The following is a 57,671-nucleotide window of genomic DNA, read 5'->3' on the forward strand; positions in this document are numbered from 1 at the left end:
CCGAAAACGATGGCCGGAATCGAATGGAATCCCTGGCCGGAATCAATTGGAATGGGTGGCCGGAATGAAATGGAATCACCGGCCGGAATCCCCTGGAATCAGTGGCCGGATTGCTCTGGAATACTCAGTGGTGGTTGCCGATTGGGAGAGCCAAATTCGGTGATGGGCAGCAAGTATCTAACCCTAGTCAAATACGTTTCTAAGAGGATTGCCAGAGGGCTTCTCTCATCACTGGAGGGATACTTACAGCATCATAAGGAAATTTTTATGAAAATTGGAATAATTGGAACCGGCATTGCCGGTTTAAGTGCGGCCTGGCTTTTTCATCGTGTTGGACACCAAGTGACGCTTTATGAGAAGCATCATAGTCTAGGCATGGATGCTCATTCAATGACTCTCAAACAGGATGGTGTCGCCCTGCGTACGGATGTGCCACCCCGTATTTTTAATGCTACTCAGTGGCCAAACCTGGTCAATCTTTATCATGAGGTGGGGGTTGTATTTTACCCCATTGATCCATCGCAATCTTTTAGCTTGTTAGGTGAACTTAATTTTCTAAATGTGGATGTCGCCTATCAACCTCAATTACCAGACGGGTTTGATAATACAGAACACCTAAAGCAGATTATGCATGATATCGGCCGGCTTGCCTTTGGCGCTTCGCAGGACTTGGCTGATGGCTTATCGTATCAAACAACGCTGGCTGATTATTTGCAATCCAAGGCTTATTCACGAGCCTTTATCTACGATTTCCTTTACCCGACCCTCGCTTCAACGGTATGCACATGTTCTTATGAGAGTATAGATGCTTACCCGGCTCCTGTTATTTTGCAAGCACTACTCAATCTATTTGGAGCCCAGCCCTTATTACAAACAAAATTTGGTACGCAAGACGTCGTACAGCGTTTGAGCCGTGGCATTGATGATATTCGCTATCGAACAGGAGGTTGTGCTGTGTGTCCAACACCGGTCGGTGTGCGGGTGGAAACGACACAGGAACAAGCCGAAATATTTGACCATCTGATTGTGGCCACTCAAGCTAATCAAGCCCTCGATCTTTTATCCAGCCCTTCCGAGGCTGAATGCAAAATGCTCAGCGCTTTTAGCTATGACGACGTGCCCATTATCGTTCATCAGGATCCGGCCTTGATGCCTGTCAATAATGAAGACTGGGCTCATATAAATCTCATCATTGCTCAGGACCGGGGTGCCACAATGTGCAGCGTGTGGATGAACCGCTTTAATCCGGATTGGCAGATTGCCCAACCAATTATCCAGACCATCAACCCTCTGCTTGCGCCTCAGCCAGACACCATTATTGCCCAGTATAACTTACAGCGGCCGGTCGTCAATGAGCAATCATTGGCTGGTTTAGATTTACTCGAGCAGTTACACCAGCAGGCTGACAGACGAATCTGGTTCTGCGGATCCTACGCTGCTGAGGGGGTACCCCTTTTAGAAAGTGCGGTTCTTTCCAGTCTGCGGGTAGCTAATCGTTTGTTGGTTCAACTGCCCGAAACATTTTCGACCATTAGGACTTAACCTTAGGATAGGAATACCAGAATACGGTCAGTTTTTTTGTTTTTAAAGGCACAGCTTTCCTGTACCAATCCATGTTGGTGCACCCAACCTGAAATAATTTAAACATATTGGTCGTCGCGGATGATTTTTTCTTTACCTGCGGAAAAAGGGGACAGATTTATTTTTTATTAACTCATTCTTGCAAACTACCCCCATTGCCGATTTCCTCCACCGAATGTTCAAGCTTTTTAAGATATCTGATGAAAAAAATTTGTACGTAGAAGGGAAACTGCGTCACGCGCATCTATGGATTGCACCGAATCAGTACCGGAAAACCGGTACTGCCTACCAGTTACAGCACCCTGCACAATGATCGGTGATTGTTCTCCATAACGAAGCGACACCGCGGGGGCATGCGGGGTCGGCGGTGAATAATCACGCTGCCCTCCCCCACTCACCTTTGCAATTGGCTGGGCTGATTCCATGGCTTGTTCTGCTGGTTTGCTTTTAGCGTAGGCCTTTTTCAGGGCCTCTCTTTTCTGTCCGCAACATCCCATTGCTCTATACCTCCATCACTTACAAACACCGGCTTCTGTGGTTGGTGTCCAAGTCACCCACCAGGTAACGAGGACAGCAACCACAATGTTCAGCCATAATCCGTAATTACTTATGAGACGGTGAATCGACAAACCTCATGGTTAATCCACCTTGGGGAGATCGTTGCAGATACAAACAGGAAAATGCTCCCATTTACGGTGTCTGCCTGCACCTAGGCTGGGACAAATCGAGCGGTCCTGAACTCGCAGTCTTATGATGTAGCCGCAACACTCACCCCGCTTCAAGGTCAGGGTCGGTTCTCCGGGATTACACACAGCATCCAGTCGACGCATGTCCAGGGAGGCCAGGATCCCCGGAGTCTTCGGCGGAATTACACCCGGAGGGGGAGCCGCAGATGGACACCTTTCTCCAGGGTCTCCTACACGTGATGAACTTGCATAAGGGGGACCCCATGGAGGGCCTCCGGGACCCGGAATAGGAATGGGATAGTACGGCCCGCTATCTTTCCTGATCCAGAGTCTGTAATTGTCGAAGTTATCGCTGGGTACGGAAAAATTCCCCTCTTCAATATATTCGTCATACGCAATTCCAAGCAGATCAGCCGGCCAAGGGACATCACAATCACCATTACTGATAGCAAATGTGCTCAGATCGATTGAATCGCAGGCCGGGATGCCAAAAACCTGGCTGATTTCGCCATGGATTTTCTTGTTATCGAACCAAATCTGTTGGAGATCGTAGTAATGGTTACCCAGGGTATCTTCAACATCGAGCCGTAGCGTATACCTTCCGGATTGACAATTATTCATTAAGGGAAGTTGCTGCGCAGTCCAATTCCCTGGAACCTCAGGATCCACAGGAAACGACTGGGTTGGGGCCGGTATAGCAGGCTCCTCCCTTCCGGACCACCAGCGTGTCGATGTCAGCCAGTCCTTGGGAATCCCGCAATTAGGGGGTGAAGGTGCCGCGCAAGGCGGTGATCCTAAGTAAATAGGGCTGTAACGCCAATAGCTTGTAAGGTCAAACTCATGCTCCGGTATTTCCTTTCTCTGAAGTGGGGTAAGATAATCCACCTGCCAGAACTGCGTCCACGGACCCGCAAGCGGATCAACAACGAACCCTGGTTGATAAGACAAGGTGTAACGCTTGATCTCACGGCCCGCACAGGTACCGACCCAAGCCCTTCCCCGGATTTTTAATGCCGTACCAAAAGAGCGGACTTCACCACTGGTTGCCAACTGGGCGGTAGGATCCAACACACCGGGAGGTGACTCTACCTGAATACCATCAACGTTGGTGATCCAAACACGTCGTCTGAAAATTTGGAAGTCCACCGTATCCGTGCACTTCGCCCCGGTGGACGCCACGGCTGTCAGGCGGACTGTTACATCATCCGGTATCGGGCCTGCGGTCAAGGTCAGATATCCCAGGGTGGAGTTGACAACGCCGCATGCACCAGGTCCCGGGGAGCCGCCGGGATAGACGATACCCACTGAGCTATAGGATGTATCAGGAGCTGCAGCTGCTTTCCACTCCAAGATGTAATGGTCGCAGAACGCCCCTGTTGCTGTTCCCACTATTTCAACTCCCAGGAGACTCGGTCCAGGAAAGTATTGTTCTTCTTCACAGGCGTTCATCGTCGGCTTAAGGATGTCGCATTCCAGGGGTTTGAAACACACTGCAAGACAACGACGGAAATACACCAGACAGTACAGCACTTCGATAAAGTTGCGTGCTCTTGCAAGACAGCAACCAAAACGGATGGCACATAAACAATAACAGCGACAGAACCAAAAAGCCGGATCCTGACGATGTTCTTCAAACGCCTTCTTTCCCAAAAGTGCTGCAGCAGTCTCTACGGTCAGGAGTCGTTCAAAGATCGCGGCCGTATTCTCCTCTCCCTCGTCACAATCAATCTCACCGGTGAATAACTCGTCAGGTAATCCAATGGGAAACTCCACCGTTGCCAACTGGTCCGTCAGGAAAGGCTTGTATGCCTCTGCTGCCGCCTTGACCAATATTTGAAAATCCTCTTTCTCTTCTGGAGTTGGAGGGTCGCTGACAGGAGTACCCAATACCCGTCGAACACATAACCAGTATCTGTGGAGATAATAGACAAAAGCCCTGAATGTTCGTGGACGACGACAGACCAACCAGCCAAAGATAATACAGCACCGAAGGTGCAACAAGCACCATCGCCATTTCTCCGGTGGCCCAAGTTGTTCTCTCCCTACTTCCGGAAGCAGACGGAAGGCAACCTCATCAGTAAAAAACCGGTCGAAAATCCGCTGTGCATGCTGCAATTCATCTTCACAATCCGGTGGGTTTTCCAGCGCCTCATTCTTCAATCGCTCCGGCTCCTCGGCCCGCTTGAGATCTTCCTCCAAGATCGGCTTATAAGCGTTGAGTAGTTCTTTTAATACAAACTGAAAATCCTTGTCGTGAATCTCCTTTTCATCAACCATTTCGTACTCCCTTTGTTGTATTTCCAGGAAATTAAGTAGATAAAATGCCACCTACTCCAGTTCAGGTTACGCTTAATCGGATTGCACTTTTGTGATCTTGAAAACGATGTAACAACACTTCAATTGTTGAGACAGATCTATCCAGATCTCTGTCACAATGGTTCAGTTATGTACAACTATGAGCAAATACTATTCCATTTGCTCTTATGTTCTGTTAACCCTTGTCAATAGTTGATTCCTGAAAAAAACCGGAGACGTTGGTGCTGATAATTGGCTGACCAGGTGGTGCATATGCACCAATCATGGTGGTGTTTTTCAACCAGGGACCACCATCAATCCTTGTTAGCAAATGTATACATTGGGCAATTCGGTTGAGAAAAGATTGATTGAGCTAGAGAGAAGGCAGGAAAGATATCAGCTTATTAATACAGCACGAAAAAGCGAAAAAGGGGACAGATTTATTTTTTGGTTCAAACTGCATCAGAACTTACAAATCATAAGCAATCAAAAAATTACCACCCCGTGGGTAGATACGTTCTAACCCGGATTTCTCATCAGTTCAGGCGGTGCCAGGTTTAAAGTTTTTGGGAGTAAATCATAGTAGACTATATTTACTGCCAAAATACTGAAGAAGATGGTACCGCATGGACTGACCTTTGGTGAACATTGTGAAAATTAACAACTCCATACAATTGCATTCAACATATTGAAATTGTTTGCAATTAGAAAATCGGCACAATGTTCATGAGAAATTCGGGCTAAAAAGCATATCTGTTCACCTCAACAGAGCTTTCCCTCTGTAAATCCCCTCTTCTTAGAGAAGACTCACTCCGGTAACTTGCAAATCCATCTGGCAGAAGGCTTTACCTGTTCGCTTAAAATATGTTGGTCATAAGTCGTGAGCAGATCGCCTTCTTTCAGGTAGCCAACCACCCTTTTCGGCCCATCCTTTGCCACCACCGGTAGAAAGGAAAAGTGGCGACTGGAAAAGATGTGAAACGCATCCTCAAGGTTCTGATCCTCCCTGACCGTCACCACCTTTTTACTCATCAGATCGGCTGCCAGCACACAGTCCTTGTCTTGGCTGTCATCAAGAAGAACCGCCCGCACATCCCGCAGGCTAAGCACTCCTGCCAGCCTGTCCTGAGCATCCAGAACAACGAAATGGGGAAAGGAACTGGTTAAAACCAGATCCATCAGATCGTGCAGCGGAGTGTGGGTCCGGATGGTCTCAAACTCCCGGATCATGGTATCACTGATTTTGATGGCACGTAGACGGTTGACGTCGTGGCCACGAACGATTCGTATTCCCTGGTTCAACAATGTGGTTTCATAGATGGAATAACCATGAAGCAGTCGGACTACAATAATTGCCGGAATACAGGCCGTCATTAGAGGAAGGATAATCTCATAGTTATAGGTCAGTTCAAAGATGGTCATGATAGCGGTGATCGGGGCCAGGGTTGTTCCGGATACCACAGCCCCCATACCGATCAGGGCGAAATGACTCGGTGACAGCGACGCATGTGGCCAGACAGTGGTCCCCAGGTGCCCCAAAAGAGAACCCAGCATTGCACCCAGAAAAAGGGAGGGGGCGAATATTCCGCCGCTCATGCCGGAGCCTACACAGACTGCAGTGCAGATCAGTTTGGCGATGAGAAAAATCAGGGCCGCAGAGAGAAGAAGAGAACCATCCAGGGAGCTATGCATGGTTGTATGGCCGAGGCCAAGTGCCTCCGGCACCATTAGGCCGATGCACCCTGCAATAAAGCCGCCGATGCACGGCGTCAGCCACTGAGGAATGCGCAACTGTTCCCAGAGTTCGCCGGTTTTAAAAATTGCCCAGAGAAACAACAGGCTGAAAAATCCGGCTGCAATACCAAGGCCGAAGTAGAAAACGAGCTCAACAGGCTGTTCCATGTAGAAAAAGGGGATCTCAAACAGTGTTTCCCTGTCCCAGAAAAACCTGGAAACAACAGTGCCGGTAACAGCGGCAATAACGATGGAGGAAAGAGAGCCCACCTCCAGATCAAACAAAAGAATTTCCACAACAAACATGGTTCCGGCAATAGGCGCCTGAAAAATAGAGGCAATCCCGGCGGCAGCGCCGCAGGCGATGGCCAGTTTGCGCTGCTCCGGCCCCATCCCAAAAAGCTGCGTTATGGATGAGCCGATGGATGCCCCAATCTGCACGGTGGGTCCTTCCCGGCCAACCGAGTTGCCTGCAGCAATAAAAGCAGCCGTTACAAGGCTTTTCAGGGCGGTTATTCGATGACGGATAATACCGTCTTTCTGGTTAATCGCAACCATCACCTCCGGCACACCGGTACCCCGCGCTTCCGGAGCAACGTGCAGAATCAATGGACCGAGCACAAGTCCCGCTCCGGCGGGAATACCCACTTTCAGCCACCAGGGAGCACTACTGTACTGATCGATAAAATCAGCACCGGGTGGCCACAGCAAGCTTTGTTCCCATCCTATCAACCAACGAAAAGCCACTGCCAAAAAACCGGCCAAGGCACCAATGACAACAGCGATCAGCAGGGGGAGCAGCGTATGATTAAAGGAGTGTTTCACCGTAATCCTCTCCGTCTCATTTCGGGGCCAATCGATTTTCCTGTGCTTTAAGGATTAGCTTCAACTCTTCAAAATTAGGCCTCCCCCACCTTGTTCCGGTGCCGGAGACGACAGACCTTAAGCTTGCCGGGCATAACGACAACAATCTCTACACTGACGTCGAATTCACCATTTTAGGAATGGTACCCATCTGGTCAATAAAGGACTGATTTTAATTAATTAAATGTAACTCTCACAGGTGCTCTATGGAGTACCCGTGAGAGTTACCTCCAAAGAAGGTAAATTTTCGATCAGACGATCAGTTGCCACTCTATTCCAACCCGGTCCTGACATGTACCCAAGAAACATCGCCCTTGACACATTCCCAAAATATATATTATATTACCAAAAAACACATTGACAATCGCTTCAAGGAGACAGTCATGGCTACAGTTGATTATGAAAGTATATTAAATCATTGGAAGATATACGATGAGGCTGAAAGATGGAGTATTAAAAGCCTTTTTAAACACAGTGTGCCAAATCACTCCAATGAGAGCTTTAAACATTTCCTGCAAAACAAGTTAAGTAGAACCGCTCCAGATACAAGAAAATAAAACTGAGCACACAAGTCAATCATGTAAGAGTAGCAAATTTTGTCAACCTGTAGCTCTATCATGGAAACAACCCGGTCATGCAGTCGCGATTACATTTGCCCGGGTTTATTTTTCACAGCATTTTAACCGTATCTTATTCCTGAGAATACGCACCAAGATATCTCGGCGGATATTCCGAAAAAAGGTGTTGTCGGCAGCATGGATGTAAGAGTTCACCTTCACTGACACTGCAAGTTGAGATGCTATGCGGATAGAGTGAAATGTGAGTTCATCCACCTCCAGTCTTACCTGGACAGACCAATAAAAATGATTGCCCCGTTTCGCCTCCAAGGACAACTTTTTCTTCAATTTGTTTTTCCACCCACTTTTATCCAATAGCTTTGTAGAATACTTTTTCAGACGGCGTTTTTAACTGCATATTGTACTCTGCCACGTCCAGTGGTACATACAACCCCTGTTACAAAAAAAAAATAGCTCCACAGTTATTTTTCATCAGCAAAATCTGAGACCTGTCTCACGCAATGTTCCCACTTGTTAATAGCCTAAACTGCGCATAACCTAGTGGCCCACGACGAATCATAGCAGTGGGTTGCGATTACACAATAGAACCCTATGAAGCTTTTCTACCACCTGTTCGGCTCTCTTCTTGTGGGAATGATCCTTCTCATTGGAATCGATGAATATCTGAGTTTCCTGGTTGAAGTCAAACAATTTGAAATAGACATGGTGACCAATGCATTGCAAACCGGGAATAGTATTTCCGGTATGATTGCACATACCTGGCAAGAAAGCGGTGAAAAAAAAGCACTGGAACTTATTGAAGACGCCGGCAAGTCCGGGACAATGCGCATACGCTGGGTCTGGGCTGATACCCTTCCCAACGATGTAACAGTAGCAGCTGACGATCAAGAACAACTAACCAGACTCAATTTGCAAGAAAAAGCCACCCTGAAAATTCATGACCCAAATGGTGAAACACTTTTGTTCACTTATATTCCAGTTGATATAGGCCAGGAGAGAAATGGAGCACTGGAATTAAGGCAAACATTTTCCGCCCTCCAGATCTATTCCGGCAGAATGTTAATCCGTGCCATAAGGATCACCATTATCCTTGCGCTGTTTTGTGGGGTTATCCTCTATTTTTTTATCCATCATAAAATTCGCATACCATTAACCAGACTCACCAAGCAGGCAAAACGCATTGGCCAGGGAGATCTCAGGGGAAACCATACAGTGATTGGCACCGATGAACTAGCTGATTTGGCAAAAACCATGAATGAGATGTGTGCAAGCCTGCTCATAGCCAAAGAAAAAATCAAATTTGAATACGATGCACGCCTGAAAACTCTTGATCAGCTTCGACATACGGAACGACTGTCTACATTTGGTCTTATCTCAGCCGGAATTGCCCATGAAATAGGTACGCCGCTCAACGTCGTCGATGGACGGGCCAAAATGATCATCTCCGAAGAATTGAACGATGAAGAAACAAAAGAGTGCGCAGCCATCATTAAAAGTCAGGCTGAACGAATGACCCTTATCATCCGACAACTGCTTGACTTCACGCGGCGGCCTAAGCAACATATAGCTTCGGAAAATATAGTTATACTTATAAAGCAGATATTTCAGTTGCTTCATCCAATGAGCAGCAAACAACAAGTAACCTTTGCCTTAAGCAAGGACGAAGAAACAGAGGTAGTACTGAGTGTTGACGGTTCTCAAATCCAGCAGGTTCTGATCAACCTGCTGATGAACAGTGTTCAGGCAATGCCGGATGGCGGAACCGTCTCAGTCTATGTGAGCAACGAAATGCTTTCCGGACCTCAAGGTGCATATCGCCCCCTCCAATGCTTTTTAAAAATACGAATTGTGGATGAAGGTGAAGGCATCTGCAAAGAAGACCTGGAACACATTTTTACACCATTTTTCACAACCAAAACCATTGGCACAGGTACGGGCCTTGGGTTGTCCATCGCGCATGGAATTGTTGAAGAACACGGTGGCTGGATTGATGTTGAAAGTAGCGTGCTCAACGGTGCGTGTTTTTCTGTTTACCTCCCCTTAAAGGACGACAACAAATGAGCGGTAATATTCTTGTGATCGAAGATGATCAGGACATGTGCGATTTGCTCACCGCCGGCCTCAGCCGACGGAGTTTTTCGGTAACAACCTATACTTCAGGTACAAAAGGGCTGGATGCCGTTGATCTACATACTACCGACGTGGTTCTCGCAGACATTAATCTGCCGGACATGAACGGACTGGATATCTGCACCTCCATTGTCGCCGATTTACCTGATATACCTGTGATCATTATGACTGCTTTCGGCAGCATGGATACGGCCATAGCTGCTATCAGGGCAGGTGCGTATGATTTCGTCACCAAGCCGCTGGACCTCGATATTCTCACAATGTCGCTTAAGCGGGCGGTGCGATACAGAAACCTACAGCAAACCGTGAAAAAGCTGAGTAATGCCGCCAAGCAACCCCTTCATTTTGACAATCTTCTTGGTGAAAGTCCGGCAATGGAAAAGCTTTTTACACAACTAAGCCGTATTGCCGATTCCGAAGCTTCTCTTCTGATAACAGGTGAAAGTGGTTCCGGTAAGGAGCTTGTTGCCAGGGCAGTGCATACCCACAGTCGTAGAAAAAACAACCCCCTGATAACTATCAACTGTGCGGCCATGCCGGGACAGCTTCTTGAGAGTGAACTATTCGGTCATAAAAAGGGAGCATTTACGGATGCCGGTGCGTACAATAAAGGGCTCTTTCTTGAAGCAGATGGCGGCACGTTGTTCCTTGACGAAGTTGGTGAGATTCCGCTGGATTTACAACCGAAACTGCTCAGAGCCCTAGAGGAGCGATGCGTCAGACCGGTCGGCGGCACAACTGAACGGCCTTTTAATGTCCGAATAATAGCTGCAACCAATCGAGACCTTGAATCAGCCGTCGAAGATGGTCTGTTTAGAGAAGACTTGTTTTACCGACTCAATGTCATTCAACTTGAAATGCCCCCGCTACGTTCGCGAGGGACAGACATACTGCTGTTAGCACGAAAATTCGTTAAACATTTTTCTTTAAAACAAAGTAAAGCAGTCACCGGCATTGCTGATAGCGCCGCAGCAAAACTCCTTGATTATTCCTGGCCCGGAAACGTTCGTGAGCTTCGTAATGCCATAGAGCATGCAGTAGCCCTCACCTGTTTTGAAAAAATTTTACCGGAAGATTTACCTGAAAAAATACGCCTCTTTAAAAATGAATATATTCTTGTAGGAGATCAAGACCCAATGGAACTGATCTCCATGGAAGAGATGGAGCGACGCTATATAATGCATGTACTGAAAACCACAGGCGGCAACAGAACCTTAACCTCTCGAATCCTCCAGGTAGACCGAAAAACACTTTACCGCAAGCTACAGCGATATGAGGAGCAAAAGAAGCTGTAACATTTGTTTCGTAGAAGCAAATACAAAGGACCTCGCCTTAACCCCGATCCGGGGCAGCATTGATTGTGGCAAGAAATAGTCCATTAGCGACGACGCCTATCACTATTGGGGCATTTTGCCTCTGCGGGGTGAAATGTCCCAACCGCATCGATATCCTGCCGATTTTTTTTTTCTTCTTTCAAAACCATGCAAAAGTATATGGTTCCCACCTCCCTCGTCTGTTAATTTTTAATGGAGAAACAAATCATTTTTATTGATAATTAAGATACAGACCCCGCCAACAAAAATAACAACACCTTGATATTTCGTCATTTAATCCACAGGGACGTATTAAAATCATAGAGATATGCTTTTTTGCGGCACACTCTCTGGCTAATTCTTCTCTCCCACATAATTGTTGCATGCAGCCGAATCAACAATCTACCTGAGGCTTCTTCAAAATTATTTTCCGGTTGGGGTATACTGCCCCGCTCCATAGTAAGCAGCGCCCTTTTTCAGCTTTTTCTTCTGCAAAAGAAGTGAAAAGCTTCCGAGAAGATACGACCTAACAAACTGTTTATACGAATAAAAAAAATCCACGCCAGCCAATTTAGCCTGACACGACATCTGTGGCACATATGTTGCTGTGCCCCTCTGCAGGTCGCTTCTCATGTTTTTACATTTCCGGAGACTTTGAACGTGAAAATCATCATCGGCATCACTCAGGAACCTGGCAAATTAAAAGAATATGTAACCCAGCATTACGGCGAGACAGGTTCTCTCACTGAAGTTGGTCCCTTTCTTTCAAAGATAGAGGCACTCAACTGGTTGGTTTATCTCAAAAGTGTGATTGGAAATATTGATGAAATCATCCCCAAACGACAGTCAGAACAAGAGGCGATATGGTACGGATTTACCTACGAACGTGCTGAGCCCCGTTAGCCCCGATTTTTCATGAGCATTGTGCTCATTTTCCGAATTTTCGTACCCGCTGAAATCTGATTATCAAAAAAAGGAGTTGCCATGACAGTTCTTATAGGAATCACTCAGGAACCCGAAAAAACAGCACAACATTTTTCCGCAAAATACAAAGAAGCCAAAGAAACAACGAATATAGTCGGCCCTTTCCTGTCAGCAGAAGATGCATCGAACTGGATGGAATTCATTAAAGCACGTACTGACGACTACGAACATGTGCTTAATCCTTCGCTTTTTTCAGCAACAAAGTGCTGGTATGGTTTCACTTGCCAGTGCATTAAAGCCAGAGAAATAAGCCTGCACCTGGCCCTCTGAAGCACGCCCTCATTATCCCGCCAATAACGCTCAATCGCAAACAAAGCAAAATTAAAACATATGACATTTTTGAATACATCAATATGGAGGATGGATGATAACAATATGCTGACGCAATGGGTTGCCCAATCGACACAACACTCACCATAGTGCTTTATGACTTAATACGACGAGGAATGATGGACACCTTTTTACTTTCACTTACTGTTTTACTTGCTGGTGGACTGTTTGCATTGCTCACCTGCAAACTGTTCAGCCTGATGAAAGCCGGTTATATCACTATCACTGCAGTTGGCTGCATGATCGGCTTATATGCAATTATCGGTCCCCTACAAGGGACAGAGGTAACGACGTATTCTATATCGTGGCTGCAGATATTTACCCTTTCTTTTTCCATTGATCCACTTTCTGCATTTTTTCTGATACCCATTTTTGCTATTTGCCCGCTTGCCGTACTCTACAGCTTTCATTACATGGACAAAGCTGAGCAACGACTGCGTATAGGTGTGAACTTTTTCTTTCTGACTTTTCTTATTATTGGAATGGCACTTGTTGCTACTGCTGATAATATTATTAGTTTTGCTCTGGTCTGGGAGATTATGTCCCTGTCCTCTTTTCTGTTGGTTATTTATGATTATCACGAGAAAGAGACCCGCAAAGCCGATTATATCTATTTTATTTTTGCCCAGGCTGGGGCAATGTTCATTTTTGCCTCCATCGCCCTTGCCTACAGTTATACGGGCTCGTATAGCTTTTCTACATTTGCAGTAATTCCCGCCAATATTAAGGTCATCGTTTTCTTTCTGGCTCTTGTCGGCTTTGGCTCAAAGGCAGGTATGTTCCCCCTGCAAATGTGGCTGCCTCATGCTCACCCTGCGGCTCCCAGTAACATCTCAGCGATGATGTCTGGTGTTATGATCAAAATGGGTATTTACGGCATCATTCGGTTCTATGCCATACTCAATGCTACGGAATTGGTGTTTGGCGAGATGGTTCTCACCTTTGGCATGGTATCAGGGATACTCGGGGTGGTATATGCTCTGGGAAAGAATGATCTGAAAAAACTACTGGCTTATTCCAGCGTAGAAAACATCGGCATTATCCTTATAGGTGCTGGTATAGGCATGATCGGCTTGTCCTCAGGCAATATGGCGATGGCAAGTTTTGGGTTTGCCGGCAGCCTGCTGCATGTGCTTAATCATTCTATTTTTAAATCGTTGCTGTTTCTCGGTGCAGGTATTGTACTAAAGAAAACCGGAGTCAGACAAATTGATCAGCTCGGCGGCATTCTTAAACGAATGCCAAAAACGGGAAGTGCTTTTTTGACGGGATCGATCTCCATATCCGGTTTGCCTCCTTTCAATGGTTTTGTCAGTGAATTCCTGATCTATTACGGTGCGTTTCAAGGGTTGCTCCTCGACGGTTCCCCCTTTATCTTTACCATGCTAGCCATTCTCTCGTTGTCTATTATCGGTGGACTTGCGGCAACATGTTTCACCAAGGTAGTCGGCATCGTATTTCTTGGCGAACCGCGAACTGCAAAGGCAGCCGATGCGCAAGAGGCTGGAATAACCATAACCATCCCCATGACCATTATGGCTGTCTCCTGCCTGGTAATAGGTATATTTCCAACACCTTTTGTCCAGACAGCCTTCATGGCCTTAAAAAGCATTAAACCGCTCGTGCCTGTCGGTTCAGAGGAAGTGGCAGTGCTAACCGGTAACCTGGCAATAGCAGCACGTATTTTCCTGGCTGTTTTTCTTTTTTCCATGTTGCTGCGCAAGGTGCTTTACCTCCGCAAGGAAATCACTCACAACCCAACATGGGGATGCGGTTTTACCCAGGGAACAACGAGGATACAGTATACAGGTACATCGTATGCCATGAGTGTGGTTGATTTTTTCCGGCCCTTTGTCCGGGTGAAAACCAGGTACTCAGGGATCAAAAGAATATTTCCGAGACAAACCACCTACAATACCAGTGTGGAAGATATCTCTGAAATAGCGTTGGTTGATCACCTTGCCATCCCCTTCCTTTACTTCATGAGGAAACTCCGCTGGATTCAGCATGGCCATATTCAGTTGTATATCGGCTATATCATAGTGGCAATTGTTGCACTGCTACTGTTTGTCTGACGTCCCGGCAAAAGAATTCTCATTTAATAGAGAGAGGTAAAGAATGGAAACATATATATCATTTGCATTAGCCGTACTGGCGGCGCCGCTTTTTCCCGGAATCATATTGAAAGTGAAAGCTTTTTTTGCCGGTAAAAATGGACCGCCGCTCCTTATAAAATACTATACCCTTATCAAACTGTTGCGTAAGGGTTCCGTCTACAGCACCAGTACCACATTTGTCTTCAAATTAGGGCCTATCGTCTCCTTTGCTGCCGCTCTTACAGTACTGCTCTTTTTCCCTTTTGCCGGGCAAGCACCGCTGCTTTCCTTTCATGGTGATGTCATTGTTCTTTTCTACATCATGGGAATCGGACGTTTTTTTACTGTTATAGCTGCTCTGGACACAGCCTCGCCCTTTGAAGGGATGGGAGCAGCGCGTGAAGTTTTTTTCTCAACCCTTGCGGAAGTCACCATCTTTACGGTCTTGATACTCTTTTACCGAATGAGTGGATCGTTAAGTTTAGCTACCTATTTTACCGGTGAAAACCCTATTACGCTGATGGGCCAATCCGGTGCGCTTATCCTGCTTGTTATCATAGCGATGTTCATGGTCCTTCTCGCAGAGAACTCCCGAGTTCCGGTTGACGATCCAGCAACACACTTGGAGCTGACTATGATTCACGAGGTGATGATTCTCGATCACAGTGGCCCTGATCTGGCACTCATTGAAATAGGAGCTTTTTTGAAACTCATTTTCTATGCGGCTTTTATCACCCAGCTCATATTTCCATTTGATGTGCTGAATGGTATCACCAGAGGATTGATATTTCTTGGCATTCTCTCCCTTATTTACGTTTTCATCGGCATAACAGAATCAATCATGGCCAGGTTCCGAATGGATCTTGTTCCAAAATTCATTCTTACCTCCTTTGCCCTGGTTTTCTTTGCGGCCATACTCACTATGGGGGTCTTTCAGTGATAAATATTACCGAATTAATACTTGTTGTTACCCTGCTTTCTGTCCTTTTATCTCTCGGCTCAACCCGGCTGATGGTGCTGGTCAGAATCATGGCTCTGCAGGGTGTGATGGTTTCACTTACACCGCTTTTCTTAAAAAGCCATGCATCACTGGATAGCGGAGCAATCATTTTTTTCCAGATTATGACCCTGATCAAAGGATTGCTTATTCCCGGTCTGTTGTACATGGCTGTGAAGCGGGTAAAGATCCAACGCGAAATTGAACCTTTTATCGGCTATCACGCATCAATTCTCAGCGGTCTTGTTATCATTATAATTTCTGTTTTTATCACCAATAATCTTCGACTCTCCTTACCTGAAGGGCATTCGATGGTGCTCATAACAGCCATTACAACTATGGCTTCCGGATTTTTCCTGATGATGGCCAGAACCAAGGCTATTACCCAGGTGATCGGTTACCTGATGCTGGAAAACGGTATTTACCTTATTGGGACCGCGCTCACTGACCACCGACACACAATTTATGTGGTCGAGTTCGGCGTGCTGCTTGATCTCCTGGTTGGCGTCATGGTGATGGGAATTATTCTGCATAACATCAACAGCGCTTTCAGTGATGTCGACACCACTTTACTTGGACGATTAAAGGACTGATACTATGATTGAATTTGTATTTTTGCTGCCACTTGTCGCTGGGGGGGCTGCTCTGGCACTGCCTGCAAGCATGGGCAGAATGCTGCTGTGCATTTCCGCACTTCTTCATTTCCAGCTCACGCTTATGAGCTGGATGGGCAAACTGACCCCTGCATTTCCTCAATTTTTCAGCGCGTCACCAGAAGGATTACTGATTTTACTGGTTACCTCTTTTATCTTTGTATGCATTTCCATCTACTCATTTTCCTATATGAATGAGTCGGAAGTAGAGAACAAACCTGTTTTCTGTTGCTGCATGCTGCTCTTTCTCGGAACCATGTCCATGGTGACGCTCTCTGAGCATCCAATAGTCCTCTGGATCTCCATTGAAGCGACCACACTTGTCAGCGCTCCCCTTATTTTTATCCATCGATCAAAAGAAGCGCTTGAAGCAACCTGGAAATATGTACTCATCTGCTCGGTGGGGATTGCCCTGGCCCTGCTTGGCTGCTTTTTCGTTACCCTTGCTATGGACCTGGGCAATATCGATGCGCCGCTTTCATTCACTTCACTCAACAATGTGGCAACACAACTTGACCCGGTATGGCTCAAAGCCGGATTCATCTTTGTGGTTATTGGATTTGGTACAAAAATGGGCCTTGCACCAATGCACACCTGGTTACCGGATGCGCACAGCCAGGCACCAAGTCCCGCATCTGCCTTGCTCTCCGGAGCGTTACTTAACTGTGCCTTTCTCGGTATCTACAAGATGCATGTGCTAATGAATGTTGCAGGCCTTGGTGATTTCTCCGGCAATGTCCTGATCGGTTTCGGGCTTGCATCCATGCTGGTTGGCGGTGTTTTTATCATTGGTCAGCCCGACTACAAACGAATGCTTGCCTACTCCAGTATCAAAAACATGGGTGTTATCTCCTTTGGTATCGGAATCGGTGGTTTTGCCATGTATGGGGCTTTTCTCCACCTAATTCACCACTCATTGCTCAAGTCTTCACTTTTTCTCTCTGCCGGTAACATTCTGCTTGGTTTCGGAACAAAACGAGTGCAGGGAGTCGGCAATATAATCAGCCGGATGCCAAAAACTTTTGTGTCCTTTTTTGCCGGGTTTATCGGCATTACAGGATTACCGCCGTTTGGGTTGTTCATCAGTGAAGTCGTGATTGTAATCGGTGCATTCCAGCAGCACAGGTATATCAGTGTTGCCCTGTTCCTCTTTGCCCTTATCCTTGTCGCCGCTGGAGCAGGACGTATCTTTATGGCTATGTCCTTTAGCGATAACAACAGAAAAATTCTGGTTAAAGAAAAAACACTCCGCCTTGCAGCCCCGTATATCTTACTGTTCGCCTCCGTTACTCTTTGTATCTGGATGCCGGACGCCATTTACATCGCGATTACAGATGCAATCCAAACCATTGGAGGTGCCATTCATGGATAACTTTCTGCAAATAGAAAACGGCAAAGCTATCCCACGAGCCGCGATCCCTGAAGTTTCCTTTGACCTGTTTTTCAAGAGTATTTCCCAGTTTGTTAAGGACGACGGATTCATCGTCCAGTTCTTTGTTTATGAAGAGGCTAATGTCTACAAACTGCTGGCGGTTGTACGCAATAGCAATCTCTATGCAATAAGTACCGAGATAGGAACCAGATTTCAGTCGTTTACCCGATCAGTCAGCGAAAAATTTCATATGTTTGAGCGGGAAATTGCTGAGCAGTTCGGCCTCAAGCCGGATGGGCATCCCTGGCTGAAAATGGTACGCTACCATAAAAACTTCACCGGGAAAGAGGATGTTTTTGGCAACAACTATGACCACGACATTCCCGGCAACTATTCCTACTTTCAGGTGAACGGTGAATCCATACATGAGGTAGGGGTTGGCCCGGTACATGCCGGCATTATTGAACCAGGGCATTTTCGATTTCAGTGCGCCGGGGAAGAGGTTCTCCACCTGGAGATCCAGCTCGGCTATCAGCACCGGGGCATCGAAAAAATGCTACCGGCTTTGCCACATAAACGCTATCCCATTATTTGCGAATCGATCGCCGGTGACACGACCATCGCCCATAGTCTTTGTTTCAGCCAAGCTTTTGAAGGCCTTGGAGGATTAACTGTTGACAAGGGAGCAAAGATTGTCCGCTCCATGGCATTAGAGCTGGAACGACTCTGCAATCATATTGGTGATCTCGGAGCGCTGAGCGGGGATGTTGCCTTTAATCCACCTGCTGCCTATTTTGGCAGAATAAGAGGAGAATTTCTTAATCTCTTACAGGTGTTGGGCGGTAACCGTTTTGGTAAAGGGCTGGTAAGACCAGGTGGGGTGACCCATGTTATGGGAGATGAACAACGCCGGTTAATACGCGATAAGCTCGCCGAAATAACACCGGAAATTGAACACATCTCTGATCTTTTATTTGGTGCGCCTACGGTCCTGGCTCGATTTGAGCACACCGGGACAGTCGAACATAGCGTGGCCAAAGAACTCGGTCTGGTCGGCTATGCAGGCAGGGCCTGTGGCATACCCTATGACGCAAGGGTAACATTTCCCAATGAGTGTTACGGTGAATTACCTGCCAATACCAACTCTGTAACAAACGGCGATGTAAACAGCCGCGCTACAGTGCGACGGGAAGAAATTATGCATTCATTGACACTCATCAATATACTGCTAGACAAAACGGAAACAACCGCTGAAGAAGTCCATATGCAGGAGTGTAGCCTCAGCCCCGATTCGTTTGTAGTCACTGTCAACGAAGGTTGGCGGGGAGAAGTATCTCACTGCCTTCTTACAGACAATGATGGCAAGGTACAACGCTATAAGGTCAAGGACCCATCATTTCATAATTGGACGGGGCTTGCCATGTCGCTTCGCAATCAAGAAATATCAGACTTTCCACTCTGCAACAAGAGCTACAATCTTTCGTACTGCGGATTTGATCTATAATAAAGTGCCCTGCACTGAGCGACATAGAAGGATTTTATTATGCTGAAAGTACTAAAAAACAAACTGGAACAGGGAAACAAGACCTCTTCCTACCCTAAAGAGCCGATTTCTCTCTATCATCGATTTAGAGGGTTGCCTGTGATTAATTCTGAGTGCAGTAGCGAAATCGTCACAAAGTGTGCTCGTCTTTGCCCGCAAGATGCTATTGACCCCGAAGCAAAAACCATTGATCTTGGTCGCTGTTCCTTTTGCGGTCAATGCGAAAAAGTCGAGAATGGGGCATTTGTCAAGTTCAGTGAAAATTTCGATTTGGGAACGGAAAACAGGGAAGACCTGATTACAGATGGTACCTTGCCGGTTTTGGCAGATCATTCAAAACAACATTTCAAAAAACTTTTTGGGCGTTCACTCCAACTTCGCCAGGTTTCTGCAGGAGGCTGTAATTCCTGTGAGGCAGATACCAACGTACTCACCACTCCGTTTTTTGACCTTTCCCGTTTCGGTATCGATTTTGTCGCCTCACCGCGCCACGCCGATGGCATCCATGTTACCGGCCCCATTACACGCAACATGAAACAGGCACTTTTGGACACATATGATGCGGTACCATCACCCAAAGTGGTTATTGCCAGTGGCTGCTGTTCGATTTCAGGCGGCCCGTTTTTTGGAAGCGAGGAAATCATCGGGGATCTCAACAGCCTGATTCCCGTAGATCTTTATATCCCTGGGTGCCCTCCGCATCCGCTGACAACATTGCATGCATTACTGAAGTACTTTAAATAAAGGGTCTCCGTCCACCTTTCCCGTATTATCAGCTGTACTTGCCTGCGGCTGATAATACCTCCCTCCAGAGGTAATTCCATTGGTTTAAAACCCTTTTCGCCGGTTTCAAATGAAATTTCTGTTTGTTTCAGGCTGCCACCTCCAATGGGGACTGCAACGCTGAACAAGCCTTTTCTTCCCCCCTTTTCTCATGTTTCCTTTTTTTGTTTAGTAGCTCAAACTTGAAACTTGATCTGACAGTTACCCATAGTGACGTTGTACCTGTAGGTTACAGATAACCTGCTCCTTCAGCTCAAAGAATAAAAAAAATAGTGAAATAGCAGCAAAGAATTTCACTTTACGAGTGGCTTTATAGTAAGAGGCTTCTTTCTCGGCACGACGCTAAAATACATGACAACGGGCCAAAGAATAGCCCAGATCAGTGAAAGGCTGAGCAGTGAAGGCAGTAAAGCGTAGTTGAAGGTTGCCGCTCCCAGGCGGGTACCTGCCCAGTACGCTACAGGTCCACCCATAGCACCAAAAACCATGGAAAGCAGCAGCCTGTGCTTCAACCAGGCCAGGCTATGGTGGGGCGTGATGGCCAGCCCCAACCATATAACCATCAGCCAGAAAGGTATCGGAAAACCAGTTACGGTGAAACTGATAAAGCCAACCTGGTGCAAGGTTCCATCCACCAGCAGACCTGTAAACAATAAAAATCCCATCATCCGCAAGTCAGCGCCCCGCACAGGGGAGAAAATCAGGTGAATGAGCAGTAACAGAATGCCGCCATACGCACCAATGGTTCCACCGAGAACACCCATAAACCATATTGCCTGGTAGGTAAGGATATTGATCAAGCTCTTCATAGCGCTAAGGATGTCTATTGCCGGGTCGGGTAGCAACAAGATGGACAACGCTTATGGAACGTTCCAGAAAACCACCCTGGCAGTAACACAAGTAAAAATCCCATAATCGCTTGAATGCCTCGTCATAGCCTTTTTCCTGCAGCCCTGCAAAAGCATCGTGAAAACGAGTACGCCAATCTTGTATTGTTCTGGCATAATCAAAACCAAAATCTTCAATATGGCGAACAACCATATCGGTCTTTTCCGCAATCAACTGTGCCATCCTGCTGTTTGATGGCAGGCACCCTCCAGGGAAAATATATCGCTGTATAAAATCAACAGTTCCGACATATTGTTTATACTTCTGATCAGCGATGGTTATAGCCTGGAGCAACATCTTTCCCTCAGGTTTGAGAAGATCGCCGCATTTTTGAAAAAAACTCGGCAGAAACCGGTGCCCAACAGCCTCTATCATTTCGATACTCACCAGTTTATCAAACTTTCCGCTCAGGTCCCTATAGTCATTTTGGAGCAGTGTTATCTTGTGGCTCAGTCCGGCAGCAGCAACTCTACTTGTTGCCAACTCATACTGTGCATCAGAAATGGTCGTTGTCGTCACATGACAACCATACTTTTCGGCAGCATAAAGCGCGAATCCCCCCCACCCTGTGCCGATCTCAATCACAGAGTCTGTCGGCTGCAGATCAAGCTTTTTACAGATAAGTTCAAGTTTGTTCTGTTGGGCCTCTTCCAGGGTAGTGTTGTGGCTCGGATATATGCCGGACGAATACATCATCGCGGGATCGAGAAAAGCCCCATACAGATCATTACCAAGATCATAATGAGCAAGAATGTTTCGTTTCGCCCCATGCTTATTGTTGGTATTGAAAAAATGTTTGGCAAGATCAAACGGCCTGAGTATCCAGGCGAGCCCCTTTTCCATCCGATCAAGCAAAGACATATTCAGCACCATTATCCTTACCAATGCTGTTAAGTCATCAACATCCCAGAGTTTATCCACGTAGGCCTCGCCGGCACCAATCGATCCACCAAAAAGAACTTTTTTATATGCTGCAACATTGTGGATAGTTACATGGGCACGGGGTAGACTCCCCTCACCAAAACACCACTGTTTTTCACCTTCCTGAATAATAAGTTGGCCAAACTTTACACCTGAAAGCAACCTCATAAGCAGCAATCGCGACCAACGTGCGCTCAATGTATCTTTTGCTCCTGTTGAATCGCAATTTGATATATTGGTCAAGCTGTTCATACCGTCTCCTTTTCGTAAGCAACGTAGGGAACACCTTTTGCGTAAAGCTTCAGCGCTTGCCAGTAAATTTTCGCAACCATATACATGGTCATTGCCGGTTTTTTCAGCAGCTCTTTCCTCACCGATTCCAATGTAAGCGGTCGCCTGTGCAAACGAAGCTGCGCAGTAAAAATGCGGCCACGATCATCGTCGACTTGTATCTGAACAAATAATTTCTCGGCGGGATCCTTAATCTTCCATGAATAGTGTTGATTGAGCGGGTTGAATGGCGACACACGAAATTGTTTTGAATTGTCAGGCGCCAATTGATTGCCCGCAACATAATGAGCATACTGATGCCGCTCATTCCAAGGGATATTGGAAACTTCTGCCAAAAAATGGCTAAGATTACCCTGTCCATCATACCCGTAATAAAAATTCACCGGACTGAAATACACTCCCAAGGTGCGCATATTGAGCAGGCCAAAAACTTGGCCTGCAACCGGATAGCCGGTGAGTTCCTCCATCCGTTTCCTGATAGCATCGGCAAGAGGGAGCGTCGGTTCTCCATAGTAATCCGGTCGGTGAAAGCGACTCAGTGCCCATCTCGTTGTAGAAAACCATCTTCCCAACCGAGGCAGTTGGTCGAGTTCATCAAGATTAAGAAACCACATAAAAAAATGATATTGGAAACTATGCTTTCGTGGTATCTGCCTGCTGTGAGCAATGGTACCTATATAGAGTGACGAGTTCATACACTTCCCTCAAGTGCAGCGCTAACCCGGAGCCCACTTCTAACGCCGTCTTCATGGAAGCCGTTAAACCAGTAAGCCCCACAGAAATGGCTGCAATTCTTTCCTGAAATATCCGCCCAACGTTGCTGCGCCTTAATTGCTCCTTGTGTGTACACAGGATGATGATAAGTAAAAGTACGAAGAACATGTTCCTCAGGAATATCCTGGTTAAGGGTCACCAGATAGGTGTATCGCTTGTTCAAGCGTTGGAGAATATTCATGTTATAGGTCAGTGTCGTCTGTTCTTCGGCACCGGCAACCATGTTATAATTCCAACTGGCCCAGGCCAATTTTCTTTTGGGCAGAAAGGATGTATCTGTGTGCAGGACCACCCTGTTCTCTGATGTTGTAAATTGCTGCAAGACAGATTCCTCTTCAGCAGTTGGGCTGGCCAGCAGAGACAAAGCCTGGTTACCATGACAGGCAAAAACGACCTGATCAAAAGTGGTTGAGCCTTCCCTGGTGATGACGGAAACCAGATTGTCTTCCCGCTCCACCCTCACCACTGGTGTATTGAGCCGAATGCTGTCTTTAAAGGTGGCTGTCAGCGGCTCAATATAGCTGCTTGAGCCACCTATAATGGTATACCATTGCGGTCTGTTAACAATATTGAGCAAACCGTGATTATCGCAAAAGCGAACAAAAAACTGCAAAGGAAAATCCATACAACTTTCCAGTCCCATTGACCAAATCGCAGACACCATCGGCAGCAGGTAATTTTCCTTAAAGAGCGATGAATATTTCTGCACAGTGAGAAAGTTTCCGATGGTCTGATGTTGATCCTCTTTTGCAGCATTTTTCACCTCTTTATTGAACCGAACAATGTCTGCTACCATTGCCAGGAAACGCGGACGGATCAAGTTTCTTCGCTGTGCAAAGAGGCTATTGAGATTGTTCCCGTTGTACTCAAGGTCTATGACATCATTTCTTACTGAAAAACTCATTTCCGTAGGTTGAGATGCAACCCCAAGACTCTCCATCAACTCAATAAAATGGGGATAGGTACGATCATTAAAGACAATAAATCCTGTGTCTATTGCAGACACCTCTCCCTCTTTCTCCACCTCTACTGTATGGGTATGCCCCCCAACATAATCAGCGGCTTCGTAAAGGGTGATATCATGGTGGGGGGCCAAGGCATGAGCACAGGTAAGCCCTGAAATTCCAGACCCAACGATTGCAATCTTTAAACGACTCATTTTCTCACCATTTGCCGACCGATTATGGTCCATAGTGGACCGGGGAGGAAGGATAAGAGCTTAAGTATCCAGGTAAAGCGTTTAGGAAAATGAATTTCCGCTTTCTTTTTCATCACCCCTTTCCGAATATAATCGCTTGCCTGTTGAACACTTATTCGAAACGGCATGGGAAAGTCGTTGAGATCGGTAAGAGGCGTCTTGACAAATCCCGGACAGATAAGGCTGACAGCAATGTTCTCAGGGTGCAAATCTATCCTCAGGGTTTTGGCCATGTAGGCGATTGCAGCCTTGGAGGCGCCATATGCTTCTGCACGCGGTAATGGCAGGTAGGCGGCAGAGCTGCCCACAAGAGCCAGGTGAGGACTTTGACTTTTGCGAAGAAGCGGTAAAACCGCCTCAATGGAAATGGCTGTCGATTCCACATTGGCCCGCATTACCCGCTGCACCAACGCACTGTCAAACTCAGGGAGATCTATATACTCACAGGTTCCTGCATTCAGGATGGCAAGGTCCACAGAGTCCAATCGGGCAAACCAGGCAAGGGCTGCATCTCTATCGGTGAGATCCAGCTGCCCGGTAGACAATCCATGGGCAGCAAGTTCTTCCAATGCCTGCACATTTCTTCCTAAAGCCCACACCTCATGACCTTCGGCATGATAGTCCATAGCCAACTGCCGACCTATTCCCGAGGTTGCTCCGGTGATTACTATTTTCATTTTCCAAGTCCTTTTTTAATGGATCTTACAAAACGGCCCAAGAGCGGTACATGCTCATAGAGCATGGCCCCAAGGTCAAAATAATCCTGATGAAAATATACCTTGCCCTGCTGATCAAATTCCAGATAACTGGCACCGACGACGGTTATTGGACGGCCTCCATCAAGCCGCCGATGACTGAAAGTCATTTCCCAGCGTACATACCCTTTGTTGTCGACCATTAATGGTTCAAGGAAGGAAAAATGTATAGAGTCGATGTTTGCATACAGGGCTGCAAAATATGCTGTGAGGTTATCAATACCGCTAATCTGGTGGGCAGGATCGGTAAAATGAATGTCTTGTCTGTAAACGGTCTTGAGAATCTCTAAATTATCTGCATGAAGATTCCGGTACATTCGAAGAAACTTTTCCATATGCCCTGACTCCTTTACATCAATGAAGTGTTTACTCGGTAAGAATTAATCCTTTTGCACTCCTGCGAGCAGATCATCCCGAAGGTCTTCATCAAGTGGCTTATGACTTCCAAGCCATATACTAAAGTATGTCTCTGCAAAAAAAGGCGAATCTATGGAAACGAGTTCTTCTCCGTTGTAAGAGAGTGTTGTTACACTGTCTACACTACTGTAACAGAGGGTGTACGTATCTCCATCTTTTACATCTAAATATGCCTCATGGAGAGCATCAATGCCACCCTTGGCCAACGCCAGCTGTTTCTCTGAGAACTGACGATTAAGAATGGTGTTTGCCGCTTCTACAAAATCATCTTTTTCAATATCGACCGCATATTCAATATGTAAACATTTGGACACATCACGACTGAGAATATGTTGTTTGCTTGTAAGCTCTGAACCGTAAAGAGATACATCATACACCTTGATAAATCCCAAGTAATACGCCTTCCCTTGCCCGAGTCTCTGCAAGTCACTCATACCAGATATTCCATAAACCGGGCTGGAGAGCAACAGAATAAGCCCTATTATCAATAAATTACCTTTTAAAAACATACTAACACCCTATTGGTTATGTTTATTTCCTGAAAACTATTGTTACTTCTCCTACCTTAAATCCAAATTTGGACATGGTCGCTTTGTTGATCAGCATGTCCTCGCTTACCAGGAACATCCAGTCATCAAACTTTATTTTCCAGCTGCTGTCCTCTACCTGCAGCATTAACTGATATTGCCAATTGAGTACATTACCGTAGAGTACTCCATCAGCTTGGTCCAAGACATCATCAGCAGTACCCGTAAATCTATGGTTATCCTGTTGACTCAAAATCCACGTCATGTCAGACAATTCACCATCACTCCACTCAAATTTTTCCCGTAAGACCAGTTGTCCGTTTTCTGTCACCTCGCCGACAACTTCGACAACAAACCTACGAATGAGCGCACCCTTTCTATCCTGAACGATTCCCCACCCCGTAGTGTTTCCCGAAAAATACTCAAACAGATCCAGCTGCGGCTCATTGGCACTATAACGTTTCATATCTACCGCAGAACAACCCGTCACCAGCACCAGTATCAACAAAGTAAAAAGTAATCTCATCAGCATTCTCCTAATGTCGAATTTTTTCCGCTCTTATAACGTATAAAGTAAGGAAGTCCAGATAACTATCAATAGATATAAAACAGGAAGACATTGGTAGCTTGTACTACCAAAAGAAAAGAATAATTTTGAAACATTCAAGACACAACAAAAGCAGGAGCGAGAAGAGAAAATATACTGCTAATAATTTAACATACCCTAAAGATATTGCCGTACGTCTTGTGGGTGATCAGCAATTTTTCGAGATAGTCTTTTGTGAAAAATGTTATCAAGCTTGCTCGGTGCTGTAAGCAGATGCAATATACCTGTTCACGTCAAATTTTCGGCGACATCCAGCCTCATTCATGTAACGAATCTTGCCGAAAACCGACCGTTCGCGCCATGCCCGATCATGCACGCCACCAATAGCCCAGGCAACCCCGGCATACCCATTTGGATCTCTACCATCCAACGAGTAGCGATCATTAAGAGTGATAGCATATTCCAGGGCAGCTTCAGGATCAGGAGTCCATTCAAGTATTTTCTTTGCCCAATACATCCGTAAATACCCATGCAGTTTACCATTCTGAACAAGATCAACCTGACAGGCGTTCCAGAGTTGCTCGTGGGTCTTCCCATGTTCCAGTTCCTGGAGGGTATAAATATAGTCACGTTTATCATACCAATGCTGATCAAGCGTTTTCCGAGCCCACTCCGGAAATCCAGCAATACTATCGTAGCTGGGTTCATACAGACAAAAATTATCAGACAATTCGCGCCGTACAACGAGTTCTTCCAGAAAGGGAGCTTTGCTCTCCATGGGCAAATCGCTCTCTGAAACCATCCAAGCCAGGCGCTGTGCCGACAGGTGTCCAAAGTGCAAGTACGGAGAAAGCCCGGATTGGCCCTTTACGCACGGATTGTTCCGACAAGCTGCATACTCTGCAAGTCCGGTGCTCACAAATACCTCAGCAGCAAAGTTTGCCTTCGCTTCGCCGGCCTTAAGTTTTCCTTCCTCAACAGACAACAGGCTGGAAGTTAACCCCGAATATGCAGCCCAATCATAACTTTCTGCATCTTGACGCCAGTCGACCAAATGCTTTTTCAGAGGGGGAATATCAGTTAAATAATCATCCAGCAAACGGTTAATTTTAGGACGAAGTGTGTAGGCAGCGTACTCTTTTTTATCGGAAACTATCCAAGCAGGAACGATGTTATGCGCATCCACTTCATAAAGAGGAACCTTCACGCTCTTTGCGAGCTGTGCCTGCCATTGTCGCTTGATGCGGAGGGGATCGAAATCACTAACAAGCACGTGGGCATCGATATGGCGAAGAAAATGGGGCAGGCTTTCCACAGGCGACTGTTCGAGAAGGACAAACGGTATTTGCAGTTTCTGCAGTTTTTTCTGCACACCTGCAAGGCCTCTTAGCATAAAGGCATAATGATCTGATGCAGCTCCCAAGTAATCAGGAATAAGGCTGAAAACAACCACCAACCCTTTGTGCTGTGCCAATGCCTCCTGCTGCGCCCACAACAAAGCCCAGTTATCATCTACTCGCTGGTCACGGGAAATCCAGTACACAACGGGGCCTTGCCCACGTTGCCCGTTTCTGACACATCGGCATCTCCGATCAATATCAGTATTCCTGCGCTCCATATACATTACCATTTATAAGGGCTGCTTGTTTGCTTGTTTGTGCACAGATATAATGCCCAGGGAAGATTAGCTTGAACTAAGGTCCCTGCCGATTTCCGGACAGGGACCGGGAGGAGTACTACCATCTTTCCGTTCCAACAATCTCATTCACATTCCTGCAGGTTTTCTGCTCTTCTTCGCTGAGGAGTTCAAATGAAGTTTTCCGGTCATTACTTTCAATCGAGCAAACATACTCTCTGCCTTCTTTATCGTTAAGCCATGTGAGTGATTCATATCCGCTTTTCATTGTATATCCTCATTCGTGGATTGTATATCATCTTACGATGCCTGTTTTTGCATCTTGTACCTTATACAGTAACAACAAACGGGATTGACACAATGGGTTAAAATTGGCACTTTATTGATAGCTACAACTATCACCAAGAGGAAAAATTTATGCTGGATTCCACTCTTTACAAAGTTATTATTAATTCAATGTCAGCCCATGTCGCTATACTTGACGAACATGGTATTATCATAGAAACCAATCGCGCCTGGCAGGACTTTGGTCGTGAAAACGGTATGCAGGAACCATTTGACAGTATCGGAATAAACTATCTTAAGACATGTAGTGGCACGAGCAGTCATCGCGATGGAGAAGACAGCAGTGTTGCTGAAGGTATTCAAAAGGTGCTGCAAGGGAAAATTCCGGAATTTCTTTCCCACTACCCTTGCCATTCTCCAGACCAAAAAAGGTGGTTTGCCATCCGGGTAGTCCCCTTTCGGGATGACAAAAATCACCACATTATTGTAACCCATGAAAACATAACCCCCATAATCGAGATACAAAAAGAACTGGAAGCAAAAGAGGCAGAGTTACGCAGTGAACAGGAACGTCTTGAAGAAACCAATATCGCACTGCGCGTATTATTAAGGCAACGAGACGAGGACAAAACACGAATAGAAGAAACCATTTATGTGAACGTGGACCGCCTTGTCCTCCCTTATATTGAGCAAATGTTACAGGGAAACCTCTCTGATAAACAGCGCACCCTAGCCGAGGTGGTCGATGCGAACCTCAGAGACATCATCTCACCATTCCTGCAGAACATTTCAGCACTGAACATGCTGCTCACTCCCCAAGAAATTGAAGTAGCCAATATGGTACGCAGCGGCAGAACCAGTAAAGAAATCGCAGAGGTACTTGGAATTTCAACAAGCGGTGTTGATTTTCATCGAAAAAGACTTCGCCAAAAACTTGGTTTGACCAATAGTTCTAAAAATCTTAGATCCTATTTACTTACTTTAGAAAAAGATCGCTCCTGATTTTGCTCTCGACTCAATAGCGTTATTCGAAAGAAGTAAACCCAAACGTCTGAGCAAACCAATAATCGGACAACATGCTAAGTAATTTTACCAACCTGATCTAAAATGTGATAGATTGAAGAAGATAACCATTCAGTCACTTTCAAAATGAAAGTGGCCGTTACGTCAGCAGCTGACGATAAGACCTTTTCCCTTTTATAACAGCAAACAAAAGCCCCATCTTACTAAATTTTCTGCAGAGTACAATAGCTTTAAGAACAACGGAAAAATCACTTATCATAGCCCGAATTTCTCATCAATACAGTTTTTTTCGCAGGGCAAGGCACAAGCCGTGCAGCAGTAGCGAATATTGACCCGAAGGCGGAACTTTTTGATTCAAAACAAAAAACAAACTATTAATTGTGCAATTACTTGTTAAGCAACACTATCAATTAATTGAGTTTAAAATCAAAAAATTCATGAAAAATTCGAGATAGGTCTGTTCTGTATATTCTTAGGTAGAATCCAGCCAAACCAACATGAAAAAAATTTCGTTTAAGATCAGAACCAAGCTTATTCTAATCTTCATTCTCATCAAAGTTCTCCCCCTGCTAGCCCTTGCCTGGTTTGCCTGGCATCAAATCACCGATTTAGTTCAAAAAATGCAGCTTTCTTTTGAGACTGCAACCCTGGAAAGCCAGAAAATGGGGAAAGAGATTGTTCAGCTGGCAACCAAAGACTCAATTCGTGCCCTTGACGAAAAGTCGCGAGAAGCAATTGAAAGGCTTACCGTGGATACAGCTAACGATGTGGCCAGATTTCTATACGAACGGGACCGTGATATCCGACAGGCAGCCTTGTTTGAACCTTCCGAGACTAATTATCGTAATTTCCTCGCTTCCAAATTCAGCCCAATCATTGAACATGAGCCCCTTGTCATGGATAGGGAAGGAAAACGCTGGGAGGAAACACACCCCACGCATACTGTGTTGGATGTAGTCCAATCGGGTAACAAGGACAATGCTAACGATTTTCACTCTCGCCCACCAGAAATTCATGGAACATCTGTCGAACATCCTCTGTATCTGGAACTGACGTTCATCGATCTTGCCGGTCACGAAAAATTTAAAGTCACCACTTCTGATTTTCTTACGCCCGACTTGCATGATGTCTCTCAAAAAAAGAATACCTTCTGCAAAGCGGAAACCTATTTCAAACACCTCAAGGATCTCCAACCCGGAGAAATATTTGTTTCTGATGTTATTGGCGCTTACCAAAGAACAGACATGATAGGAACGTACTCTAGGGTAAGAGCGGAAAAGCTCGGCATCGACTTCTCCCCTCAAACATCAGCCTATGCCGGTAAAGAAAATCCAGAGGGTAAGCGATTCAAGGGCCTGGTCCGCTGGGCAACGCCTGTTGAGCGTGACGGACACGTGATTGGATTTGTAACGCTTGCCCTTGATCATACCCACATCATGGAATTTACCGACCATATAGTCCCGACCGAAGAACGATATACTGCCATTTCAGATGCAGGAACAGGTAATTACGCATTTATGTGGGATTATCGAGGTCGCAACATCTCTCACCCAAGAGATTATTTTATTGCAGGGTATAATCCAGAGACCGGTGAACCCGCTCTCCCTTGGCTGGAAGCCAAACATTATAAGCAATGGCAAGCGACGACTGTAAAAATTACTGAGTTTTTAAATACTCTTCCGCTTTATCACAACCAATCTCTTGATAAAAAAGCTGCACCAGAACAAACCCAGTCAGGTTATGTCGGCCTGGATTGCAGATATTTAAACTTTGCCCCACAGTGTGATGGATGGATCAACCTCACCCAACACGGAGGCTCCGGCTCTTTCCTCATTTTCTGGAGCGGACTGTGGAAACTTACCACAGCCGCAGCTATCCCATACTATACCGGCCAATATGCCGGCAGTCCCAGAGGATTTGGTTTTGTCACCATCGGGGCTAATGTTCATGAATTTCACAAAGCAGCTTTAGCCACAGCAGAGCACATCGAAAACATTGGTTCAGATCATATCAAAACACTTGATCAGCAGTTTCAACGCAATCAAGAGTTCCTCACAACATCCTTAAAAGAGACTACTACAAATTTGACCGTTTCCACTCTGGTTATGATTTTTGCTATTATCATCATCGCTATTTGGATGGCTTCCATCCTGACTGGGAGAATAACGAAAATTATAAAAAATATTAGTTACTTTCAGCAAAACGACATGAGCAAACGCCTCCATATTGACTCAGGAGACGAGTTGGAAGAGCTCGCATTGACCTTCAATTCCATGGCTGACAATATCCAACAATCAATGATTGACATTCGGGTTGCGCATGAAGAGTCAGAAAAAACAAACCAACAACTCATAGAAGAAATTGCAATCCGTAAAAAAGCAGAAAAAGAGCTGGCACAAAACCGTGACAACCTTGAACAAATAGTCTCTGATCGTACAAGAGAACTGAAACAGGAAATTTACGAACGTAAACAAGCGGAAATCAGCAAAAATGATTTGGAAACACGGCTTCACCGTGCAGAAAAAATGGAAGCAATAGGGACATTGGCTGGTGGTGTTGCTCACGATTTAAATAACATTCTATCAGGAATCGTGACCTACCCGGAACTTCTTCTGCTCCAACTCAAAGAAGATGATCCAATGTATCGCCCTTTACAAACCATACAGGCATCCGGCGAAAAAGCTGCTGCTATTGTGCAAGATTTACTGACACTTGCCAGAAGAGGGGTTTCGATAACACACACTTTAAACCTTAATCACATTATCACTGATTATCTCTCCAGCCCTGAATATCAGCAACTGTTATTTCATCATCCAGGCATACAGGTAAAAACCGATCTTGCCGGCAACCTGATGCGACTCAAGGGGTCTGAATTACATCTTTCCAAGACAGTGATGAACTTGGTAAGTAATGGCGTCGAAGCCATGGCCGGTGGTGGACAACTGACAATTCAGACAGAAAATCGTTATTTAGACAAGCCCCTAAAACTGTATGATAAGGTGCTTGCGGGAGAATATGTTACCTTAATCATAAAAGATGAAGGTTCTGGAATTAAAGAACAAGACCTGAATCGAATATTTGAACCCTTTTACACCAAGAAAAAAATGGGCCGAAGCGGCACGGGACTAGGTATGGCCGTCGTTTGGGGGGCAATCCAGGACCACCATGGATATATTGACTGTCAAAGTAAAATTCATGAAGGTACGGTATTTACGCTCTATTTCCCTGTGTGCCGCGACTCCATTGCCAGTGAAGTTTCTGCACCTGAATTCAAAGAATTAAAGGGGCATGGCGAGACAATCCTCCTTGTCGACGACATGAAAGAACAGCTGGAAATAGCCTCTATGATTCTTACCGAATTAAATTATACCGTATACACGGTTTCAAGTGGTGAAGATGCCCTGTCCTTTCTTGAGGATAATGTTGTAGATCTTGTCATTTTAGACATGATAATGGAACCTGGGATTGATGGCCTGGCAACCTATCAGGAAATCATAAAAAAGTGGCCTGGGCAGAAGGCCATAATTGCCAGTGGCTTTTCCGAAATCGGCAAACTAAACGAAGCATTGCAGCTTGGAGTAAAATCACACCTGAAAAAGCCCTATACCCTGACTAACCTGGGCCAACACGTTATAAAAGGACTCAGCGACACACCTACAACATCTGATAAAAAAATGCGCACGACGTAGGGACAACAGGCGCAGGCTCGGATAATAGATTTCAACCTGGTGTAAAAATAATCGAATTTATTGCATCACCTCTCAGACAACCAGTAAAAAGTGAAACCTGGAATAACCAGATTGTTTTTAAAAACATCAGGGCATTCTCCGCTATATACATCAACAAACTGCCGGTATTGTGCGCCCCAACTGCCAAGTTCGCCTATGTTCAGCGACTTTGGTCTATTACTAAAATTTGCAACCACCAGGACTTTTTCATTGGGTTTTTGCAGGTGATATCTGCCAAAGACAAAAAGGTGCGGATTTTCAACTTCGATGAGCTCACGATTGTTGAAATCGGCAAAGGCATCCATTTCTTTTCGGACCGCAATCATCCTTTTTAACGCACTGAAAATTTCATATTCAACAGTCCCGGGTATATTCCTCTGGTCTGCTTTATCCCAGTCGATTGACGGTCGATGTACCCAGCGGGTGTCCCCTTTTTTGTAGGGATCATCACGGTAAGTATCATCGTTTAACGTACCGATTTCATCACCATAATAAAGCAGCGGAATGCCGCCAAACGACATAATCATACCGTGGAGCAGTAAAATCAATTTAACCGAATCATCGATCATTTCTTTGTCACCTGTTTCCAGCGCGTACTCCAGCCCAGCCAATGAGGCTAGAGAGCCGGAAATGCGGGTGTCACCGGTCTTGGCATTTTGGCCAAAGGGGAGTCCTCGCGCATAGGAATCTTCGAATTTACCAGTGAAATAATCAACTAAAAATTGCCGGTGGTGGGCAGGTTGGTAATCGCAAAGGAGGATATCCCTGTCGTCAAATCCCAGACCGATATCATCGTGACAGCGGACGTAATTGAGCCAAGTGGCACGTTCCAACTTTACCGGTAGATTTTTTATCCCTTGATTCAACAGGCGAGCATTTTTGGTGGCGACCGCATCCCAGAGCAAAGCCATGAAGGTGGCGTTGTAGGCGATCTCGCATTCCTTGGCGATGACCGCATCCTCTCCAAAATACTTGATGACCTCCACGGGTGCGACAATCGCCTCAGCAATAAAAACCACCCCCGGTGCGGTGACCTGACAGCAGTCCTTTAAAAGCTGGAGGATCAAATGCGCTTCACGCTCATTCTGGCACGTACTGCCTATTTTCTTCCACAAAAAGGCTACGGCATCCAACCGCAGGATATCCGCCCCCTGATTGGCCCAGAAGAGAATAATATTGAGCATCTCTATAAAAACGGCAGGATTGCTGTAGTTGAGATCCCACTGAAAATCGTTAAAAACCGTCATGACCCAGCGGCCCATCTCTTCGTCCCAGGTAAAATTGCCTGGTGAGGTTTCCGGAAAGATTTCCGGCATACTCTGTTCGAACATGTCGGGGACATTACGATTTTCAAAGGTGTAGTAATAGTCCTGATATTTCTTGTCTCCCGCCCTGGCACAGCTCGCCCAATAATGCTTATTCGAGGTATGATTGACCACCACATCGAGCACCAGCAGGATGTCACGCTCTTTCATTTCCTTGGCAAGCTGCCCCACATCTTCCAGTGTGCCTACCTCAGGATTAATCTCGCGAAAATCACTGACCGCATATCCACCGTCACTGCTCCCTTCCGGACAAAGCAAAATCGGCATCACGTGAACCATATTGACACCCAGTTCCTGAAAATAGTGCAGACGCTCCTGCAGGCCTTTTAAGGTACCGGCAAAACCCTTGCAATAGAGCGCCATTCCTGTCCATTGTTGATGGAGAAACCAGTTGTAATCTTTTTCCCTGGCCAGGTCGAGCTGACGGAGCCTATCCGGACGATTGATATATTGCGTTGCCATCGTTTCAACCAGCTTCTGCGCCTGTTGGTCAAAATCATCCCGATCGCCGTAGAGCCGTTGAAACAATAAGTGGATTCCGTAAAAATTTGCCCCAAGTCGGGTGTAAAAATGCCGCAGATCCTGCTCGGAAATTTCCGGCTTTATGCGGTTGAGGATGTCATTGAGAAGAGTATGGGATATTTGTTCGTACACAAGCTGCCTATATAAGAAGGTTGGTTATTAATTTTCACAGGCTCTTCAGGCTCTGTAGTCAAGAGAAGATATGAAATCCTTATAAAACAAAGGGTCGGTTGTCGTTGCGCCTCGTAAACCGATGATCATTCCTGCGAACCGCTGGGCCTGACGAAGCGTTTCTGCAACCGGCCAGCCGGCCAGCAGCCCATGAATATACACTGCGCTGAAAGCGTCTCCGGCACCTACGGTATCAACCGGGCGCGCAACTTTTTGTGGAGACAAGGAATGTAATTTTCCATTGGCAGTTCGAATCAGGGTATCTTGTCCACCGCGCGTGACGATCAACTGCTCCAGTCCACAGGAGGTTTGCAGTTCTGCCATCTGTTGACGGACATCGGTTGCAGGTTCCCCGAGCAATCGCAGTTCTTCCTCGTTCATTTTCGCCCAGGTGGCATTGTACAGCCAGCCGAAAACTTCATCCCGCTGCCACCAGGGGGCCCGAAGATTGACATCCAGAAAAATCCGTACTCCCTCATTACTTGTGATCTCTGCAAACGTGTGCCGGGCGGTATGGCTTCGTAAACCAAGAGTTCCATGATAGAGAATTCCGTCAAAATCCGTTACCGGCAAGGGGTCGATAGAAATAAAATCATAGGCACTGTCTGCAACTATATCGTAGCGTGGTTCACCGTCATTAATCGTTACCTCAACCCGACCGGTCGGATGCTCTGCATCAACCTGAACCGCGCTGGTGTTCATGCCCCGGTTGTGCATCTCTTCTAGTATCATCTTGCCGCTGTCATCATTACCGACTCGAGAAATAAAGAGGGGATGATCGCCAAAAGCCTGCAGATGCCAGGCAACATTGAATGGTGCACCACCAAGCACCTGTTCGCCGGTTGGAAAACAATCAAAGAGGACTTCACCAAACACAGAGACTTCAGTTCTTTTCGTGATCATAGCTTTAGCAACGCTCCTATCTCAGGGGCGAAAAACTCGACACCCTGTACAACGCCGGCTGCGTAGTTGCCTCCCAATGGAGAATGTTCCTGTCGAGCCAAATAGAGGGAGGCCTCACAACCGTTTTCTTGTGCCAGCTTCAATGCCAGCTGTTTAGTCTCGGGATCAGCATTAGCAACTAAAATAGAGGGAATCGAGCTGACCAGTACTGGTAAGTCGTTACCACTGTCCCCTGCAAAAATGACCTCGTGCATAGCATATCCCAACTGTTGCTGCAGAAACTCGATCCCATGTACTTTTGTTGCGTTGCGCGGCAACACATCGAGCAGCCCCACTTGCTCCGGCTCATCAATGCTCCACACCAGACTGGCATCAACATCCAGTTGCTGCAACTGCCGTTCAGCGCGTTGCAGGATATTGTCCCGGTCTACGTTCAACGGCAGGTAATAGCTTAATTTAAAGTCATTTTGCTTACTCTTTTCCTGCAACCTGAGTTCCGGAAAGCCGGCGAGCGCATGCTGCAGTTGTCCGTGTTTTTTTCCCCGCCAGTCTGCAGCGATCAGTGTTTGCCAGGCAAGCATTTCCTCCCATTGCCCTTGATTCCGGCCATATATTTTTGTACCAACATCAGTAATTGCATAATCGGGCTCAGGTAGACTGTAGTCACTGATTGCCTGTTTAACTAACTGCAGATGACGCCCAGTAACATATACCAAGGTGACCTCAGGCAATTTGCAAAGCTGGTGAAAGCACTTTGCGGCATCCGGATGCTCCGGCTGACGCCCATTAGGAATGATGGTTCGGTCCATGTCCGTGCAAAGCAGTAATCTATTCATTATCGTCCTGTTTAACTTCCCGAGGATCTTTGCAACTGCCAAAAAAATCATAATATTCGATGGCTTCGAGCACGCCTGCAGCATACGGCTGCTTGGAAAAATAGATCCGGTCTATATCAATGAGCTGAGACAGCTCTTCATGGTGCCGGTTAGCAACCACCGCAGCCAGCGTATTGCCGCGCATCATATCCTCATCTGCACCTGAACCGCCAACGACGAAAACGGTTTCCAACGGGACATTCAATCGTTCAACAACATAACGCAAAGCCATTCCCTTTGAGGCTCGCAAAGGGAGAATATCAAAAAATTGTCCAAATGCGGTTTGCACAAAAACCGCCTGCTCTTCCTGATGCAGTAACTGTTTTATATCTTCGATATCAGCCTTTTCCGGATCAATATAATAACTGATTTTAAAACGACTTTGCTCGATATTCGGCTGAAGTTTGAGCCCGGGATAACCAGCCAGCAACTGCTTGACTGTGCGCGGTGTCCACTGATAATCAATGTGCCGTGCCCAGGCAGTATCATCGGTCAACTTTGGTGCATGATAAATTTCGGTGCCGCTGCTGGTGATCAACACATCCGGCTCTGGAATCCTGTGTTTTTTCATCAATTTTAAAGCGGAGTCGAGCCGCCTGCCTGTAGCAATTATAAAATAGCCGCGGGTACGTTGCTTCCGAAGAAGGACAACGAGCTCCTTGAGTGACTGCTCGTTGCCGATCAGGTTCTGGTCAAGGTCACTGACAATGGCACGATCGCGATACAAACCAGAACGTTGCGTGATCGGTTTGCGCAACAATTTTTCCGAACGCATAGCAATCGGTTTGATAATCTTTACGTAGCGTTTTGCATGGGCTTCCCACGAATAATGTTCCTGAACCCCTTGCAGTCCCTGCAGAGAACTTTTCGTCCATAAGTCCTTATCATCAAGCAGTCTCAACAACGCGTTAACGATTGTTTCCGGCTCCAATGGATCTATCAGTAACCCGTTCTTACAGTTCATAATAATATCTTGCGGGCCGCCATCTTCAGTAGCCACAATCGGCAACCCACAGGCTGCCGCCTCGATCAAGGTCAAACCGAACGGCTCTGTGAGCGCAGGATTAACAAAGATGCCCCCGGAAGCGGCTGTAATCCTGTAAATCATAGGAACCTGATCACGATGATGGTGTTTAGGCAGTGCCACCTTTCCGTAAAGATCATAACGATCGATGGCAATGAAAATTTGATGAAAAACTTCCTGCGCCCCCTCTTCGAGGTCATCTATGTCGTTGCGGTTGCCTGCGACAATTAACAGATTTGTCAACTCCTGCAGACGAGCGGATTGCCCAAATGCTTCTATAAGAGCGGTGATGTTTTTTCGCCTATCAGGGCGCGATAATGCCAGAATAAGAGGTTTATCCGGATTCTTTAAATGGCGAGTCAACTCTGCTCGCAGAGGACTGTCCAGTTCGGTACCAGTGGATGGCGTGAATTGGTTGAGGTTTGTGCCTGGTGGTACAACCCGCATTTGGTCGGGCTGATAGTGGTTATACAGTTCATACTGCTCTGCAATTTCCTGACGGGTACTGGTGATAACCCGTTCTGCTGTTGCCAATGTCTGTTCCTCGGCTGCAATCCGCCGGCTCATGTTAAAACGGGTCTCTATCTCAGTAGCTTTCAGCCCACTTGCTAAAAGACGACTTCGCTTGACACGGCCGAGAGAGTGACCGGTATGGATGAGCGGGATCCCCAAGAGGCTGGCCAAATGCGAGCCAACATAGCCGGCATCGGCATAATGACTATGAATGATATCTGGATAACGGTTGTTGTCATTAAAAAAAGCTGTCAGGTTATCAGTAAATATGTCGAGATAATCCCAAAGCTCTTCTTTGGCCAAGTATTTTTCCGGCCCGGCATCAATTCGAACAATCCGAAGGTTATCGGTAAGTTTTTCTATTGGCTTTGCATAGTCAGTAGAGACGTTTTCATCCACTACGCGTTGAGTGATCAAATCGACTTTATGGACTCCAGGCTGCTTGGCCAACGCTTGTGCAAGCTCAACCACATAAAGCGTTTGTCCGCCAGTGTCTGCATCACGGCCCAATTCAAGATTTCGCCAACGAATGAGCCCATGAATACTTAACAGGGCAACATAGAGTCCGCCTGTTTGTTGCGTCATTAATCCCCCTTATGCTTTCGTTCTATTTATCTTTCAGGTGGTTACATCCGGCCGACAAAGAACAATGGCCTTAAAAAAAATCAGCCTGATAGAAAGTAGTAAGTGTCTCCTCTATAAAATCAAGTAGTTCTCAAGGAATGCATTGAGCTAAAGGCTCAAGTCTATCCAATTGTCCCATCTATGCAAGCTTTTCCGAGCCTGAAAACACCTGTTCCACTCTCAGTACAGCTGCAGCATGGCCGGGGTGTTTTTTCGGATTCCATGTCTTCATATCCTCAAAGATATCCCCCTCTTTGAGGTACTCAATAGCCCCCTTCAGTTGAAACGCCTTGTTCTCACCTGTGATAAAGAGGACGGAACCTTTGCTGCCGGCAAGAATATTTTCCTGTGTTTTGTGAAAATAGTTATCCGCAATAACTATTGCGCCATCATCCAACTTTTTTACACAGGTAACATAAATAGTATTGGGGACGCCATCTTTGCCAACAGTGGTAAATATGACCGGTCCTTTTTTTTCATCCCATGCTTTACTTACTTTTTCCGGTAATACTAACATCTCTTCTCCTTTGCGATTATCACGATACGTGATCTGCACCATGGTGTCGTTAAACAGATAAACACATAGATAAACACATCTCCTGCCACGCAGTGGTTTATTAATGCTTCCTATGCGAATTCAAGATGTTACACGGTACTCCTGTTGCAGGTTTAATTCAAATGGTTTTCAGAATCCTGCGAGGTTGAATATGCGCTAAACCGCTGATGCATTTTTTTACAGAGCAAAAGAAAAAGATGTCCTGCCACTTTCTTGTACACAGGGCCCGAGCCCCCCTGCCTTGTATAGATGTTTGAAAATATACACATAAACTCATTGCTAAACAATCCACCGTAAGACTGCTTTCACTGTTGTCACAAAAAGTGGGTAAAGACTCATTGGTTGAGAACCGAGAAGAGCTGTAGAGTCATGATTCTTTAAGCCCCTTATAACATCCAAGTGGAGGATATTTTACAATATGAAAATAGCTGCGACTATGGTCAGCATGGATGCGGCGACAAACTACACGGAAGTAGATCAAAACAACACTATCCGGCAACAGGGCAAGTTCATGCCCTCTTCTCCCCGGATGTCACAGAGTCCTTCAGCAAATGTCTTCCAGCAGGGCCTCTTTTCTCTCATTCATTCATCTACAAGCCGCCAGCAGTCAGGATCATACGTGGTCACGCCTCAGGAAGAGGTTGCCGGCGGAAGTAATGCAACAAATTCGGTAGACCCAAAACAGGCCCAGGCTCAAGCCCTGTCATCAATGGTGCAACACATATCCGGAACCTCGGTTACCGTGCACCAGGTGGAAACGGCCAACCGCGCCCCAGCAATCAATACATCACCGTTCTTCGTTGGCCAAGCCAGCCTCACCCGCAGCGTTGTCCATGTGGAACAGGAATCACTCTGTTTCCAGGCTGCCGGGACAGTACAAACAGAGTGTGGGCAAACCATCTCGTTTAGCATGGGCGTGCAGATGCAGCGCCGCCAAGTTGCTATTCAGTCGGCAGGCCTTTCCAGGCTTGTTCATGGCATTGACCCCATTGTGCTTAATTTTGATGAAAATATTTCTCTATTAGATGAAAATTATTTCTCTTTTGACCTCGACGGTGATGGTATGTGTGAGGAACTTTCCGGATTAGGAAATGGTTGTGGGTTCCTTGCCTTGGATCGTGATGGAGACGGGACTATATCTGATGGCTTTGAGCTTTTTGGCCCTGCCACAGACAATGGATTTAACGAGCTGGCAAAACTGGACAATGATGGGAATAGCTGGATCGATGAAAATGACCCTATCTTTGATGATTTGCTTGTCTGGATGGGCGCAGGCGGAGAGGATGAGCAACTTCTCAGCCTCAGAGAAGCTGGGGTAGGTGCCATATCCATAGCCCATGCAGGAACGCAATTTACCCTGGAAAACCATGACGGCAGCGTACAGGGAGTTGTCCAAGCAACAGGTCTGTTTCTGATGGAGAATGGAGAGCCAAAAGCGTTACAGGAACTTGACCTGGTACCAAAGGGAGAAGGAGGTGAACAAATATTTAACAGCGCAGGGCTTTTTGCCCAAAACGAGCAGGCCATTGAAAAGCTGCGCGACATTATTTTTTGGCAGCGTTTCAAACTACAGATGTTGCTGGGTAAAAAACAGCTCCACCAGCATCGCGTAGAAATGCTTGATCGGTTGCAGCACCTTTCAACAGGGCCGACAGGTTCTATATTTTCTTAACCGCCTTCCAGCTCAATCTCCCTCTGGATTGAACAGGTAATTGTTACTTACGTGGCATACAACGTTACGTGCAACAACCTCGGTTCGAGCTGAGCCTCAGCGCTCAGCTCGAACAATTAAACCGCCATGACAACTCCCAGGTGTGAAAATAATATTTATGCAGTGCCGAGAGTGAGCCTTCCCAAAAAAGAGCGTTTTTCAGAATTCCGGTGTTTTTGAACCAACACTGGTGGTGGATATCAACCACGCACCATGGGAGACTTTGATTACCCTCATCCAGTGATTGCGGCCACGCGTATCGGAAGAACAATAACGCTGATCTGTTACTTGTATTTTTTCGCTTTAACGGTTGATTGAGGATAGCTTTGCAGTAAACAAGATTAAACCACCGCAACAAATATACAACCAGCCCATCCCGACCAGGGTGAATTTGATAACCGCACAACACCAGGCCATCGAAGGCCACATTTCTTGAGTCGAACCGACAAGCAATCGAAAAAGGGCCAGATTTTCCACAGCGTCACACAATGCAGCAAAAAACTGTCCCCAAGCCAGCACAAAACCGATCATTCCTATTTTCTGCCACCTACCACTCAAACTGCGGCCAAGTTGTACACATGCCAGCCCGATAAAAAAGGCATAGACCAACATAAACAGATAATCGATCCCCAGACTAAATGCTGCGTGGATTTTGGCGTCCTCACTCCAGGAGGCGAGTATTCGCTGCGCTATGTTAAGCGTTTGAGCCATTTCATAGGAAATAATACCACGTGGCGCAGCCTCGGTTTTCAGCGGACCATCCAATACCTGCATGGCCAGCAGCAACGCCAGGCAGAGAGTGAAAGATACTGCAAGTGCCCCTTTGCGGTAACCATCGCACAGCCACCTAAACGGATCCGGGAATGGAAAATCTCGCATGAGTTACACCTACCCCTTTTTCAGCCCGAATTGAGAAATCCGGTCTAGATATTGGTGAATTCTTTGATCTCGGCAATACGTTTGTCAATATCAGCTATGGTATATTTGTCAGTGGTGAGGGCTAATGCTTGTTGGTACCTTTTCAGGGCCAGGGCATATCGCTCCTGCTGCTGATTGAGTTGGGCGTTAAAATAGATGATTTTAAAAGATGTATTGTCCAGAGTGTATGCCTTGGTCAGGTATTCGTCGGCAAGGGACAGTTGTGTAACGGACAGGGCAAAGGCACCTAACCTGAAAGCTGCTTCCTTTTTACTGCCTACGATCTGGGTAAGTTTGTTTTTTGCTGTTGTACATTCTTTTTGCTTGTTGAGCAGTTGATACGCAGTTGCCGCTATAAGCTGTGGCATTGGATGGTCGGGTACCGTTTCCATAGCTAGTTGGGCAAAGCTTAAAGCCGCTTGAATTTGTTCTTTTTGGAGCAGTCTTGTTGCCATGGCCACCTCGTTATCCATAGGAAGGAGACGATAATCAACATCATCATCGGTTACAATGATATGGAAAAAATGATTAAATCCCCCCTCAGGTAATGTGCCGGCCAAGGGCGCACCCGATCCTCCTGCAATAATTTGCGCCAGTCCGTTTACCATGGAAAAATTGTATGTATGGATATGGCCAACAAAAACCATATCAACATGATGCTGCTCAAATAATTGTGCCAGTTGATCGCGCTTTTGCGGGTACTTATTCAAAGAATCTTGTAGATGGGTAATTTTAGGATACAAAGGGCGATGGACAACAACAAATTTGTGTTTATCGCCGGCAAGAGCCAGGTCCTTCTTTAACCACTCGAGCTGCTGCCCGGTAATCTGCGATGTTGCTCCTACCAATTCGCTTGATAAAATAACAAAATGACAGTTCTTGATATCGACTGAATAGTAGAGGTTTTCCGTCTCTTGGTCTTTATAGCGCCTGGTGAATTCGGCCCTGGCAAAGTCCGTGTAACCGGAATGGTTTCCCATGGCAATGTATAGCGGAATGTTACGTTGACGGATGGGAAGGGTAGCGTGTTCGAATTCGTCAAATTCCTGGGTGGCTTTTTCTGAATTTACAGCATCATAGCCCAGTACAATATCACCGGTGTTCAAGATGATTTCAGGATTAAGTTCCACCGCAGTGCTCACAATTTTGTGATAAATATATGGTTGTTCCGGCCTGTACACATCGGCAGGTCGATTATCCCCCATAACCACAAAGTTCATTGCTCCTTTTTCAACGGATCTTTGCTCTACTGCGCTGCTGGAATCCTTGGTAGCACAGCCATGAGCGAGAAAAGAAAGCGTTAATAAAACCAGCAAGAAATATCTATTTTTCATTGTGTTTCCTTGTTTTAAAGCGTGCACCATTGGTGTTTACAATAGGATCGACCGGAGAGATTGGGCCACGTTTCTAAGATAGCTTTTTTTCTGCCAATCTCGGCGTTACCCTTAAAATTTTCTCCGCAAAGGGTAAACGAGACCCAGGCTTGTACCACACTGTCAGCCCGTTTACTTGCAGCTTGCAGAAAGTAAAGAAAGGTGTACCAGGCGTAGCCATCTAAAAGAGGACACTGCAGCACAAAATGTACTGGTGCCGGAAAAAGCCTCCTATGCCATAGGGGCTGGGCGTAAGCTGATACGTTTCGCCACCCATGCACGAAACCCAACGGGTTGGGTTGTTCGAAAATTTATTGTATTAAGATGGCTATAAAAAAATCGATAAAACACAATCCTCAGGGCAGCCAGACCGATGGTTTAATCGATGTCCATGCAAGCTGCTACACGGACATCGATTGCACAGAGGGATGTTTTACATATCCATTTCTGTTGAAGCTCCTGCATCCTCGTCTTCAATAGCGTCTATTTCCTCAGCAACGGCCCCATAGTCTTCCGGCGACTCCTCCGCCTCTAGAACCATAGGAGCAGGCATGAATTCAGCCGGTGCAGCACCGGCACTCTCCGCTCCCAATGCATTGGCTATCTTCAATAATTCAGCAGGAGGGGCCGCATCGACCTGCCCCATCACAGTATCAGCAGACAACTCTGTGTCGACTACACCGGATGTGGTGTCGACTTTGGTTTCACTCGTTTCTTTTTCGTCTATTTCAATAGTTATGCGCATTATTTCACCTCTCTTTCAGTCTCTATTAGGATAAAATCGCATACCGGCCCTCGAAATGCACGGTCTTGTTTGTAAGGTTTTTTACGGTTATCCAATACGTGCACTGATTAGCATTGGCCCGTTCCACCGCCACATCCCAATCAAGCTGCGGAGCACCCTTGCGTGCTGTGTTTGACATCAGGTACCACGTTACATGTACATTTGGATTCCACCCCCAGGTAAACCATCGACGTGTTGCCTTTGCCGCTATTGTTCCTCTCCATTGTATGCCTGTTCTCATCGCTCTTTACCTCCTTAACTATCTTGAAAGGATATCATACCGGCCTTCGAATCTCACCGTATCAGGGGTCAGGTTTGTGACAGTGATCCAGTAGGTGCATTGGTTTGAGGTGGCACGTTCCACCTGCACATTCCATTTAAGCTGTGGCCCACCTGGACACTGCGTTAACGGCATAATGGTCCAGATCACATGCCATTTGGGGTTCCATCCCCAGGTAAACCATCGACGGCTGGCATTGCCGGCAATTGTACCGTACCACTGCACCCCAGGCGGTTTGGTCAGACAGTTAAAGTAAGGAGGGGGGCCGTTATCGGCACTACGAAGCTTAAGCCTGTTGCGATAGGTGCTCAAAACCGATCTGGTTTGTGAATATCCGGGGTCTGTGATCGTCGCTCCACTGTAGCTTCTATGAAATACAGATGCCGAAGTGTATACCAGCTGTGCCGAGGGGTCGCCCTGAACGCTTTTCCACGTAGCCGTGGTAACCGGGCTGTTAAACAGGGAAGGATCAATAACATACCTTCTAACCCCTCTGCTTGTACTAACATCCAGGGTGGGGGCAACATGCCACCCCCAGCGGACATAGCAGTTGGGGTTATTGCTTGTGTCCACCCTCAAGCCGCCGTATATCCAAACCTTCAGGGGCGAGGCCCCTTCGGCGATCATCAGGCGGCACATTTCATGTGCTCTTCCCCAGCAGCCATCATCCGGATATAAAAAAGGGATACAGGGTTTAGGGGCACTGACTGGGCAGCAGAGCTTGCTGCGGCTCAGGTTGAACAAATCCCGTGCCTGTTGCATTGAGATTGCCATGGTTATAGCCCCCCCTCAGCCGATTCAGATTTCATACGTACATCAATGATTTCATGATTATCATTTTCACTGATGATTACAGGCAGCTCCTTCTGCTGAGCCTCCTGTATAATGCTGAGCAACTCATCAAACTCTGGATTCTTTTTACGCAATACATGACGCGCGTGGGAGATAATGAGTTCGATCTCGATATCCCCTTCCCCGTCCGGACTGCTGATATTGCCTATGGTGACTTCGATGGGAATCAACAATTCTGTTATTTCATGAGAACTCGGATCAATCTCAACGTATGCTGGTTGATTTTCTTCGCTCAAGGATTCCAGGACTTCTGCCCAAACCGTTGACCTGGGCTTCCCCATATCCAGGTATCCGTCGCTGCCGCCTTGAAAAGAAACCGCAACTTTGGGGGCAGCAGGTACGCCCTCTTCTTTCATGCTAGCCACTGATGGTGCAGACAGACCTTTAACACCATCCACTAACGCGTTTCGTTCAGCCATAAGTGTTCCTCTCTGCTAGGTTGTAGGAGTAAGGAGAATCAGGGTAGCGATCGTTCCCACCGGTTCTTAACCCTCAAAATTCCTCCATAAAAATGGATCATAAAAGTAGTTCCCCTCTATTACTGAGCCTATTGGTTGCATAGGATTTTCATTCAAGGTCGAGCCATGCTGAAAAACAACCACAGGCACATAATGGTCTGTGGCCTCGGATACTCAATACCCGGCAAAACAAATCAGTGAGGATGTTTCAAACACTAAGCAATTACTGTTCCACTGAACCAGCAAATGGCTCTACCGGCATCTATTGGTGCGTCAAGGGAAGACACCTGCGAAACAGGCAGGTAAGAAAGTGGGAATGGTGGTGCATATGCACCACAACTGGTGGTTCATATCAGGTAGCGTACTGCATTGCGCTACCTTAATGCTCTTAGCGGAGGAGCGTTTTACCCCATTGTTCCATCTCTCCCTCAAGACTAGCGTTTCATTGCCTGGCGATGACAGCAGGCATTGTCTCAGCGTGTGTCTGATGTTTTCGGCGTGTGATGCCGATAACCTGTGAAAGCAGAGTGGAAATACATCGATCTGTTTTGCTTCAGCTGGAATTGGAATTGTAAGATCATGATACCAATTACTCTAGATCGTATTGAAAACGCAGAAAAAAGAGATAAAATTTTAAATTAGAAAAAATATACAGTAACTAAGAGGATAAATAATTTTGACGACACTATAAATTGGTGAAATACAAACTCTCCTTCGCAGAAACAGAGAATTAACCCGATGATCACTCTTGCCCATATATCGGATTTACACTTCGGACGCGAAAATCCTCGATTGATCGAGGGGCTTTTGCACTGCTTGGAAAAGACTACGCCACAACTTGTCGTTATCAGTGGGGATCTTACTCAGCGCGCCCGTAAACGCGAATTTCTCGCTGCCCGTACTTTTCTTGAACGTCTATCGTGGCCGTATCTCGTTATTGCCGGAAATCATGATATTCCGGCGTATAATCTTAGCGAGCGTTTTTTCACACCATGGAAAAGGTGGCATCGCTATCTCGACCATCCCCTTGAGCCGATAGTGAGAGCTGAGGAGTATATCGCCGTCGGTGTCAATACTGCGAGGCGATCGGGTTCTCTCTTTGACTGGTCACGGGGACGCGTAAATCTTTATCAGTTGGATGTTATAGCCCAACACTTCGAAAAGGGCGGTGATGAAAAACTGCGAATACTTGTTGCCCATCATCCGTTCTGGCTCCCTGAAGAGTATCGACATCGCCATATCATCGGAGGACGAGATAAGGCACTTAAGAAAATGCGGGACGCCGGAGTTGATATTATCCTCAGTGGCCATGTACACTCTGCCTACACACATCTACTTGGTGGATTAATTGTATCTCATGCAGGAACCGCTATTTCAAGCCGTTTGACCCGCAATGATCCAAATAGCTTTACAATTATTCGCGGCGATCGCCGGCGATTAGCTATTGAAACCTGGACGTGGAATAACAAAAAATTTTCTATTGATGAACACCTGGTTTTCACACGCATCCAGGGAGAATGGAAGGACAACTCTTGAACAACTTTACAGAAGCAAAAAGATGAGAAAAGAGACAAATAAAGAGCCAGGTGCCGTAAAAAAGACAGATTTCACTCAGCCTGTGCCGGTGTATTGCAATCCAGGTGCAGGTAGTTCTGAAAAAGTGATTGGCGAAATGCGAAATGATTCCCGTATCCAGCTTGAGGAGGTATCGCCGGTCAAGATGACCGAAATAATACAAGACGCTGTGAAGAAGGGTACAAAACGCGTACTGATCAGTGGTGGAGATGGGACGATTGCCCTTGCCGCATCAATCCTTGCCGGTAAGACTACGGAACTTGCCATTGTACCATCCGGTACGCTGAATCATTTTGCCCAGCGTACCGGAATACCTGTTAATGTGGATGAGGCAATCAATGTGGCTCTGAACTGCAAGGCCTATCCAGTTGATGTTGGATATGTGAACAATTCTCTTTTTCTCAACACAAGCTCTGTAGGAGCATATTCGGTGTTTGTAAGAAGCCGTAACTATCTGGAAAATCGAATGCACTACCTCCCCGCTTCAATTATTGCAGGCATTCGAAGATTGCTCAAGTTCAGGCTTGTCAGAGTACGTCTTCCAAACAAACAGCTGCGGACACCGTTGGTTTTTATCGGTGTGGGAGAGCGTGAATTAAGTCTGCCGTTATTGGGACAGGCAAAAAAACATGGTCATAGCGGGTTACATTTTATTGCGGTTGATTGCCACTCTAAAACAGAAGTTTTTAGTCTGGTTATAAAAGCGATTTTTTGGGGAGTCGATCCAATGACCAAGGAAACGAGTGTTGAAAACAAGCTGGTAAATGATATTGAACTGAATTTTCGCCGCCGAAAAAGAAAAGTCACTGTTGCTCTTGACGGAGAATTGAGTCGGCTTCATGCACCTTTGAGATATCGCTATGCACCTGGAGAAATCCTGGTTGCACTGCCTGATAATAACATTACCTAAATCTTGCATGTCGATTTTACCGAATCTGCTTTGTTTGCGAACACTTGAAGTACTACAGTACGCCTGCGTGTACGCAGCCTCGCACCTTCGGCAAACTTGGCAATTGCAGGATTTAGATATTAATGTAAATGGAAAAGATTACATTTCATTTTCCTCTGCCCCCTTTTAGTAGCCTATTAACGATAATACCCTCTTCCCCTCATGCAGTTCTCGTAGATCGCATCAATATCATGCGCGGCACCAGCTATGGATCCGCTTTTAGCACTATTAGCCATAGCCATACACTCAGCTTGATCTGCCTGGTATTGCTGTGGGCTTGCTGAATCATGGGACCATGATTTGGGCATACTGGCACATGCTGTTAGAAATAAGACCACCAACATCGGAAGAATTTTCTTCATCTTTACCTCCACCTACCAGAAAAGCCTAACCTTCTGTTTTTTAATTTTTTCCGTTTTTTTTTACTATTTTGACGGTGTCTTCAAATTATAATCTCGTTTTTTGAACTGGTAAGGTACCACGCTTCATAATAAATTTTACAGGATCTACTTTTTCATTGCTGCAGAAAAAAAATACCTTGAACCCACTAATCTGGTTTCACCTAAATCCTGCAATTGGAAATTTCGGAGTCTACGCTACCTGCCGAAGATGTGAGGCATCGGAGGCGCAGACGTATAAAAATATTTCAAGCCTTCGGTAACGTAGCCGATTTGGTGAAATTGCCGATCCCGAAGGGCGTTGAAGGTGAGAAAAAATAGGTTCACTCAAACAGTGAATAGAACTTCAAATCAATTGTCTGCTCAATATGTTGTTTTTTAAAGTAGAATTTATTTTTTCTAACATTCGACGTGCAGAATTTAGGTTTCACTTTTTTCATTGTAACCGGTCACCATTGCTCCAAATGTTCACAAGCTGACCGATTAGCAGTTAAACTCAGACTTCGATACGCCGGTTGCCGGGCGGGCAGCTCGTGAAAAGTTGGGGCGCTGCTGAGCAGTTACTACAATAAACGCTCTGCAGCAACTCAACTTGCCTCAAAGGAAGTCACGACGCTGCAGAAGTTGCATAACTTCCCCTGTAAATATCCGGGCATCACTATAGTCGAGATGTGAACCGTCGGTACAGCTGACGTCCTGTAATTTTTCATAGTCTGTAAAATGTATTGTAGGCGCTGTGCCTCCAGCGACAAGCATGCCCTCTCAAGACTTATGCCAAGGTTTGCCCCCTTTACCCGATGCATTATCTTACTGAGAAAAGGTCTAAATGTTGTCTACCCCCGGTAGATTCCGGAAAATAAATTACCGGATTATGATATTATGGAGTTCGTTTTTATCGTCGTCACTGATGGGAAAATGTTCCAGCAGTACCTTGCCCACCCGTTCAACGGCACGGCAAAGTGCTTCGCACTGGTTGTGCGCCCTGATTCCAGCCGACAGTTCGTCGATGATATCCTGCCACTGATCCGAGTCAATTTTCTCATTGATTCTTCGGTCACCGAGTATCCACACTTTTTTTTCTAGAACCGAAACGAAAATCAGGATGCCGTTATCATCCTTGGTCTGATAGAGCCTTTCACCGTAAAATGAGGTAATTGCGGCTTCTTCCACCTCTTCTTCCACCTGGTCTTTCAGGAGGAACAGCCGCTTGAGGAAGATGCTCTTGTCGACCAGGTAGTAAATTGGGAAAAAGAGCAGGGTCCAATAAATTAGCAGAAGCCACATGTTCTGGGCGCCGAGCCATAAAAAAGAACCAGTGACGGAAGTGAACAGCAAGGAGAGCGGCAGGCTGATAAAAACACTGCCTATAGCCGATGCCATTGGATAGTTATGGCTGGCCGAAACCACCATAGGCACGATCTCCCCGGATGTCTTTTTTTCCGCTCTCTGCACCGCTTCGGTGACTCTCTGTTGTTCTTCCTGAGTCAAAAATTGTGTCGATAAAGTTTTCATATCACCATCCTCCCGAGGCACCGCCTCCGCCGAATCCACCGCCACCTCCGCCGAAACCTCCGCCGAAGCTGCCTCCGCCACCGAAGCCGCCACCAATATAGCCGCCGCCCCTGCCGATTCCGCGTCCCATCCCCAGTGCCGAGAAGCTGGAGGCGATCAGTCCGCCGATAAAGCCTACAGGAAAGAGGAGAATGATGAACAGCAATTTCGGCCCGAGTATCAGGAGGCCGACAAGAGAGGCGAGACAACCGCTGACGCTTGCCGCAATAATTTTGTGGTTGCCCATCATCTTTCCAATGAAAAAAACCATCATTATCAGCATGAACCAGAACCCTTCAGTGTCGCCTTTACCGCCGGTTTTCTGCGGGATATCCTTTGCTGCGCTAAATTCACCACGGACCGCTGCCATCATGGTGTTCACGCCTGCCATGATGCCGCCGTCAAAGTCACCCTTCTTGAAGTGCGGGACGATAACCCCTCGGATAATCCGTCCCGAGGTGAGGTCGGTAAGTGAGCCTTCCAGTCCGTATCCCACTTCGATCCGCACTTTTCTCTCGCTACGCGCCACCAAGAGTATCGCGCCGTTATCCAACCCTTGCTGCCCGATTTTCCATGCTTCAGCCACTTTGATGGAAAACGCCTCCAGCGACTCACCCTCTAAACTCGGTATAGTCAGCACTACTATTTGGGTAGACTGCTCCTGCTCGAATTGTTTCAGCGACCGTTCCATTTGATCGACCGTTGCCACACGCAGCATCGAGGCGTAATCGTTCACCCGTCCTTTCAATGGAGGGACTTCAAGAGCGGCAGCCAAACCAGGGAATGATAGAAAGACAATAACTCCGAGCAGAAGCAGGGTTATACGATGTGCAATCCTGTGCAGGTTATTCATAATGTCCTACGCCAGTTAAAATTTTACCTTTGGCACTTCCTTTGCCGCCTCGTCCGCCTTAAAATATTCTTTCTTGTCAAGGTGAAGGAGGAAATTGTTTGTAAGGCTGTTAGGGAACCTCCTGATGGCACCATTAAACACGCGGACCGCCTCGTTATAGCGCTGACGGGCAACGTTAATCCGGTTCTCCGTCCCTTCGAGCTGGTTCTGCAGGTCAAGGAAATTCTGGTTCGCCTTCAAATCAGGGTACCGTTCAACCACCACCATCAGCCTGGAAAGGGCAGAGGTAAGCCCGCCCTGAGCCGCCTGGAACTGGCTCATCTTGGCTGCATCGCCCAGGTCTTCCGGTGTAATTTGTACCGACGACGCCTTGGAACGGGCGTTGATTACCGCTTCCAGGGTTTCTTTTTCATGACTAGCATATCCCTTTACCGTCTCCACCAAATTGGGAATCAGGTCGCCGCGACGCTGCAAAGTGGCCTCGATATCGGCCCAGGCCTTGAAGACAGCCTCTTCCTGCATCTGCATGGAGTTATAGCCGCATCCGGAGAGAAGGGTAAGGGAAAAGACGAGCATGATCAGCCGTACCGTGTGCTTCATAATACCTCCTGTAAAATGAAAGAGAGATTTTTGAAAGTACCCAGATTGCAGCGAGATGGATTTGAGTACAGTCATATAGGGAAGATAATAAATAAACTGCTTCCTGACCGGGGGGCCGGCAGGATATTATCCTGGGCTGCCAATAAGAGTTTATCAAAGAGACAACCCGCAACATCGGTAGGTAGGCTACCGGAAAGACAAATAAACGTTACAGAACGGGCAAATAAACGTCAAGATGTTTACTAATAAATACAGAACCGCACCCTACAGAGTATTTCTATAATGATGCTGGATGGACTGCCCTCTATAATTTTATAGGGGAGGTGGCGGGATACGACTGGTTAACGGAATTATTTCCTGCGATGAGCCTTTTTATAAACAAACCCTTTGTCCCGTTTATCGACAGCAATGGCCATTACCACAATTTCTTCATCAAGAACTTCATAGATTAGCCTGTACCTACTGGCCCTGAGCTTAGTTTTGTAATGGTTTTCAAACCCTGAACGCTGACTTAAAGGAATATGTGGCCTTTTTAATCTCTCACTCAACTTTTTCTTGAATTGCTTTTGGATAGTATTGTCGTTTTTTTTTCCATTCTATTAGGGCAGTTGGGATGAATTTAAGCTTATAGCTCATGGAGACTTACTTCAACTGCAGAGATTTTCTCACCTTGTCACTCTCTCGCAATTACCCCTAACTGTTGATCTTCAATTTGTTCGAGAAGCAATTCGTAGGTAGCAGCAGGGATAAGGGATACAGAGGTGTCGGATCCAGTTACAGAGCACAAAAAGCAACGCCTGGGTGACGAAATTGCTATAAGGAGCCACTGCAATGGGCATCGTGGTTTTACGGTGTTGCTTTTATGGCGACCAAGTCAACATTTATAGGAGTTATGTTGACTTTGGTTGGGGAGGATTTTGTTACGTATTCTGTGCAGAAACCCTCACAGTAGAAAGATAAACTTGAGGGGATAACAAAGGAATCTGATCTTATAAGTGGTATCTTCGCGTTGATATTTGAGATTATATTCCAATATTTCAGGGTACTATCCGCTACGTCTTCAACGACCTGAGCAGAAGCGCGTAGCTAACCCCGACAATCCTTTAGCGCAGTTCGGCCTGGATAAAGCTATCGAGGCTGAATTTCTTAGCCGCGAGCTCAGCGTTGATACCGGCGAGCAGCTCTGCCGCCTTCGTCGACTTCTTCGACAGGGTGACGTAATAGGACGTGCCGCCGCCGGGGATATCAATCAGGCGGATGTCGTTAGCCATCCCCAGAGCCTCGGCCACTCTCATGACGTTCAGGGGATTGAGGTCGATAAAGGCGTCGAAGCGCTTCCTTGTCAGCATGCGCAGGTGCCGCTCGGTAAAGCTGTCACCCGAGATCCAGTCGAAGGGCAGCAGGCCAGCGTTGGCGAAGAAGGCCGGCACTGTGACGCCTAAGGCGGCGCCGATCTTGAACCCGGCCAGGTCGGCGGGCGCGTTCAACTGTTTGAGGGGACTATCGGCGAGAACCACTAGCACCGGGGTCAAGGTCAGGACCGGTTCGGCGGAGAAAAGAGCAAACTCGTCACGTTCTGCCGACCTGATCAATGCGGGGCCTATGTCCGCTGTCCCCGACTTGATCATTTCGATGACTCGCGGAAAGGGGGCGAAGACGAATTTGGGCTGGTACCCCAAATTCTTGAGGAGAGCAGAGTAGAAGGCGATCTCGGCGCCTCGGGGCTCGTTGGTCTCGGCCTCTATATAGGCGAGGGGCGGATGGACAAAATCCACCACCGTCACAGGCTTTGGCGTCTGAGCCGAGGCCATAAACGCCGCCACGATGAAGAGAGCTAGGAATAAGCCACGTTTCATAAAACTTCAGGAATCGCAAGATAGGTGATGGTAAAAAGTAATCGCTTTCTTCTGGGTCCCTAAAAAGCCCTTTCCAAAGAAGGACCATCCCATCCAATACTTTAATTCTACCTTTTCTCGACAGCTTTAGCAATTCTTGTCATGCAGAAATCAATAACAGGTATTGCTCCAACTCACCAAGGTCTTTATCTATAAAACATGTCATTAATCACAGAAATTTGGCAACAGTAACCAGGAGTGGACGCTTATCATGCCTGCTCAACGATGAAAATCTCATTATAATCAGGCCAGCATTTATAGAAAGGTTTAACAAATATTTCCAAACATTTCTTTTAAAGCGCTGCTCCCCCTATTTAGTTTTTACCCGACCAGCAAAAGATGCCTCTCGGTAACCGTCTCCTTGAAAAAAAACGATCAGTATTGATTTTCTTCCTGTATCTAGAAAATTGCGATTTTACAGAAACCTAACAACAAAAAGAGGCCTTAGGTTAGATCTTCTCCATGATCCCCTCAATACGGCCAAGCTACGCATAGATTGGATGCGCCTATTGTTTTCTACAGATATATATTTTACCGTATTGACTGAGACTAGAAATGGCAAGGTCAACCACCCCGGGAACCCTGCAACTTAGGACTTTTCCTGTCCATGCCCCGGTCTGACAGGTAGACTTCCAGCGTTATATTATTTCAGAGATACCGGCTCATCGCCATACTTTCAGCCCAAACGCAAGGAATGATGCGCTTTAAAAGACGACATAGAAATATCGCTGGTAACGGGCAAGAAGGTGGAAGCTGCAGGAGCGGTTTAATGTTCTGCAGAAAAAGCTGGTAAAGTTAATCCCAAGCGTGGAAAGGCCTTTTTTCGCCTTCCAGGTTCTGTGATATAGCTCAATTGTCCTGAATCTATCGTTTTTTCAAAGGGGAAACACCCTAAGTTGGAGTATAAAGCAACATTGATTAGCTTTATTGTGGCAATATTAACATTCAGTGATCAGCCGTTAAAGCACCTTCTCAGGAATAGCGTAAACTTCTTGAATTGTACTGGAAGTTGTCCTATGCAAGCTAACAGGAAGCACCGTCAGTTGGAGTGAGAGAAAGCATTGATTACGTTTGATTTGGTAATGTTATATCATATTGTTTTTTGGGCCCATAAAGGAGGTCACTGTGTTTAATTTGTGCTCGACAATTGGTTACCTCACCGCCTTTCGGTGGTGGCTTGCCCTCGTCTTGATTTGCTGCGCCGCCACTTTCATTCACGCCCAGGAAGCTACAGAAAGCAAATCGGTTGGGGATGACATGTTCGCAGGGACGCAGCAAGCTGCCAGCGATAACCCCACAATCAAACCCATCCGTACGGATAGTCCACGTGACACGCTAAAATCTTTTCTCCGTCTTAGAGACGAGCTAGAAGAGACCTTGCAAACCTATAGGTCAAGCAAATCCCGTGAGCTTGCCGATAAATTGCAGGTCATTGTCTCCCAGATTCGTGCACTGCTCGACCTGTCATCAGTTCCACCGTCGTCTCGTCGTACGATCGGAGTCGAAACAGCTGCCTATTTACTCGACATCTTTGGCCGTGTCAAATTGCCTAAACTCGCAAGTGTTCCAGAAGAAGAGTCCTTCGACGATGCTGTATCACCTGCAAAATGGCGAATCCCCAGCACTCCGATCCAAATCGTCAGGATCGATGAGGGAGCCCGTCAAGGGGAGTTTCTGTTTAGTAAGCGCATGGTTATTGTGGCGCCGCGGTTCTATAAAGTTATTGAAGATCTACCTCTGCAAACGTCTTTGCCCATCATTAGCTGGCATCGCACTTTTCCCCAGATGACAGGACCGATGATCCCGGCAATGGTTCTCAGAAGCGTTCCGCAGATTCTGCGCAACCTCTGGCTGGACACACCAAAGTGGAAAATTATTGCGGTGGTCCTCATTAGTACCCTCGCAGCGCTGCTGCTGTTCGTCTTTCATCGATTGATCAACCGCCGAGAAACCGAAAACCGGGTCGGCTTCCTACTGCGTCGTGCTCTGACGCCAATCGCTATCCTCGTTGTGGTCTGGAGCCTAAATGATTTCTTTGTCAACCAAATCTATGTTTCAGGTGCATTCTCGACCGTGGTTGTCGATACTACAACCATTTTGATTACTGCCGGTACGATCTGGTTTTTTTGGCTGGCCATACTCACCATATTCGAGCGCATCATCCAGGCACGTGATATCTCGCCAGATAGCTTTGACGCGAACCTCTGGGGCATTGGTGCCCGTACCATCGGAACCTTGGTTAGCATGGTGATAATAGGTAATGCAGCACAGAATTTGGGGCTGCCTCTCTATAGCGTTGTAGCTGGACTTGGTATTGGCGGTTTGGCCGTCGCGCTTGCGATTCGCCCGACTCTCGAAAACCTCATCGGCGGCATCATGCTCTATCTGGACCAGCCCGTGCGGATCGGTGATTTCTGCTCTTTCGGCGACAAAAATGGCACCGTCGAGAGTATCGGGGTGCGCACATCCAAGATCCGGGCGATCGATCGCACTTTGATTTCGATTCCCAACTCTACCCTCGCAGATATGCAACTGACCAACTGGGCGAAATGCGATCGGATGCTGATCACCACGACCATCGGTCTACGCTACGAGACCGAAAATGATCAATTGCGCTATGTGCTTGCGAAGTTTCGCGAGATGCTCCATGCCCATCCTAAGATCGACTCCGAAACGGTGCGCGTGCGCTTCGCAGATTTTGGTCAATCTTCCCTCGATATTGGGGTTCGGATATATGCACTGACCCGAGACTTCAACGAGTACCACGCCATACGCGAAGACGTCCTGCTGCGAATGAGCGACATAGTTAAAAATTCAGGAAGCGGCTTTGCCTTCCCCTCACAGACCCTCTATATGGGACGCGACGACGGTCTTGACGTTGAGCGTGGCGAAACGGCTGCGAAAGAAGTTGAATCCTGGCGTAGAGCCGGCAAGTTGCCGTTTCCAAGACTTGATCCAGGCAAAATTGATCAGCTCAAAGATACTCTCGACTATCCGCCGCGGGGGTCAGTCGAGGCGGGCTCTTTAGAGTCACAGGTGTGGGAGACGTCTGAAGGGCTCTCCGCTGAGCCGCATGACGAAGATGAGAGCGATCGTGAATTATCATCGCAAAAACGTGATGACCTTTCATAGGGTTAACAGTGATGATACGTAAATTATATCACCACATTGACCATTACCGAAAAATTGGCACGTTGCTGGAGATCTTCCTGCCTACCATATGAGGCTTTTTTGGTTTCTCTGGAATATATCAGAAAAGTTTTGGTGGTTAATATTGTTGCGTCTTTATAAAAAAGAACTCCCAGGCGGGTGTGGTTAATTTAGTTACACTGAAGGTTTGAAGGCTCTGCTATATACTGAAATTGACGTTTCTACTGTGATCTTAAATAAATGCGCTTTATCGAGACGTTAAGGGCTACTATTGGCAACGTTAACCATTGAAACAAAACTGCAGCTTAGGACTAATTCCTGTTGCTCTTAAAATGGGATGAGGTGAGGAGTCTCACTGACCTTGGGAATCAAGATCAGCGATGCACAGGAACAAGGTTAAATTTTAGCAATCACTAAATAATATGAGATTTGTACTGGTAACCTAATATCGAGGTTATTCTAAGTGTGTTGAATCATCTCACGACCTCCGATTATCTAAGGTATGATTACATAACCAGACAATTAAGAGATCGCAAGATAGTTAATCACTCCCACCGTTCATTTCAAACTGCAATGTAAATAAAAAGCTCAATTCTCAATGTTTATAGGTATTTTTCAAATAAAAACATGCGGCAGCCATAGACAAGAAGAACTTTCATCGTTTGAACACTACTAAAAACAGCATTTCCCAATTTGTATCCATTGATTATGGCTTGTAGTTGGTCATGCCCGGTCCTGTCAAATCATACACGTTGAAGAATTCGTCCGGCATGATGGTAGCCATACCATTCTCAGGTCTTTCGATTAAATCCTCCTCAAGTGTTTTGACCCTAAACTTCCAGCCATCAGGTAATTTTTTGAACTGGGCCATTCCTGCAGCAA

Annotated in this window: 50 protein-coding genes (1 of these 50 running past the window's edge); 18 read left to right on the plus strand and 32 right to left on the minus strand. The window is 46.5% G+C overall.

Annotated elements, in window-relative coordinates; translation table 11 throughout:
- Positions 1–267 precede the first annotated feature (267 nt).
- Positions 268–1,542 (plus strand): NAD(P)-binding protein, encoded by a 1,275-nt coding sequence (locus JWH17_RS16055; RefSeq protein WP_205223655.1) that lies wholly within the window; start codon positions 268–270, stop codon positions 1,540–1,542.
- A 227-nt stretch (positions 1,543–1,769) separates the two neighbouring features.
- Here the strand turns inward: JWH17_RS16055 and JWH17_RS16060 are convergent, their stop codons facing one another.
- From JWH17_RS16060 to JWH17_RS16070, 3 genes are all read right to left on the minus strand, one after another.
- Positions 1,770–2,078 (minus strand): hypothetical protein, encoded by a 309-nt coding sequence (locus JWH17_RS16060; RefSeq protein WP_205223656.1) that lies wholly within the window; start codon positions 2,076–2,078, stop codon positions 1,770–1,772.
- Between the two features lie 141 nt (positions 2,079–2,219).
- Positions 2,220–4,595, minus strand: a complete 2,376-nt coding sequence (locus JWH17_RS16065; protein ID WP_205223657.1) for a hypothetical protein — start codon at positions 4,593–4,595, stop codon at positions 2,220–2,222.
- A gap of 774 nt (positions 4,596–5,369) precedes the next feature.
- Positions 5,370–7,121 (minus strand): chloride channel protein, encoded by a 1,752-nt coding sequence (locus JWH17_RS16070; protein WP_205223658.1) that lies wholly within the window; start codon positions 7,119–7,121, stop codon positions 5,370–5,372.
- A gap of 422 nt (positions 7,122–7,543) precedes the next feature.
- Here JWH17_RS16070 and JWH17_RS16075 point away from each other — a divergent pair, with 422 nt between their 5' ends.
- From JWH17_RS16075 to JWH17_RS16125, 11 genes are all read left to right on the plus strand, one after another.
- Complete coding sequence (locus JWH17_RS16075) at positions 7,544–7,717, plus strand: hypothetical protein (protein ID WP_205223659.1); 174 nt, start codon at positions 7,544–7,546, stop codon at positions 7,715–7,717.
- Positions 7,718–8,329: 612 nt separating this feature from the next.
- Positions 8,330–9,799: a sensor histidine kinase gene (locus JWH17_RS16080; RefSeq protein WP_205223660.1), complete on the plus strand. Its 1,470-nt coding sequence runs from the start codon at positions 8,330–8,332 to the stop codon at positions 9,797–9,799.
- A complete protein-coding gene (locus tag JWH17_RS16085) occupies positions 9,796–11,163 on the plus strand; it encodes a sigma-54-dependent transcriptional regulator (RefSeq protein ID WP_205223661.1) in 1,368 nt (455 codons plus the stop codon). Before JWH17_RS16080 ends, JWH17_RS16085 begins: the two co-directional genes overlap by 4 nt.
- Positions 11,164–11,841: 678 nt before the next feature.
- Positions 11,842–12,084: a hypothetical protein gene (locus JWH17_RS16090; RefSeq protein WP_205223662.1), complete on the plus strand. Its 243-nt coding sequence runs from the start codon at positions 11,842–11,844 to the stop codon at positions 12,082–12,084.
- A gap of 81 nt (positions 12,085–12,165) precedes the next feature.
- The gene (locus JWH17_RS16095; RefSeq protein ID WP_205223663.1) at positions 12,166–12,435 is read left to right on the plus strand and encodes a hypothetical protein; all 270 of its coding nucleotides are present in this window, start codon (positions 12,166–12,168) and stop codon (positions 12,433–12,435) included.
- Positions 12,436–12,611: 176 nt separating this feature from the next.
- Positions 12,612–14,570 carry a proton-conducting transporter transmembrane domain-containing protein gene (locus JWH17_RS16100; protein WP_232371134.1) on the plus strand — a complete coding sequence of 653 codons (1,959 nt, stop codon included), beginning with the start codon at positions 12,612–12,614 and terminating at the stop codon, positions 14,568–14,570.
- A 43-nt stretch (positions 14,571–14,613) separates the two neighbouring features.
- Entirely contained in the window at positions 14,614–15,531 is a 918-nt protein-coding gene (locus JWH17_RS16105) for a respiratory chain complex I subunit 1 family protein (protein WP_205223664.1), read from the plus strand.
- Positions 15,528–16,181 carry a hydrogenase gene (locus JWH17_RS16110; RefSeq protein ID WP_205223665.1) on the plus strand — a complete coding sequence of 218 codons (654 nt, stop codon included), beginning with the start codon at positions 15,528–15,530 and terminating at the stop codon, positions 16,179–16,181. The genes JWH17_RS16105 and JWH17_RS16110 overlap by 4 nt, the downstream gene beginning before the upstream one ends.
- A 4-nt stretch (positions 16,182–16,185) precedes the next feature.
- Positions 16,186–17,613 (plus strand): proton-conducting transporter transmembrane domain-containing protein, encoded by a 1,428-nt coding sequence (locus JWH17_RS16115; protein WP_205223666.1) that lies wholly within the window; start codon positions 16,186–16,188, stop codon positions 17,611–17,613.
- Positions 17,606–19,117, plus strand: a complete 1,512-nt coding sequence (locus tag JWH17_RS16120) for a hydrogenase large subunit (RefSeq protein ID WP_205223667.1) — start codon at positions 17,606–17,608, stop codon at positions 19,115–19,117. Before JWH17_RS16115 ends, JWH17_RS16120 begins: the two co-directional genes overlap by 8 nt.
- A 39-nt stretch (positions 19,118–19,156) precedes the next feature.
- Positions 19,157–19,900 carry an NADH-quinone oxidoreductase subunit B family protein gene (locus tag JWH17_RS16125; RefSeq protein ID WP_205223668.1) on the plus strand — a complete coding sequence of 248 codons (744 nt, stop codon included), beginning with the start codon at positions 19,157–19,159 and terminating at the stop codon, positions 19,898–19,900.
- Between the two features lie 332 nt (positions 19,901–20,232).
- Here the strand turns inward: JWH17_RS16125 and JWH17_RS16130 are convergent, their stop codons facing one another.
- The 10 genes from JWH17_RS16130 to JWH17_RS16175 form a co-directional block, all read right to left on the minus strand.
- Positions 20,233–20,748 carry a DUF2878 domain-containing protein gene (locus JWH17_RS16130; RefSeq protein ID WP_232371135.1) on the minus strand — a complete coding sequence of 172 codons (516 nt, stop codon included), beginning with the start codon at positions 20,746–20,748 and terminating at the stop codon, positions 20,233–20,235.
- Positions 20,749–20,752: 4 nt separating this feature from the next.
- Positions 20,753–22,000 (minus strand): SAM-dependent methyltransferase, encoded by a 1,248-nt coding sequence (locus JWH17_RS16135; RefSeq protein ID WP_205223670.1) that lies wholly within the window; start codon positions 21,998–22,000, stop codon positions 20,753–20,755.
- Positions 21,997–22,734 (minus strand): DUF1365 domain-containing protein, encoded by a 738-nt coding sequence (locus JWH17_RS16140; protein WP_205223671.1) that lies wholly within the window; start codon positions 22,732–22,734, stop codon positions 21,997–21,999. Before JWH17_RS16140 ends, JWH17_RS16135 begins: the two co-directional genes overlap by 4 nt.
- On the minus strand, positions 22,731–23,972 hold the full coding sequence (locus JWH17_RS16145; protein WP_205223672.1) for an NAD(P)/FAD-dependent oxidoreductase: 1,242 nt from the start codon (positions 23,970–23,972) through the stop codon (positions 22,731–22,733). The genes JWH17_RS16140 and JWH17_RS16145 overlap by 4 nt, the downstream gene beginning before the upstream one ends.
- A complete protein-coding gene (locus JWH17_RS16150) occupies positions 23,969–24,688 on the minus strand; it encodes an SDR family NAD(P)-dependent oxidoreductase (RefSeq protein WP_205223673.1) in 720 nt (239 codons plus the stop codon). The genes JWH17_RS16145 and JWH17_RS16150 overlap by 4 nt, the downstream gene beginning before the upstream one ends.
- Complete coding sequence (locus tag JWH17_RS16155; protein WP_205223674.1) at positions 24,685–25,101, minus strand: nuclear transport factor 2 family protein; 417 nt, start codon at positions 25,099–25,101, stop codon at positions 24,685–24,687. The genes JWH17_RS16150 and JWH17_RS16155 overlap by 4 nt, the downstream gene beginning before the upstream one ends.
- A 45-nt stretch (positions 25,102–25,146) precedes the next feature.
- Positions 25,147–25,617, minus strand: coding sequence for a chalcone isomerase family protein (locus tag JWH17_RS16160; RefSeq protein ID WP_205223675.1), 471 nt, complete (start codon positions 25,615–25,617; stop codon positions 25,147–25,149).
- Positions 25,618–25,714: 97 nt separating this feature from the next.
- A complete protein-coding gene (locus tag JWH17_RS16165; protein WP_205223676.1) occupies positions 25,715–26,236 on the minus strand; it encodes a DUF3833 family protein in 522 nt (173 codons plus the stop codon).
- A gap of 268 nt (positions 26,237–26,504) precedes the next feature.
- Positions 26,505–27,875 carry a deoxyribodipyrimidine photo-lyase gene (phrB, locus tag JWH17_RS16170; RefSeq protein WP_232371136.1) on the minus strand — a complete coding sequence of 457 codons (1,371 nt, stop codon included), beginning with the start codon at positions 27,873–27,875 and terminating at the stop codon, positions 26,505–26,507.
- A 118-nt stretch (positions 27,876–27,993) separates the two neighbouring features.
- Positions 27,994–28,161, minus strand: a complete 168-nt coding sequence (locus tag JWH17_RS16175; protein WP_205223677.1) for a hypothetical protein — start codon at positions 28,159–28,161, stop codon at positions 27,994–27,996.
- Between the two features lie 149 nt (positions 28,162–28,310).
- On the opposite strand from JWH17_RS16175, the gene JWH17_RS16180 reads away from it, so the two are divergent.
- Together JWH17_RS16180 and JWH17_RS16185 are read left to right on the plus strand one after the other, a co-directional pair.
- Complete coding sequence (locus tag JWH17_RS16180; protein WP_205223678.1) at positions 28,311–29,180, plus strand: helix-turn-helix transcriptional regulator; 870 nt, start codon at positions 28,311–28,313, stop codon at positions 29,178–29,180.
- A 518-nt stretch (positions 29,181–29,698) separates the two neighbouring features.
- Positions 29,699–32,890 carry a hybrid sensor histidine kinase/response regulator gene (locus JWH17_RS16185; RefSeq protein ID WP_205223679.1) on the plus strand — a complete coding sequence of 1,064 codons (3,192 nt, stop codon included), beginning with the start codon at positions 29,699–29,701 and terminating at the stop codon, positions 32,888–32,890.
- 65 nt (positions 32,891–32,955) lie between these two features.
- On the opposite strand, the gene JWH17_RS16190 is transcribed toward JWH17_RS16185, so the two are convergent.
- From JWH17_RS16190 to JWH17_RS16210, 5 genes are all read right to left on the minus strand, one after another.
- The gene (locus JWH17_RS16190) at positions 32,956–34,908 is read right to left on the minus strand and encodes an amylosucrase (protein ID WP_205223680.1); all 1,953 of its coding nucleotides are present in this window, start codon (positions 34,906–34,908) and stop codon (positions 32,956–32,958) included.
- 45 nt (positions 34,909–34,953) lie between these two features.
- Positions 34,954–35,850 carry a carbohydrate kinase family protein gene (locus tag JWH17_RS16195; RefSeq protein ID WP_205223681.1) on the minus strand — a complete coding sequence of 299 codons (897 nt, stop codon included), beginning with the start codon at positions 35,848–35,850 and terminating at the stop codon, positions 34,954–34,956.
- The gene (locus JWH17_RS16200) at positions 35,847–36,686 is read right to left on the minus strand and encodes an HAD-IIB family hydrolase (RefSeq protein ID WP_205223682.1); all 840 of its coding nucleotides are present in this window, start codon (positions 36,684–36,686) and stop codon (positions 35,847–35,849) included. Before JWH17_RS16200 ends, JWH17_RS16195 begins: the two co-directional genes overlap by 4 nt.
- Positions 36,679–38,847, minus strand: a complete 2,169-nt coding sequence (locus tag JWH17_RS16205) for an HAD-IIB family hydrolase (protein WP_205223683.1) — start codon at positions 38,845–38,847, stop codon at positions 36,679–36,681. The genes JWH17_RS16200 and JWH17_RS16205 overlap by 8 nt, the downstream gene beginning before the upstream one ends.
- A gap of 178 nt (positions 38,848–39,025) precedes the next feature.
- A complete protein-coding gene (locus JWH17_RS16210) occupies positions 39,026–39,403 on the minus strand; it encodes a pyridoxamine 5'-phosphate oxidase family protein (protein ID WP_205223684.1) in 378 nt (125 codons plus the stop codon).
- A 457-nt stretch (positions 39,404–39,860) separates the two neighbouring features.
- Between JWH17_RS16210 and JWH17_RS16215 the strand changes: the two genes are divergently transcribed.
- Complete coding sequence (locus JWH17_RS16215; protein ID WP_205223685.1) at positions 39,861–41,114, plus strand: SPM autocatalytic domain-containing protein; 1,254 nt, start codon at positions 39,861–39,863, stop codon at positions 41,112–41,114.
- Positions 41,115–41,456: 342 nt separating this feature from the next.
- Here JWH17_RS16215 and JWH17_RS16220 read toward each other — a convergent pair whose 3' ends face one another.
- From JWH17_RS16220 to JWH17_RS16245, 6 genes are all read right to left on the minus strand, one after another.
- The gene (locus JWH17_RS16220; RefSeq protein WP_205223686.1) at positions 41,457–42,032 is read right to left on the minus strand and encodes a hypothetical protein; all 576 of its coding nucleotides are present in this window, start codon (positions 42,030–42,032) and stop codon (positions 41,457–41,459) included.
- A 44-nt stretch (positions 42,033–42,076) separates the two neighbouring features.
- Complete coding sequence (locus JWH17_RS16225) at positions 42,077–43,405, minus strand: metallophosphoesterase (protein WP_205223687.1); 1,329 nt, start codon at positions 43,403–43,405, stop codon at positions 42,077–42,079.
- Between the two features lie 472 nt (positions 43,406–43,877).
- Positions 43,878–44,189 (minus strand): hypothetical protein, encoded by a 312-nt coding sequence (locus JWH17_RS16230; RefSeq protein WP_205223688.1) that lies wholly within the window; start codon positions 44,187–44,189, stop codon positions 43,878–43,880.
- 25 nt (positions 44,190–44,214) lie between these two features.
- Positions 44,215–44,469 (minus strand): hypothetical protein, encoded by a 255-nt coding sequence (locus JWH17_RS16235; RefSeq protein ID WP_205223689.1) that lies wholly within the window; start codon positions 44,467–44,469, stop codon positions 44,215–44,217.
- 18 nt (positions 44,470–44,487) lie between these two features.
- Positions 44,488–45,282 (minus strand): protein-glutamine glutaminase family protein, encoded by a 795-nt coding sequence (locus tag JWH17_RS16240; protein WP_205223690.1) that lies wholly within the window; start codon positions 45,280–45,282, stop codon positions 44,488–44,490.
- A 2-nt stretch (positions 45,283–45,284) separates the two neighbouring features.
- Complete coding sequence (locus tag JWH17_RS16245) at positions 45,285–45,779, minus strand: hypothetical protein (RefSeq protein WP_205223691.1); 495 nt, start codon at positions 45,777–45,779, stop codon at positions 45,285–45,287.
- A gap of 777 nt (positions 45,780–46,556) precedes the next feature.
- Here JWH17_RS16245 and JWH17_RS16250 point away from each other — a divergent pair.
- Both JWH17_RS16250 and JWH17_RS16255 read left to right on the plus strand, forming a co-directional pair.
- The gene (locus JWH17_RS16250; protein WP_205223692.1) at positions 46,557–47,354 is read left to right on the plus strand and encodes a metallophosphoesterase family protein; all 798 of its coding nucleotides are present in this window, start codon (positions 46,557–46,559) and stop codon (positions 47,352–47,354) included.
- Between the two features lie 22 nt (positions 47,355–47,376).
- Positions 47,377–48,303, plus strand: coding sequence for a diacylglycerol/lipid kinase family protein (locus JWH17_RS16255; protein ID WP_205223693.1), 927 nt, complete (start codon positions 47,377–47,379; stop codon positions 48,301–48,303).
- A 176-nt stretch (positions 48,304–48,479) separates the two neighbouring features.
- On the opposite strand, the gene JWH17_RS16260 is transcribed toward JWH17_RS16255, so the two are convergent.
- The 7 genes from JWH17_RS16260 to JWH17_RS16290 form a co-directional block, all read right to left on the minus strand.
- On the minus strand, positions 48,480–48,704 hold the full coding sequence (locus JWH17_RS16260; protein WP_205223694.1) for a hypothetical protein: 225 nt from the start codon (positions 48,702–48,704) through the stop codon (positions 48,480–48,482).
- A 633-nt stretch (positions 48,705–49,337) separates the two neighbouring features.
- The gene (locus JWH17_RS16265; RefSeq protein ID WP_205223695.1) at positions 49,338–49,496 is read right to left on the minus strand and encodes a hypothetical protein; all 159 of its coding nucleotides are present in this window, start codon (positions 49,494–49,496) and stop codon (positions 49,338–49,340) included.
- Between the two features lie 105 nt (positions 49,497–49,601).
- Positions 49,602–50,252, minus strand: coding sequence for a TPM domain-containing protein (locus JWH17_RS16270; RefSeq protein WP_205223696.1), 651 nt, complete (start codon positions 50,250–50,252; stop codon positions 49,602–49,604).
- 1 nt (position 50,253) lies between these two features.
- Complete coding sequence (locus JWH17_RS16275; RefSeq protein ID WP_205223697.1) at positions 50,254–51,144, minus strand: TPM domain-containing protein; 891 nt, start codon at positions 51,142–51,144, stop codon at positions 50,254–50,256.
- A gap of 15 nt (positions 51,145–51,159) precedes the next feature.
- Positions 51,160–51,744 carry a LemA family protein gene (locus JWH17_RS16280; RefSeq protein ID WP_205223698.1) on the minus strand — a complete coding sequence of 195 codons (585 nt, stop codon included), beginning with the start codon at positions 51,742–51,744 and terminating at the stop codon, positions 51,160–51,162.
- 350 nt (positions 51,745–52,094) lie between these two features.
- Positions 52,095–52,292 (minus strand): type II toxin-antitoxin system RelE family toxin, encoded by a 198-nt coding sequence (locus tag JWH17_RS16285; protein ID WP_232371137.1) that lies wholly within the window; start codon positions 52,290–52,292, stop codon positions 52,095–52,097.
- Positions 52,293–52,847: 555 nt separating this feature from the next.
- Positions 52,848–53,600 carry a substrate-binding periplasmic protein gene (locus tag JWH17_RS16290; protein WP_205223699.1) on the minus strand — a complete coding sequence of 251 codons (753 nt, stop codon included), beginning with the start codon at positions 53,598–53,600 and terminating at the stop codon, positions 52,848–52,850.
- A gap of 1,164 nt (positions 53,601–54,764) precedes the next feature.
- Here JWH17_RS16290 and JWH17_RS16295 point away from each other — a divergent pair.
- The gene (locus tag JWH17_RS16295; RefSeq protein ID WP_205223700.1) at positions 54,765–56,771 is read left to right on the plus strand and encodes a mechanosensitive ion channel family protein; all 2,007 of its coding nucleotides are present in this window, start codon (positions 54,765–54,767) and stop codon (positions 56,769–56,771) included.
- 724 nt (positions 56,772–57,495) lie between these two features.
- Here JWH17_RS16295 and JWH17_RS16300 read toward each other — a convergent pair.
- Positions 57,496–57,671: the end of a hypothetical protein gene (locus tag JWH17_RS16300; RefSeq protein ID WP_205223701.1), read on the minus strand. The gene runs 625 nt beyond the window's last position; the window shows 176 of its 801 coding nt (coding positions 626–801); its start codon lies beyond the right edge, outside the window — the gene reads right to left on this strand; it ends in the stop codon at positions 57,496–57,498.

This window comes from Desulfogranum marinum, from assembly GCF_016918565.1.
GTDB lineage: Bacteria > Desulfobacterota > Desulfobulbia > Desulfobulbales > Desulfobulbaceae > Desulfogranum > Desulfogranum marinum.

Bases quoted from the DNA above. Each gene is read 5' to 3' on its own strand.
- JWH17_RS16225 (WP_205223687.1), bottom strand. From the start codon at position 43,405: ATGAAAAATAGATATTTCTTGCTGGTTTTATTAACGCTTTCTTTTCTC.
- JWH17_RS16215 (WP_205223685.1), top strand. From the start codon at position 39,861: ATGAAAATAGCTGCGACTATGGTCAGCATGGATGCGGCGACAAACTAC.
- JWH17_RS16060 (WP_205223656.1), bottom strand. From the start codon at position 2,078: ATGGGATGTTGCGGACAGAAAAGAGAGGCCCTGAAAAAGGCCTACGCT.
- JWH17_RS16105 (WP_205223664.1), top strand. From the start codon at position 14,614: ATGGAAACATATATATCATTTGCATTAGCCGTACTGGCGGCGCCGCTT.
- JWH17_RS16255 (WP_205223693.1), top strand. From the start codon at position 47,377: ATGAGAAAAGAGACAAATAAAGAGCCAGGTGCCGTAAAAAAGACAGAT.
- JWH17_RS16195 (WP_205223681.1), bottom strand. From the start codon at position 35,850: ATGATCACGAAAAGAACTGAAGTCTCTGTGTTTGGTGAAGTCCTCTTT.
- JWH17_RS16180 (WP_205223678.1), top strand. From the start codon at position 28,311: ATGCTGGATTCCACTCTTTACAAAGTTATTATTAATTCAATGTCAGCC.
- JWH17_RS16270 (WP_205223696.1), bottom strand. From the start codon at position 50,252: ATGAAAACTTTATCGACACAATTTTTGACTCAGGAAGAACAACAGAGA.
- JWH17_RS16155 (WP_205223674.1), bottom strand. From the start codon at position 25,101: ATGGAAAAGTTTCTTCGAATGTACCGGAATCTTCATGCAGATAATTTA.
- JWH17_RS16115 (WP_205223666.1), top strand. From the start codon at position 16,186: ATGATTGAATTTGTATTTTTGCTGCCACTTGTCGCTGGGGGGGCTGCT.
- JWH17_RS16150 (WP_205223673.1), bottom strand. From the start codon at position 24,688: ATGAAAATAGTAATCACCGGAGCAACCTCGGGAATAGGTCGGCAGTTG.
- JWH17_RS16165 (WP_205223676.1), bottom strand. From the start codon at position 26,236: ATGAGATTACTTTTTACTTTGTTGATACTGGTGCTGGTGACGGGTTGT.
- JWH17_RS16140 (WP_205223671.1), bottom strand. From the start codon at position 22,734: ATGAACTCGTCACTCTATATAGGTACCATTGCTCACAGCAGGCAGATA.
- JWH17_RS16135 (WP_205223670.1), bottom strand. From the start codon at position 22,000: ATGAACAGCTTGACCAATATATCAAATTGCGATTCAACAGGAGCAAAA.
- JWH17_RS16075 (WP_205223659.1), top strand. From the start codon at position 7,544: ATGGCTACAGTTGATTATGAAAGTATATTAAATCATTGGAAGATATAC.
- JWH17_RS16125 (WP_205223668.1), top strand. From the start codon at position 19,157: ATGCTGAAAGTACTAAAAAACAAACTGGAACAGGGAAACAAGACCTCT.
- JWH17_RS16145 (WP_205223672.1), bottom strand. From the start codon at position 23,972: ATGAGTCGTTTAAAGATTGCAATCGTTGGGTCTGGAATTTCAGGGCTT.
- JWH17_RS16230 (WP_205223688.1), bottom strand. From the start codon at position 44,189: ATGCGCATAACTATTGAAATAGACGAAAAAGAAACGAGTGAAACCAAA.
- JWH17_RS16100 (WP_232371134.1), top strand. From the start codon at position 12,612: ATGATGGACACCTTTTTACTTTCACTTACTGTTTTACTTGCTGGTGGA.
- JWH17_RS16250 (WP_205223692.1), top strand. From the start codon at position 46,557: ATGATCACTCTTGCCCATATATCGGATTTACACTTCGGACGCGAAAAT.
- JWH17_RS16095 (WP_205223663.1), top strand. From the start codon at position 12,166: ATGACAGTTCTTATAGGAATCACTCAGGAACCCGAAAAAACAGCACAA.
- JWH17_RS16210 (WP_205223684.1), bottom strand. From the start codon at position 39,403: ATGTTAGTATTACCGGAAAAAGTAAGTAAAGCATGGGATGAAAAAAAA.
- JWH17_RS16205 (WP_205223683.1), bottom strand. From the start codon at position 38,847: ATGACGCAACAAACAGGCGGACTCTATGTTGCCCTGTTAAGTATTCAT.
- JWH17_RS16130 (WP_232371135.1), bottom strand. From the start codon at position 20,748: ATGAAGAGCTTGATCAATATCCTTACCTACCAGGCAATATGGTTTATG.
- JWH17_RS16185 (WP_205223679.1), top strand. From the start codon at position 29,699: ATGAAAAAAATTTCGTTTAAGATCAGAACCAAGCTTATTCTAATCTTC.
- JWH17_RS16235 (WP_205223689.1), bottom strand. From the start codon at position 44,469: ATGAGAACAGGCATACAATGGAGAGGAACAATAGCGGCAAAGGCAACA.
- JWH17_RS16085 (WP_205223661.1), top strand. From the start codon at position 9,796: ATGAGCGGTAATATTCTTGTGATCGAAGATGATCAGGACATGTGCGAT.
- JWH17_RS16245 (WP_205223691.1), bottom strand. From the start codon at position 45,779: ATGGCTGAACGAAACGCGTTAGTGGATGGTGTTAAAGGTCTGTCTGCA.
- JWH17_RS16175 (WP_205223677.1), bottom strand. From the start codon at position 28,161: ATGAAAAGCGGATATGAATCACTCACATGGCTTAACGATAAAGAAGGC.
- JWH17_RS16120 (WP_205223667.1), top strand. From the start codon at position 17,606: ATGGATAACTTTCTGCAAATAGAAAACGGCAAAGCTATCCCACGAGCC.
- JWH17_RS16275 (WP_205223697.1), bottom strand. From the start codon at position 51,144: ATGAATAACCTGCACAGGATTGCACATCGTATAACCCTGCTTCTGCTC.
- JWH17_RS16200 (WP_205223682.1), bottom strand. From the start codon at position 36,686: ATGAATAGATTACTGCTTTGCACGGACATGGACCGAACCATCATTCCT.
- JWH17_RS16080 (WP_205223660.1), top strand. From the start codon at position 8,330: ATGAAGCTTTTCTACCACCTGTTCGGCTCTCTTCTTGTGGGAATGATC.
- JWH17_RS16240 (WP_205223690.1), bottom strand. From the start codon at position 45,282: ATGGCAATCTCAATGCAACAGGCACGGGATTTGTTCAACCTGAGCCGC.
- JWH17_RS16265 (WP_205223695.1), bottom strand. From the start codon at position 49,496: ATGCTTGTCGCTGGAGGCACAGCGCCTACAATACATTTTACAGACTAT.
- phrB (WP_232371136.1), bottom strand. From the start codon at position 27,875: ATGGAGCGCAGGAATACTGATATTGATCGGAGATGCCGATGTGTCAGA.
- JWH17_RS16280 (WP_205223698.1), bottom strand. From the start codon at position 51,744: ATGAAGCACACGGTACGGCTGATCATGCTCGTCTTTTCCCTTACCCTT.
- JWH17_RS16055 (WP_205223655.1), top strand. From the start codon at position 268: ATGAAAATTGGAATAATTGGAACCGGCATTGCCGGTTTAAGTGCGGCC.
- JWH17_RS16220 (WP_205223686.1), bottom strand. From the start codon at position 42,032: ATGCGAGATTTTCCATTCCCGGATCCGTTTAGGTGGCTGTGCGATGGT.
- JWH17_RS16160 (WP_205223675.1), bottom strand. From the start codon at position 25,617: ATGAGTGACTTGCAGAGACTCGGGCAAGGGAAGGCGTATTACTTGGGA.
- JWH17_RS16290 (WP_205223699.1), bottom strand. From the start codon at position 53,600: ATGAAACGTGGCTTATTCCTAGCTCTCTTCATCGTGGCGGCGTTTATG.
- JWH17_RS16260 (WP_205223694.1), bottom strand. From the start codon at position 48,704: ATGAAGAAAATTCTTCCGATGTTGGTGGTCTTATTTCTAACAGCATGT.